This is a genomic window from Flavobacterium sp. FlaQc-47, from assembly GCF_044006475.1.
Lineage (GTDB): Bacteria > Bacteroidota > Bacteroidia > Flavobacteriales > Flavobacteriaceae > Flavobacterium.
The window spans coordinates 230,687-288,357 of the sequence record NZ_JBIPCQ010000005.1; the positions used below are offsets into that span (position 1 = coordinate 230,687).

The following is a 57,671-nucleotide window of genomic DNA, read 5'->3' on the forward strand; positions in this document are numbered from 1 at the left end:
TTACTGGCAATCGATCCTGATAAAGATGTTGACGGTTTTCATCCAACAAATTTTGGAAGAATGGCACTTGAAATGGAAAGTTTCATTCCTGCAACACCATTTGGAATTATGGAATTGTTAGAGCGTTACAAAGTTGAGACTGCCGGAAAACATACGGTTGTTATTGGCAGAAGCCACATTGTTGGTCGCCCAATGAGTATTTTAATGAGCCGCAAAGGAAATCCTGGAGATTCTACAGTAACCTTAACCCACAGCCGAACTAAAAATTTAGCTGAATTCACTAAAAATGCTGATATTATTATCACCGCCTTAGGAGTTCCAGAATTTTTAAAAGCAGATATGGTGAAAGACGGAGTAGTAGTAATTGACGTTGGAATCACAAGAGTTGACGATGCTTCAAATCCAAAAGGCTACGTAATCAAAGGAGATGTTGCTTTTGATGAAGTAAGCAAAAAATCATCATTTATAACGCCAGTTCCTGGTGGAGTAGGACCAATGACAATTGCAATGCTGCTTAAAAATACGCTTTTAGCAAGAAAGATGAGAAGCGCCAAAAAATAATTCTTTTCAAATAATAATAAACAAAGCCTATTCAATCGAGTAGGCTTTGTTGTTTTATATACTCTGGGCGTGACCGTATTTACAAAGGGCGCTACTTAACATGCTGCTTATGTGCGCCTTTTGTAAATACAGTCGGGCTATCCACGCTACTTCGGTAGCTAGCTCCTATCCCTCACGCAACTATCGCAAAAAAAATTATGCAGTCTAAAGCGCAATTCGCAAAGCTTTGCGAACTTTGCGTAATCCTTTGCGGACTTTGCGGTAAAATTAATGCCTACACTAAATTAAAAATCAAAAAAAAATCACTTTTTATATTTGTCAATTCAAAATAAAACATAACTTTGCACTACAAAGTACTTTATTTATGAATCAGAAGCACCAAGAAGATTTAGCACACATTCGTTCCATGATGGAGCGCTCTTCAAGATTTATATCCCTAAGCGGACTCTCAGGAGTATTTGCAGGTCTGTCAGCATTGATTGGCGGATTGTACGTGTATCAATTATTCAAAGCAAACGGAATCGAATATTTTGCTGGGGAACAAATTACTATTCCTGCTAGTTTAGTTACTCAATTATTTTATACCGGATTAATCATTTTGGTTTTTGCTTTCGTTTTCGGACTTACTTTTACCATAAGAAAAAGCCGAAAATACGATTTGCCTATTTGGACATCGGCAACAAAAAACATGCTCTTCAATTTAGCCGTCCCGTTATTGGCCGGAGGTATTTTTTGTCTGGCACTTTTGCATCACGAAATTTATGGTTTTGTTGCACCAACGACTTTAATTTTCTACGGTTTAGCACTTATAAATGCCGAAAAATATACTTTTTCAGACATTAAATATTTAGGATTCTGTGAATTAGTTTTAGGTTTTATTTCTCTTTTTTATATTGGATATGGTTTAGTTTTTTGGATCATAGGATTTGGTATTTTGCATATCTTGTACGGATTAGTAATGTTCAAAAAATATAAATAATCCACAAATGGGAATTATTGATAAACTAAATAAAGATTTTGAAAGTCGCGTCAGATTGGGAATTATGTCCGTTCTGATGGTGAACGAATGGGTTGATTTTACAGAGATGAAAAATCTTTTAAATATCACAGATGGTAATTTAGCCAGTCATTCATCAGCACTTGAAAAATCAGAATATATTGAAGTTAAAAAAGAGTTTGTGGGTAAAAAGCCTAAAACATCTTACCAGGTAACTCCCAGAGGACGTGCGGCCTTTAAAGAACACCTTTCGTACCTTGAAAAATTAATGAAATCGTAATAACTCTATTTTTTTACCTAAATGCTTTGAATTACAAAGTACTTTTAAAATTTAAAATAATGAAATCGCCACTAAAAAACAAAACCTATAAAAAAAGGCGATAACATATTTGACCTCTAATAAATAAATTCAACAAATATGAAAAGACACCAAATTATTCTCGCTTGCAGTATAGTATTTACACTGCTTTTTTACAACGAATCAATAGGAGTAAACCTCGCTATTTTCGGATTAGTATTAACCGGTTCAATCTGTTATTTCTTTCAGGACCGATTTACAGACAGATCGCATTTGATCCTCGTGGTTACTTCAGTTTTATCTTGTCTGGCTTTTGCCTGGTACGGCGATTTTGCTTCTTTTTTAGCTTTGGCAATGTCCATTCTCTTTTTGCAGTTTAAAATCCAGGAATCAAAACTTAAAATCATACAAGTTTTTCCATTGGTGTTTTTAAATGCATTCGCTTCGATTGGTCGTATTTTTATGTTCAGCCAATGGCTTCCGGAAAAGAAAATTCATAATAATTTTGCCAAGAAATTGGTGGCTTATTTCATCATTCCGGGAATTTTTATTATAGTCTTTTTTACAGCCTATTCTTTTGGAAGCTCGCATTTCTCGTCTTTATTGACAGATTATACTTTAGATATCGATATTGTAGAAGTTATCTTAATTGGAGCTTTAGGGTTTTATATTTCATTCAGTTTCTGGAATTATTGGGTACCAGAAGTTTGCTATGAAAAAAATGAATTACTAGACAATGATTTCAATAATAAAGCTGAGATTAAAAATCAGAATACATTTTCGTTTTTAGATATTGACTTCGAAAGAAAAAGTGGTGAGATCACTTTAGTATTACTAAATATTATGCTTTTAGTATTTATTGTAACGTACAATTACGAACAGTTTTTTGAAGTGATAGCAAAATCAAACTTAAGTGCAGATACGCACGAAAGAGTAAACTCAGTAATCTTTTCTATTATTATGGCTGTTGGAGTAATTATGTTCTATTTTAAAGGTGGATTCAATTTTGATGCAAAAGCTGTTAACCTTAAGAAACTGGCTAAAATCTGGATCGTCTTAAACGGACTTTTAATCGTAAGTACCATCATTAAAAACTCAGAATACATTTCAGTTTTCGGATTAACCTACAAACGATTAGGAGTTTACGCCTTTCTTATTTTGGCAATTATAGGGTTAGTTTTTGTATTTTTTAAAATTACAAAGCAAAAAACAAATGCTTATCTGGCAAACCAAATGGTGTGGTATTTTTACGGAACGGTTTTGTTATGCAGTTTTGTAAACTGGGGAAATCTAATTACTACTTATAATATTTCTGTCAATAAATGTGTTGAACCAATATTCCTGAGTGGTTTGAATTTTAATGACGATGCCCGAAGAGAATATTTTTCAAAACTTCATTTAGATGGAAAATCAACTGAAATTAGAAAAGAAAATGAAATAGAGGAATATCAAAGCAAAACATTTCTCTCAAAAGCATTGTACTATGAGTTTTTGAATAATAAAAAGTAATTTCTTTCATGAAACCACCTTTAGTAAAATACTCAAGATGGTTTTTTAGTATTTAATTATAATTTAAAAGTTTCGGGTTTTAAAAAGAAAGAATACTTTTGCACCACTTAAAAAAAACTTCTCCAATGGACGATTATTATTCGTTAGTATTAAATTAAAATAGCTTTTGAATTATTTCAAAATGCTATGATAAAACCCTGCAATTTTGAAATGAAAGCCTTTTACAAAAACAACAACGGATTAATCGAGACTCAGGAATGGACTCCAAACTGCTGGATCAACATTGAAGCTCCTTCAGAAACAGAAAAAAAATACTTATTAGAAGAACTTCAAATTCCCGAAGCTTTTTACAATGATATTGAAGATATCGACGAAAGACCTCGTATGGAATCTGAAGATGGCTGGACTTTGTTTATCATGCGTATTCCTGTAAAAAGTAATGATGTTAAACTGCCTTTTCAAACCATCCCTTTGGGATTAATTTTTAAAGAAGATGTTTGCGTTACTATTAGTTTTTACGAAACAGAAATGATTGCTGATTTTGTACAATACACCAACCGGAAAAACATTCACATAAGAGATAATTTTGATCTCGTTTTACGATTGTTATTATCCTCCAGTGTTTGGTACTTAAAATATCTGAAACAAATCAATCAAAAGATCAAACTGGCCGAAGATAATTTAGAGAAATCTATCAAAAACGAAGAATTACAGGCACTTTTGCAAATAGAAAAATGTCTGGTGTTCTTTATTACTTCCTTAAAAGGAAACGATGTTTTGTTTCACCGAATTAAAAATCTAAAAGCTCAAAGAGAACATTTTGATCAGGATTTATTAGAAGATGTGGATATCGAATTAAGTCAGGCACAAGACACTGCAAATATCTACAGCAATATCTTAACCGGAATGATGGATGCTTATGCCTCAGTTATTTCAAATAATATGAATAATATTATGAAGCAAATGACTTCAATTTCTATTATTTTAATGATCCCCACTTTAATTGCCAGTTTATACGGAATGAACGTGCCGAATGGTTTAGAAGAAAGCAAATACGGAATCTGGATATTACTTTTAGTATCTGTAATCTTATCTATTGTTGGTGTTTATTTATTCAAAAGAAGAAGATGGTTCTGATAAAGTAATTCAGAATGCATTATATAAAAAGACCCTTTCGCTAAAACGAAAGGGTCTTTTTTATAAGATCAATTAGTAATCTCCTTTTTTCTTAAATCTGGGATCATCTTTTGAGATAAAATCTGTTCGTCGTTTAGGAACATCATCTTTTGATAAAAAATCAGTTCTTCGTCTTGGAGTTGGAGTTTCAACTTTTGGCAAACTTGCCTCTTCGGTTTTGCTTGATGGTTCAATTAAATGATTTAACTCTTTAATTTCATCATCAGTTAAATCACGATAACGGCCAACGGGAATATCCAGCGAAATATTGATAATCCGGATACGTTTAAGTGCCGTAACATCATAACCCAAATATTCAGTCATTCTACGAATTTGTCGGTTTAAACCTTGCGTTAAAATGATTTTAAAGGTGAATTGGCTGATTTGCTCTACTTTACATTTTCGGGTAACTGTATCTAAAATCGGAACACCATTTCCCATGCGTTGTATAAAACGTTCCGTGACAGGTTTGTTTACCGTAACTGTATATTCTTTTTCGTGATTATTTCTGGCGCGCAAAATCTTATTCACGATATCACCATCATTGGTCATAAAAATTAATCCTTCACTGGCTTTGTCCAGACGACCAATTGGGAAAATACGTTTAGGGTAATTAATATAATCCACGATATTATTGCGAACTTCAAGGTTTGTAGTACATTCAATTCCAACAGGTTTATTAAAAGCAAGATACACAAGTTTTTCATGTTTCTCTACAATCAACTTCCCGTCAATACGTACTTCATCATTCTGAGAAACTTTAGTTCCCATTTCCGGTACAACACCATTTATTGTCACGCGTCCTTCCTCAATAAGTTTATCAGCTTCACGGCGGGAACAATATCCTGTTTCACCAATAAATTTATTCAGACGTTTTAAATTCTCTTCCATACTGCAAAAGTAAGCAAAATTTAGACTTCTTAGAATTTAGATTATTAGATCTTTAGATTGTTGGATCTTTAGATTGTTGGATTATTGGATTTTAGATTTTTAGTTTTTTAAATTCACACAATCTTGTCATCCTGAGGGACGAAGGATCACACGAGTAATTCCGTAAAGAAAGTTGACAATCTTTGTCGAGTTTCTGGTGCGATCCTTCGTTCCTCAGGATGAAAAAGCATATGGTTATTACATCTAAAAAAACTTAGCAACTCAGCAACTCAGAACCTTAGAGACTAAAAAAAAACCTTTGACCCTTTGAACCTCTGCACCTTTGAACCTTTTGTTAAGAATGAAACTGCGAACTATCGCTAGGCGTTTCTTTTCGTTCAAACATTCCATAATCACGAACTACAGTGGCAATCCTTAAATGATAATCCTTAAAAACTTCATTTCTGCCTTTAGCCTGAGCGTGGCGATGCATTTCCAGATTTCGCCATTGCTGGATACTTTCTTCATCTTTCCAGAAAGATAACGACAAAACTTTATCAGGATCACTAAGACTCTGAAAACGTTCTATCGAAATAAAACCTTCGATATAGTCTAATTCAGGTCGCAGATTTGCTGCAATTTCAAGATATTCTGCTTTTTTTCCTTCGTTAGGAATTACTTCAAAAATTACTGCTATCATAATTTGTATTTTTATTATTATATTGAAATCCGGATTTCTTTTGGTAATCTGGCATTAATCAAGGATTCGTATTGAATGTTATTTTCTAAAAGAGTACTATTTTTAAAGTTTTCAAATAAATACCATAAAGCTTCTGTGGCTATTTGAATCGAAAAATATTTTGCCAAACATTGATGACCGCCAATTCCAAAAGTTAAATTGTCGTTATTATTAGTACGATTACTATTGAAAATTGATGCATTATCAAATTTTTCTGAATCGCGATTTGCCGCTGCAAGAACAACTAAAACGGAATCACCTTTTTTAATTAAAGTATTTCCTAAGATAATATCAGCATTTGTAATTCTGCGAGTATTATGAATTGGCGGATCAAATCGTAAAGTTTCAAGAATGGATTTTTGTATTTGTGTTTTATCAGCAAAACTTTTGTGTTTGATAATCTGTAATAGCGAATTACTCAAAATTCCACGACCGGCATCATAACTTTGAATAAACAATCCAATCAAATTACTAACAAATTTTGTTTTGATTTCGTCAGGCAAAAGTTTATGCGATCTTGATATTTTAATCAATGAATCTTCATATAAAGATTGAATTGATAAATGATTTTCGATTATAAAATAAAGATATTCTGAAATCTCATTGATAGATTTTATCTGTTCCTCAGTTTTATTCGGAAGCATAATTTTGGATATAATTTCTATTTTATCCGAAATAAATTCTGAATCATTATCACTAAATTCAAAACTTTTTAAAAGAATAAGAATTGGCAATTTTTTACAAACCGAATTAACCCAGTCTATTTTATTTTCGATTGAATCCTTTTCAATTAATTGAGAAAGGATCGTTTCTACAGCTATAGATTTCATATTTGAAAATAGCAACAAGGCAATTTCTCTCGAAATTTCATGCTGAATTCCATTTGATAAACGAGTTAAATTAGTCAAAATAGTTAAAGCATATTTGTTTAATTTTTGTTCGTTATTTTCATTTACAATTGGAATAAATGCATTGGTATTTTTTAAAAATTCAACACAATATTCATAAGAATAAATTGCCCAGATTTTATTTATTTCATCCCAATATATTGGGTTTTTGTCCAACATAGTTTCGTATAATGAAAATGGATCGCGAACATCAGACTGAAGAAATAAAGTAGAAGACATATCAATTGTTTTTAGCAAAGTTATTTAACTTTACAAAGGAATACTTCATTCTATACTTAACTATGAATACTTAATGGAAGATCAATTTATAAAAGCAGCAACATTAATTGGGGATCCAACCCGCGCATCAATTATGTGGACTTTGCTGGACGGAAGAGCTTTTACAGCTACTGAATTAGCGATTTCGGCAAATACATCTCCGCAAAATATAAGTATGCATTTAGGAAAACTTCTTGAAGCCAATTTACTTTACGTAGAAAAACAAGGCCGTCATAAATACTATAGGTTTTCAAATAAGGAAGTTGCTTATGTTGTCGAAGCAATGGCAAATCTTATTCCGAAACCTGAAATTACTTCAAAAAAGAAAACTGAAAATTATCCTCCTGTAAAATATTGCAGAACGTGTTACGATCATTTGGCAGGGAAAATTGGCGTCGCTTTAGCGGATAGTTTATTAGAGCAAAAAATAATTATAGAAAATAATAATGCTTTTGAAATTAGTACTAAAGGTGTAAAATGGTTCTCAGACTTTGGAATTAATATTGAAGATGCTCAAAAACAGAAACGAATATTTTTAAAACCATGCCTGGACTGGAGCGAACGAAGAAATCACATTGCAGGTTCAATAGGAACATTTTTATTGAATAAAATGCTCAACGAAGACTGGATCAGAAGAACCGCAAACTCAAGAGCAATAGTTATCACTGGAAAAGGAGAAAAAGAATTTTTAAAGTATTTTCAAATTGTTGTTTAGATAGTGGAGACTTCTCAAAGCAAAACATTGCAATAAAAGAACTTTGTCCCTTTGAACCTCTGCAACTTTGAGCCTTTAGGAAGAAAATAAAAACTCAATCACTTTGTCATACAAATCGTCATCGTGCATGCCGTGACCTAAACCTTTGGTTTCGATGAACTGACTGTTTTTCCAGTTACTGGCAATCTTTTTACCTTCTGCAAAAGCTACAATCTTGTCCGAAGTATCGTGTGCAATTAGTCCGGCAACATTAAATTCTGTAGCAAATTTTTGTCCGGAGAAATCTTCGAGTTTGAAATTGAAATGTGTTAAAAACCGATTTTCTAAAAGTGAAAATATTTTACTGTTTAAACTCAACATTGAAACGTAGTTGTCAATCAATGTCTTTAAATCAGATGGAGCACCAAGAATTACCATTTTATTAATACTCGTATTCGGGAATAAATATTGGTGATAAACACAAGCTGCGCCACCAATAGAATGCCCGATAATAATTGTGGGCTGGTATTTTTCGACTGCTTTATTTATAAATTCAGCATAAAGCGGAACATTAAATTCTTTACCGCTGCTTTGTCCGTGAGCCGGAGCATCAATGGCAATAATAGTACTTCCCGATTTTTGAAGATGTGGTAAAGTTTTTTTCCAGCGCGAAGCATTACTTTCCCATCCGTGAACTAATAAAATCTTGGTTTCGTTTCCTTTCCAGATATAGGTTTGAAAATGATGCTCATTATGATGAAACGTTTCAGTTTCTGTATTTTTTAATATTTTAGGTAAGCTTTCCTTTTGTAATCTTCCAATTCTGGGCTGGCTAAAAAGGGCATATGAAAGTGCAACAGCTTTTTGCGGACGAACGTAACTCAGGAAGTTGATGTATTGCCCAACAGATTTTAATGTAATGAAACGAATTCCTTTTTTAATTCCCAAAACAAATGGTTTAATGGTGAAAATTTAATTTTCGAAACGGGATCTAAATAGTATCGCCACGAATTACACAAATTTAGCACGAATTTTTATTCTTAGTATGTAAAAATTAGTAAAATTGGTGTAATTCGTGGCGGAAAATTTTAAGCAAAAAAAATCCCGATTAAATCGGGATTTTAATATTTAGAATTTCGAGAACAATTGTTCCATTTTTTCTTTTTCTTCTTCAGCTAATGCGCTGTCAACTAAAATTCTTCCAGAGTGCTCATCAGTAATGATTTTCTTTCTTGAAGCAATTTCAACCTGAGTTTGTGGCGGGATAGTAAAGAATGATCCTGCAGATGCTCCTCTTTCGATAGATACAACAGCTAAACCATTACGAACACTAGTTCTGATTCTAGTGTAAGCAGCTAATAATCTTTCTTCAATCTGAGCAGAAAATTCAGCTGATTTCTCAGATAAGAAGATTTCTTCTTTTTGAGTTTCAGCCATAATAGCATCTAATTCAGATTTTTTATGTTTTAAGTGAGAACTTTTAGCGTCAAGTTTTTCTTTTAAGTTAGAAGTAACTTCTTTCTTATGTTCGATAGAAGCTTTCATTTCTTTGATTTGCTTTTCAGCCAATTGAATTTCTAATTCCTGAAATTCAACTTCTTTTGTCAAAGAATTAAATTCTCTGTTATTACGAACTGATTCTTGTTGTTTTGTGTATTTTTTGATAACTTCTTTGTGCTCATCAATCGCATTTTTCTTTGATTTGATAAGATCCTCAATAACCTCAAGTTCACTTTTCAGTTTTTCTGAACGCGTGCTTAAACCTGCAACTTCATCTTCTAAATCTTCCACTTCTAAAGGAAGTTCCCCTCTCACGTTTCTGATTTCGTCAATTCTAGAGTCAATAAGCTGTAAATCGTATATTGCTCTTAACTTGTCCTCAACACTTAATTCTTTCGTATTCGCCATATTCTATAAGTACTTAACTGGATTTGTATTTTCTTCTGATAAAATGATGGCAAAATTAAGGATTTTTTTTCGAAGATAATCAACAATATAGTTTTTTGTATATCGTTCGCTCTCAAAATGACCAATATCGGCTAAAAGTAACCTGTTTTCTGCTTCGTAAAATTGATGGTATTTTAAATCTGACGTTAAAAAAGCATCGGCTCCGGAGATGATGGCGTTTTTTATGGCAAAACTTCCTGATCCTCCCAAAACAGCAACTTTCTTGATTTTTTTTCCTAAAAAGGCAGAATGACGAATTCCGTCAGCAATCATTTTATCCTTGACAAAGTATAAAAAATCTTTTTCGTTCATTTCATTCTCAAATTCACCAACCATTCCCAAACCTATATTTTGATGTGAATTTTTGAGATCATAAACTTCATAAGCGACTTCTTCATATATATGATTCGCAAAAAGAGTTTTCAGAATTTTGGATTGCAAATGTTTTTCGAAAATTACTTCAATTTTTATTTCAGTTCCTGTGTGTAATTTTCCTCTTTCGCCAATTACCGGATTACTGTTTTCATTTCCCTGAAAAGTAAAAAAACCTTCAGTATTAAAACTGCAATTGTCGTAATTGCCAATTGTTCCTGCGCCAGCCTGAAACATGGCATTTCGAACCTTTTCAGAATTTTCCGGAGTGGTATAAGTAACTAGTTTTTGAATAAAATTCTGTTTCGGAATCAAAATCTTAGTGTTCGTTAAACCTAAAGCGTCGCAGAATATTTTGTTAACTCCTGCAGAATGATTATCGAGTGCAGTATGAACGGCATAAATGGCAATGTCGTTTTTAATGGCTTTTAAGATGGCGCGTTCAACGTAATTTTTACCTGTAATTTTTTTAATTCCGGAGAATAATATTGGATGAAAACAAACTACAAGATTACAGTTTTTAGCAATGGCTTCGTCAATTACATTTTCCAGAGCATCGTGGCAAACTATAACTCCGGTACTTTCCGTTTCAGAATCTCCGACTAAAAGACCAACATTGTCAAAATCTTCGGCATAAGCCAAAGGTGCCATTTCTTCGAGAATTTCTATTATATTTTTGATTTTCATTATTTTTTGTTTCAGGTTTTATTTGTTTCAGGTTGATGTTCACGGAAAAAACTTAAAACCTGAAATGAATTCATAAAACAAATTAACGAAAAATATTATAATTAGATAAGTGCTGCTCTTTTGAAAAGTTTGTTCCTTATTCTTTATAAATGTTACCGTTGGTAATAATTCTTATTATTAACGTAATGTGAATTTTGTATCTTTGTATTTAAATCAAGAACAATGAAAACGCTAACCGTAAAAATAAACGAACGTACTAAGATAGGGAAAGCTTTTATCGCCATGTTTGATAGTTTTAAAGGTTTTGAGGAAATAGAAATTATCGAAACAGATTCAAAAAAAAATAAAAAAGAAGAAAGTGCCTATAATCCCGAATTTGTAAAAATGGTTTTAGAGGCTGCTAAAAGTGGTGATTATACAGAGGTTGATCCAAAAGATATATGGGGAAGTTTAGGCTTAAAATAGAAAAATTAGCAAAGTCACATTTAGATAAACATTTAAAGGCAGGTAATAAGGCAAGCATAAAAAAAATCACTCAAATCTTAGAAGAACTTATTGAAACGCCATATCATGGAACAGGAAAACCCGAGGCATTGAAATATGGACTTTCCGGGTTTTGGTCCAGAGAAATCAATCAAAAAGACAGGCTAATTTATCGTGTTGAAGAAGATATTGTAACAGTTTTTGTAATTTCTGCAATGGGACATTATTCTGATAAATAATTCTATGAACATACTTCGAAAAATACTTTTTCCATTCGCTATTTTATACGGATTCATTACTTCAGTCAGAAATTTTCTTTTTGATAAAGGAATTCTCAAATCTACTTCGTTTGATATTCCGGTTATTGCTGTTGGTAATTTAAGCGTAGGCGGAACCGGGAAAACTCCTCAAATAGAATATCTGATTCGGTTATTATCAGATAGGTATAAAGTGGCAACTTTAAGCCGCGGTTATAAACGAAAGTCCGAAGGATTTGTTTTGGCAAGTTCGACTTCAAATGCTGAGATTCTGGGAGACGAACCTTTTCAGTTTTACCAAAAATTCCCGAATATTCTGGTTGCAGTTGATGCTAACAGAACGAACGGAATTATACAATTACTTTCGCAGGATGAAAAACCGCAAGTTGTTTTATTAGATGATGCCTATCAACACCGAAAAGTAAAAGCAGGATTTTATATTTTATTAAGCTCCTACGGCGATTTATATGCCGATGATTTTATGCTGCCAACGGGAAATTTACGCGAAAGCAGAAGTGGAGCAAACAGGGCAAATATCATTGTAATTACAAAATGCCCTAAGAATTTATCTGATGATGAACAAACAGAAATCCGTCTGAAATTAAAACTGACTTGTTCGCAACAAATCTATTTTACTTTTATAGATTACGATGATTTTATTTATGGAGAAAATGAAAAAATAGCTGTAAGTGAAATTCAATCAGAATCGAAATTACTTCTCGCAGGAATTGCAAAACCAACTCCGTTTTTTGATTATTTAAAAAATGAATGTGACGAATGTCTGACTTTTCCGGATCATCATAATTTCTCTGATTCAGATTTAGAATCGATTCAAAATAAAGCTGGAAATAAAAAAATTATTACGACAGAGAAAGATTATGTACGTTTAAAAGATGCTAAACTTGTTTCGCAATTGTATTATCTACCTATAAAAAGTACCTTTATCAATCATCATCAAAATTTTGACGCAACGATTTTAGAATATGTGAAAAACAACTAAGAACCTTAAAAACTCAGAATCAATATCTGTAATTTGTTTGGTAGGAGAATACAAAAGAATTAAAAAAACAAGCCACAATAAAAAGGTGATATTTTATGTGTGGCAATGCTTTTACAATGAATCTATTCTCTATTTTTTTCTCATTAATAAAATCAAGTCAATTAATCTTGATGAATAGCCAATTTCGTTATCGTACCAACCTACCACTTTAACCATCTTATCAATAACGGAAGTTAATTGTGCGTCGATCAAACACGAATGTGTATTGCCAATTACATCAACAGAAACGATAGGATCTTCTGTGTAATCTAATATTCCTTTTAAATTAGTTTTTGAGGCTTTTTGAAATGCTATATTAATTTCTTCAATAGTAACAGCACGTTTTACATTAAATGTAATATCTGTCAATGAACCATCCGGAACGGGAACTCGAATTCCACAACCTCCGATTTTTTCATGCAATTCAGGAAAAATTTTCGTTAATGCCTTAGCTGCACCTGTAGTTGTTGGAACAATCGACTGACTTGCACCTCTTGCACGGCGTAAATCCTTATGTGGTTGGTCGTGAAGACTCTGGTCTGTGGTGTAAGAATGTATTGTTGTAATGTAAGCTTGCTCAATTCCGCACAACTCATCGATAATTTTTATCATCGGAGCAGCATTGTTTGTCGTACAGCTTGCGTTTGAAACTATGTTTTCACTTCCATCCAGAATATGTTCGTTAACCCCTAAAACTACAGTTTTTATGGTGTCAACTTCTGATGGAGCAGAAAGGATTACTTTTTTTGCTCCAGCTTCAAGATGTGCATTTAATTCTTCGTGCGTTTTATATTTTCCTGTAGATTCAACTACGAAATCAATATTATTGCTTTTCCAGTCTAAATTCGAAATCTTTTTTTCGTGAAAAAACAAATAATGTTTTTTATTGACAATGATTCCTTTTTCGTCATGACTAACAACATAAGGTAAAACACCATGAATACTATCGTATTTTATTAAATGCGCCATAGTTTTGTTATCGGCGATATCGTTGATGGCAACGACTTCAATGTCAGGATGGTTTAAAAGTAAGCGAAATAAATTTCTGCCAATTCTTCCAAAACCGTTTATGGCAATTCTAGTTTTCAATATTTTTGTTTATTCGGTTAATCGTTTGTTCGGCTAATCGATTTAACAATTAAACGAACAAACGATTAAACTTTTAAAGAATATGTTTTTGTGCTTTGTATGAAGAACGAACAAGAGGTCCGCTTTCAACATGACGGAAACCTAATTCAAGACCAAATTTCTCATATATTGCGAACTGATCCGGTGTTATAAATTCTTTTACAGGTAAGTGTTTTTTACTTGGTTGCAGGTATTGACCAATTGTAACAACATCAACATTTGCATTGCGTAAATCTGTCATGGTCTGGAAAACTTCTTCTTCAGTTTCTCCAAGACCTAACATAATTCCGGATTTAGTTCTATTGATTCCTTTTTCTTTCAGATAACGTAAAACTTCTAAACTGCGATCGTATTTTGCCTGTATACGTACTTCACGGGTCAAACGACGAACGGTTTCAACATTATGAGATACCACTTCAGGATTAGCTTCTACAATTCTGTCTATGTTTCTTTCGATTCCCTGAAAATCCGGAATTAAAGTTTCAAGAGTCGTATTTGGGTTCATTCTTCGAATTGCCTTTACGGTTTCAATCCAGATAATAGAACCGCCATCTTTTAAATCGTCTCTGTCAACGCTTGTAATTACAGCGTGTTTGATGTTCATGATTTTTATAGAACGTGCTACTTTTTCAGGTTCGTCCCAGTCTACCGTTTCAGGTCTGCCGGTTTTTACACCGCAAAATCCGCATGAACGGGTACAAACGTTTCCTAAAATCATAAAAGTTGCTGTTCCTTCGCCCCAGCATTCACCCATATTTGGGCAACTTCCTGAGGTACAAATGGTGTTTAAGCTATATTTATCGACTAAACCGCGAAGTTCAGTATATTTTTGTCCAATTGGAAGTTTAACTTTTAACCATTTAGGTTTTCCAACAGGTACATTTTCAACGACTGTTTCCATATATCAAAATTCAAAGTACAAAGATAAGGAATGTAGTTTATTTGGAGATTCGTTTAGGATTTAATTTGGCATTGATCTGTTTTTAGTTTTAGAAAGCTATTTGATAATAATTTTGCACTCCTGTTAAATTATTGTTTTTAAGTCATGATGCCATTTAATAATTGATGGTTTTTGTTTTTTAATTCACATAAGTAGAATAATAATGGAAGAAGGCTAGTTTTAACTCGTTTAATATTTATATCTTTATTTGTTATAAAATGATTTTAATTCAAATAGAAATACGTAAACATTGTAATACATTTGTTGTTAAATTGTAATAATATAAACATGAAAAAGAAATTTATTGTATTGGGAGTTTTGTTTGCCACTTTTGGTTTTACTAAAATGAATGCGCAGATTAATTTTGGAGAAAAAGCTCTTGGAGCTGTTCAAAAAGGAGTAACAGGTTTTACGTTTAGTAATGCCGATGCTGCTGCGTTATCTAAAGCTGCAGTAGATAAAATGGATGCTGAACATGAAGTTGCAGCAGCGACTGATCCTTATGCTGTAAGATTGAACAGGGTATTTGGAAAATATACTGCAGGTGATGGTTACACCTTGAACTATAAAGTTTATAAACTTAAAGAAGTAAATGCTTTTGCAACTGCTGATGGAAGCGTTCGTGTATATTCAGGATTAATGGATATTATGGATGATAATGAATTATTAGCTGTTATTGGACACGAAATTGGTCACGTTGCTAATAACGATTCAAGAGATGCAATTAAGGCAGCATATAGAAAAGAAGCTTTGTTAGAGGGAGCAGCTTCACAATCGGCAACAATTGCAAGTGTAACTGATAGTCAGTTAGGGAAAATAGGAAGTTCAATTATTGATAGTAAATTCAGCCGCAAGCAAGAATCAGAAGCAGATTTGTTCTCTTATAACTTTTTAAAGAAAAATGGCTACAATGTAAATGCTGAAGAATCTGCTTTTAGAATTCTGGCTAAAATGAGCGAAGGAACTGAGGCGTCTTTTATTGATAAAATGATGAGTTCACATCCTGATTCAAAACAGAGAGCTGACGACGCTAAAGCCAGAGCAGAAAAAGATGGTTTATACAAACCATATGTGCAGCAAAAAATTGTAAATACTGCGCCGGTTGTAAAAACAACAACTAAAAAAACGACCACAACTAAAAAAACAACGACTAAAAAGAAATAATTTCTTAGTCTTAAAAATACAAAGCCCGACAGATTTTAAAATTTGTCGGGTTTGTTTTTTTGTGGTTTAGCCTAAAACGTGAAAAGCCAATACTTTTTGTACATCGTATACATTTACAGATTTGTTAAACTGTTTTACTATGCTTGGATTTAATTCGCTTGAAACCCAGATTTTTAATTCGGCATCAAGATCAAAAGTTCCGGCAGTTTCTACGCTAAAACGAGTGATGCTTTTGTAAGCAATTGATTTGTATTCGGTTTTACTTCCTGTAATTCCTTGTACGTCAACAAGAATTAGTCTTTTGTTAGTGAAGATGAAAGTATCACGAATAAGTTTGAAACCCATTTCGATTTCTTCATTATCAGTTAAAAGCTGACCGTATTTTTTAATTAAATCTTCCTGACTTACTGAACCAGCGTTACCAAGAATAGCTGAAAATATTCCCATTTTTTAGTTTTTAATTTTAATAGATTTCGATTTTCCTTTTAGGAGCTGTAAAAGTAATTAAAATTAAAAATAATATCGTTTTTCTTAGTAGTAAGAGAATAAAATTTAATTAAGCGAAGTTGCGAGGTCGTAAATTTTTTAAGTTTTGTGCTTTAAGACTTTCGGTGATTTTTTTTTATAACTAATCATTATTTAATTTCTTACTATTCAATTAAAAGCATAAAAAAAGCAGAACCTAAATTCTGCTTTTTGTTTTTTTATTCTGCTTCCGTTTTTATTGTTATTGGAAGATTATAGGCAGTTCGAACTGCTTTCCCGTTTAATACTCCGGGAATCCATTTTGTTTTTAGTGATTTTAAAACTCTGATGGCCTCTTTTCCAAGTCCGTAACCAGGATCATTTTTCACCATGATATCGGTGATAGAACCATCTCTTTCAATTACGAACGAAACATATACTCTTAACGTTCTGTCCGCATCTAATTCAGGCTTGTTGAAATTGTTACCTACATAAGTGTAAAACTTAGCCATTCCTCCAGGAAATTCAGGTAGTTTGTCAAGGTTTACTACATTTACTGGATCGTTACTTGTTCCTGTTGATGGGACAACTTCTGGGTCTCCGCCAGTTACGGGCATTGTATTCAAACCAGGTCCTGTTCCTGAAGGATTTTCTACAGCAACCGTATTGTTCAAGTTAGTAGCAATTTCCGGGAGTTCCTGATCTGGTGCAGCAATAACAGGATGTGTTAATTGCGTACTTGTAGATGGCGCTGCTGCTGCGCTTTGTTGCTGAGGAACAATTGGTTCAGGTTTAACTGGCTGAACTGGAATTGGAGTCATGTCCACAGGAGTTAAAGGCTCGTAAATAACCGGCTCTTCTACGGGAGCTACCGTTCTAAATTTGTTAATTAACATTGAAACACTTGCTAAAGCTGCTAATAATAGCAAACCCATAAATAGAGCGGTAATGGTGGTTTTTGAATTCTCCTGGCGTAATTGATACGCACCGTACTCTTTGTTTTTGTTTTCGAAAACAAGATTGGTCCAACTTGCTTTGTAGATACTGGATTTAGACATGATTATGGATTTTAAGGTTAAGTAACGTTAACTCATAAGCAATAAGGTTTTGGGTTTAGCTAACAACAGAAATGTCGAAGTTTTAAATTGTGGATAATTTACTTTTTTAAGAATAAATCGAATGATGTGTTATTCTTTATCTAAAGATAATAAATTATCTATTACGTTCGATAATTTCAGCTAATAATTTTTTAGCGCGAAGTAATTTTACTTTTACGTTGCTCAAAGGCTCATCGATTTTAAGTGCGATTTCCTGATACGTCATTTCCTGAAAGTAACGTAAATGAATTACTTCCTGATAATGTGGTTTCAATTCTTTGATGCACTGAAGTAAGCGCGAAAGATTTTGTTCCTTGATTAAAGCATCTTCTGCAGATGGAGTCGTATCGGCAATATTATAGGCCTGTTGGTCTTCATTATCAGTGATTTCTATAAAAAGATTGGTTTTCTTTTTACGTAATAAATCAATATATACATTTTTTGCAATAGCAATTAACCACGTATTAAATTGAAATTCAGGGTTGTAAGATGCTATTTTATCAAAAGCTTTCGAGAAGGTTTCAATAGTAATATCTTCGGCAGTAGTTTCGTTTTCTGTACGTTTTAGCATAAAGCCGTACACTTCATTCCAGAAATAATCTAATAAAAAAGTAAAGGCGATCTGATCGCCCTTTTTTGCTTTTTCTATTTTAGAATTTATTTCCAATATACAGGTTTTGAAAAGATATTAGTTATAAAGATATTAATTTGCGTGAATATAAGCATGATTTCTACGACAGGAAACCAAACTTTCAGGTCATTTTCTTTTAATTTTCCGGCAGAAAATCCAATTACAGTCCATACTATAGTATATCGTGTTGCTAAAATAGCCAGGACAGCAATCCATTGAAATTGAAAAGCCAATAATATAATAACTAATAAAAAGAAAAATAATTGTGAGATAAAGAATAATCCTAACTGCATTTTGTCAAAAAACTTATAATGTTCAGCAGTAGATATATGTCTTCTTTTTTGAGTAAACCATTCTCCATAAGTTTCTTTTGGTTTTGAATAAGTAAAACTTTCCGATGTGTATGAAATAGTCGTATTTTCTTTGGTTGCAGCCTGATTGATAAACAAATCATCATCGCCGGAACGAATCTGTATGTGCTCAATAAAACCGTTTACATTAAAAAATTCTTCTTTTTTATAGGCTAAATTTCGGCCAACGCCCATATAAGGAAGTCCTAATTTTGCCCATGAAAAATATTGTACAGCCGTTAAAACAGTCTCAAAACGGATAATTTTATTCAATAACGAACGCTCGATTTTTTCGTAACCTCCATATCCCAGAACAATAGTTTTGTTCATGGTAAATTGCGAGGTCATTGCGGTAATCCAGTCTTTTGATGTAGGATAACAATCTGCATCTGTAAAAAGCAAATACTCTTTTTTTGACGCTTTGATTCCTAAAGTTAAAGCATATTTTTTATTACCCCAAAACGCTTCGTTATTTTGTACTTTAACCAAACGGATATTAGGATATTGTTGTTCAAATTGCTCAAAAACTTCTAAAGTTTCATCGCTTGAAGCATCGTCAATTAGAACAATTTCAAAATCAGGATAATCTTGTTCTGCTAATAGCGGAATAAACTTTTTGACATTTTCTTCTTCATTTTTAGCACAAACAATTACTGAAACGGGGAGTTTTTTTGATGTAATCTCTTGTGGTTTACCAAAAGCAAATTTTCCAAAAATTCCTAAGTAATAGAAAACTTGAATAAAAACAATAGCAATAAAGAAGTAAAATAAAGTTATAAGCATCTGATTTTAATGTCTTTTAATTTCTGAATCTTGCGCGTGCAAATGTACTTATGAATTCCTAGATTTCAATGGCTAAAGCCAATTTACTTTCGGCATTTCGACATTTCGTTCGCAACAGCAATAGCCTGAGGGTTTTCGGTTTTTTCTAATTCTGAAATTATATTTTTATAATTGTGATCATCTCTGTTTTGGGATAGTTTTCTGGTTGCCTGAATTTCGTCAATTTCAATTTCAAAAGCAAAAATCCCTCTCGCTTCACGCATTGTTTTTACAGACAAATCCTCGACGCGAACGGGATTTGCTGAATTTGATTCGTATTTGTCCACCAATTTTTTAAGTTGTTCAACTCCCGTTTCATAGCCAACAATTTTTATACGACCATAAACATGTACGGCTATATAATTCCAGGTGGGTACATTTTCATGATCGTACCATGAAGATGAAATATAACTGTGCGGACCTGAAAATATCGCTAAAACCTGATCGTTCTCGGCAAAACCTTCAGCTTGTGGATTGAGTTTTGAAATATGACCTTCTAGAATTTCTTTTCCCTCAGCGTTAGTTTCAAGTTCTATGGGAATATGTGTAGCACAAAATTTCCCGTGAGTCTGATTCACAAGGATTCCAAAACTATTTTCTTTCAAAAAAGTTCTGATTGATTCCGGATCTTCGTCTTTATATATATTAGGAGTATACATTTTTATACATTTTGATTTAAAGATTTCTCCAAACAAATAGCGTCTGGTCGATCTACATATTTTCCGTAATTCGGAATAACTTTATAACCTTGTTTTTGGTAAAATTGAATGGCACTTTCATTTTTTAATCGTGTTTCCAGAACCAAATCAGTATATCCCAGTGTTACTGCTTTCTCTTCTAAAAATAATAAAATAGTTTTACCAATTTTCTTTCCGGGAAATTTCGAATACATTCTTTTTACTTCTCCCGTATTTTCGTCGATAGGGCGGATTGCTCCACAGCCAACAATTTCATCATTAATTTCGGCAACAACGAATATAAATTTTGAGTTATTATTTTGCCAATCCTGAAAAGAATTCTTTCCGTCACTTCCAAAACGAAGATAAAGATTTTCCGACAATTCTTCTGTGATTGCCAGAACTTTTTCATCATCCGGATTTACTTTCTTTATCGAGATTTTTTCTGTCATTTGAGAAAAACTGATTGCCTTTTTTTGCCACGAATTACACAAATTTCACTAATTGATTCGTGACAATTTGTGTAATTCGTGGCAACTATTTTTATATCACATTAACTTCCGCTTCAATATGAATGCCGAAAGTTTCGAACACCGTTTTTTGAACATCTCTGGAAACGGCTAAAATTTCCTGTCCTGTTGCGTTCCCGTAATTTACTAAAACTAATGCCTGATTTTTATGCACTCCCGCATCTCCAAAGCGTTTTCCTTTAAATCCGGCTTGCTCGATTAACCATCCGGCCGGAACTTTTACCTCGGTTTCTGAAACTTCATAATATTTCATTTCGGGAAACTTTTGATGAATTTTCTCGAAATCAGATTTTAATAAAATTGGGTTTTTAAAGAAACTCCCGCTATTTCCCAATTCTTTAGGATCCGGTAATTTGCTTTGTCTGATTGCAATTACAGCATTACTTACCTCTTTTAAGGTTGGAATTGTGATGTTGTTTTTGGTCAATTCGGCTGTAATATCTCCGTATGAAGTATTGATTTTATGATTGCGTTTTGTCAATTTATAGATGACAGATGTAATAATATATTGATCTTTAACTTCATTTTTAAAAATACTTTCTCTGTAACCAAAATTGCATTCAGTATTCGTGAATGTTTTTATTTCCTGAGAATTGATATCGATCGCTTCGCAAGAAACAAAAGTGTCTTTTATTTCAGTTCCGTACGCGCCAATATTCTGAACCGGAGTTGTCCCGACATTTCCAGGAATAAGTGACATGTTTTCTAAACCGCCAAAATTGTTTTCGATAGTATAAAGTACAAAGTCATGCCATGTTTCTCCTGCCTGACTTTCAACCCAAACAGAATCATCATCTTCTTTAATGATTTTTTTGCCTTTTAAATCAATATGAATCACCAGCGCATCAATATCTTTTGTTAAAAGCATATTGCTTCCTCCGCCTAAAATAAATTTTTTCTCGTTTTTATGTTCTCTTAAAACGGTTTTTAATTCATCTACAGAATGAACGGCAACAAATTGTTTTGCTTTGGCTTCAATGCCAAAAGTATTGTAGTTTTTTAAAGAAAAATTGGATTGGATTTCCATAAATAAAAGGCTTTTTTGATTCCCAAAACTTCGGGATAATTCTGAGCTCAAAAGTAACGATTATAATTTATTTGCGTATATTTTTTGTACAATAACAAATAATAAAATTTTACTTTAAAGCGGCAATAAAAAGCTGCATTTCCCTCATGGTTCCAATCGTAATTCTGGTCCACTTTCCGTTTTCTTCGTAGATTTTTGTTCCTGATATGTTATGGTTTTCCAATTGTTTGAAATAATCTTTTTTATAATTTTCTAAAGAGAAATAAATGAAATTTGAATGAGACGCAATGCAAGTCAGGTTTAATTGAGTAAGTTGGTCAATAGTATATTTCTTAACTTCATTGTTTGAAGAGTAAACCTGCTGAATAAATTTTTCATCATTTAAAGAAGCTAATGCGGCTGAAGCAGATACAACACTAACAGACATATTTGTAGATGATTTTAAAATGCTCAATTGTTCAATAGTTTCAGAATGTGCAATCGCATAACCAACCCGTGCGCCGGCTAATCCGTAGAGTTTTGAAAAAGTTTTGGTTATTATCAGGTTTTTATTTTCAATAACAAGGTTGCTTAACGATTCTTCTTTAGTAAAATTGATGTAAGCTTCATCTACAAAAACGATTGCTTTTTTTGTTGCTTCATTTATAAACGAAACCAGTTTTTCTCTGTCACAAATGGTTCCGGTAGGATTGTTTGGATTACAGATGTAGACCATTTTTGTATCTGAATCAATTGCTTTTAACATCGCCGTTAAATCGTGTTTTCTATCCTGAGTCAACGGAACGGTAATTTTTTTTATGCCTAATTTTTCAGATGAAGCTGTCCAATAATCGTATGAGGTTTCGGCCATTATAAAATTGCCTTTTTGTAGAGCGGAATACTGAAGAACTACATCTAAAATTTCAGTTGAACCGGCACCCAATAAAATATTATTATCTGAAACATTGTTCTTTTTCGCAATTGCCGAAATTAATTCTGACCAAAGATCCCAGCCATATCTATTACTATTATTTACACTTTTTTCCATTGCAGCACGAGCAAGCGGAGACGGACCGTAAGGATTTTCATTTGACCTTAATAGTATTGGTGAATTATCAAAATCAGGTAAAATGTAATCTTCTGCGAATGGATTTGCAAATGTTTCAAATGGAATAAAACCTAAACCTATTGTGCCTAAACCTATCTGTTTTAGCCAGTTTCTTCTGTTATTCATCTCTATTTCAGGATTAAATTAAACAATTCAGTGAAACAGTATGACGTTGTGATTGAAAAAATGTTACGTGTTGTGGGGTTTTTATCGCAAAGTTCGCAAAGATTTTTTTACTTATTTGGATGCTTAGAAAACAAAAATTTTACAAAGCTTTATGTATACAAAGCTTTGAGAACTTTATTAGAAAATCACTTAAATAAAAACTTCGCACTTAAATTTTTAAATCTGGTGATTCAAGATTTACACCGACAAAGCTTTGCGAACTTTTGTGTTTGCTCAACAGGCTAATAGACGAAAAAATCTTTGCGAACTTTGCGGTAAAAATTACCTTCTGGAGTCCAGCAACTCATGATATTTATCTGAAATTATCTTCATATTCATATCATAGTTTGCATTCTCTTCAACAAATTTTCTGTTTGAAAGAATCGCATTATTTCGGGATTCAGTATTTTTAAAAGACCAGATCAATTCTTCGGCAAGCATTTCAATATTATCAATTTCAATTAATTGTCCGTTTTCACGATGTTTGATCCAGCTTTGATTTCCCGGAATATCAGAAACTACGGGATAACAATTACAAGCCATTGCCTCAAATAAAGAAGCCGAAACACCTTCGGTAATGGGCATACTGATATAAATATTGGATTGCTGTAGTAATTTAGGAAGTTCCATATTTGGGATTCGTCCTGTAAAAATTACTTTGTTTTCGATTTCTAAAGTTGCAGCTAAATCTTTTAAGGATTGTAAACGGGTTCCGTCGCCAACAATTGTAAGCGAAAAATCGATTCCTTTTTGATGTAAAATTGCAAAAGCTTTCAAAATAGCATCATGTCGATATTCCGGTTGTAAAGAACGCGTTACAATTGCCTCAATTTTATTTGAATTATTAATTGAAGGAGAAAAAAGCGTTAAGTCAATTCCTTTTGGGATAACTAAAACTTTATTCATATCAACGCCAACGGCTTTCATCGAAATTGTCATAACAGGTCCCCAGGCATGAATTAAATCAGCTTTTTTAAATGCGTGTTTTTGAATTATTTTCTTGAATGGCAATAAAACGGAACCATCCGGCCATAAATCAGTTCGTCCTTGTTGGGCGATTGCAATGGGATGCATTCCTGAAATTGCAGCCAGAAAACCATAACTGGTGGTTCTTTCTGCAATAACCATATCCGGTTTTTGCTCACGAATTGTTTTACGAATTGAAATAGGAGAGAAGGCATATTCTAAAATGCGCTTAAAACGGTTGAGTTTTGAGTTGTTTGGTGTTTGAAGTTCCCAGGTGCAAATTTCAAAATCGCCAAATTCTTTCAAACCATTTATCCATGTAATTGCATCGGCGCGATAAGATTCTCCCAGAAAAAGTATTTTTCTTTTTTTCATTCGATGATTATTTTTTGCCACGAATTTCACGAATTTTTGCTAATTTTTTTATTGTTTAGCTTTCACAAAGATTCAAACTTTATTGAAGCTTTAGTTCGTATGATTCGTGGTTAACTTTAAGGTTTTGTTTTTCGCTACGAATTTCACGAATTTCCACTAATTAATTCGTGCTAATTCGTGAAATTCGTGGCAAAAAAATCAAAACTAAAATTCTTCGTCCGTTTCTAAGGCGCGGTTAATGAATTCGTTTAATGGTTTTAAAGCGATTAGCTTCTTGCTCATTTTGGCAACAAAATCTTTTTGAGTAACTTCAGAAATGTCAAATTTCTGAGTCGCAGTAAAACTTTTCAATTTTAGAAATTCAATTGCAGGATGGTCTTTCTCGTAACCTCTTGGCGGATTTTTAAGCGAATTGTTTTCGTCTATATCTAAATTTCCAAATTCCTTTTTGAAGTTTTTATCTTTTAAGATAGCTTCTAAATCATCATGAAAGAAAGCAATTTCTTTTCTGACTTTTTTTAATTGGTCGGGATCCGGAGAGTAAAATCCGCCCGCAATAAAACTGGCGCCTTTCTCAATATGTACATAATAGCCGGAACGATTTTGACCTTTAGCGCCAGACGACATCCAAACGCCTAAATGTGCTTTGTAAGGAGATTTATCTTTTGAAAACCGAATATCACGATTGATTCTGAAAGTACAATTTTTAATTTCCAGTAATTCTAAGGAAGGATCAAGCGGTTTCATAGCATCCAGAAAATCTCCGACTAATTGATGATAATCTTTTTTGAAAATCTCATATCGTTTTTTATTGTCCTGAAACCAATCTCTATTGTTGTTCTTTTTTAAGTCGTCTATAAATTGCAATGATTCTTTCGTAAGCATATTTCTGTATTTATTGCAGTTGTTTTTTTAAATCTTTTTCGCTGATAAGTCCTGTGTTTTTCCATTGAACGGCTTTGTTTTCGTATAAAACCAAAGTGGGAAGCTGATCAATTTTTAGTTGAGTTGCCAGCGTTTTGTTTTTGTCAACATCGATTCTGATAATGACTATTTTATCTGTCATGTCCTTTTGCATTGTCAAAATATACGGTTCCATTTGTTTGCATGGTCCGCACCATTCGGCATAAAAGTCGACTAAAACTTTTTTGTCCGTATTTAATAAATCATTAAAGTCATTCATTGACATTCCAACGTTGGTTGTTGTTGGTTTGCCAAATCCTTCTTCGTTCCAGTTCATGATTCCTCCTTCTAATTCATAAACAGTAGTAAAGCCTAATTCAGTCAGTTTTGCAGCTGCTTTTTTGCTTCTTCCTCCGCTTAAGCAATACACATAAATGGGTTTTGATTTGTTATAAGATGCTGCTTTTGATGCAAAATCTTCACTATTCCAATTTACATTTTTGGCATTATCAATATGTTCTGATTCAAATTCATCCGGAGTTCTTACGTCTAAAATTTGTGGATTTTCGGTTGTTTTAATTTTTTCTGCAAATTCCTTTGGAGCAATTGATTCAAAAGAATTTGATTTTTTTTCGTTGCAGGAAATTAGTACAACTGAAACTATTAGAAATAAAATTTTGAGGAATTTCATGGGGTCAAATTTTAAAAAATGATATCGCTAAAGTAATGATTTTTCAATTTTGAATTCTTATTGGAAAGTGAAATAAAAAAGTTTGCCACGAATTTCACGAATTAGCACAAATTTTTAAAAGATGTTGGTTTATTAATGTATAGTTTTTTTGTCATTTCGACCCAAGGGAGAAATCACACTCGTAATTCTACAAAGATTGGCGACATGTATAACGGAGTTTCTAGTGTGATTTCTCCTTCGTCGAAATGACAAACTTTGAGCAAAAAAAATCACCCTAAATTAAATAGTTTATAACTCTGATGTGTCGATTTTACTATAGCTTCCGTTCGTTCCGGATGTGTATCTGAAATAAAAAGCTGTCCGAAAGTCTCGCTGTTTACCATTTCGATAATTTTAGAAACACGGGTTTCATCTAATTTATCAAAAATATCATCAAATAATAAAAGAGGTTTTACACCGCTTTGTTTTTTTAAAAATTCAAATTGAGCTAGTTTTAAAGCAATCAAAAAAGATTTCTGCTGCCCTTGCGATCCGAATTTTTTTATGGGATGTGAATCTATTTCAAAAGATAAATCATCTTTATGGATTCCCACGCTTGTATAATGAAGCGCGCGATCTCTATTAATGTTTTCCTGTAAAAGTGTCAATAAATCTTTTTCAAACAAATTACTTTCATAAACTAATTGCACCGTTTCTTCAGATCCGGTTATTGTTTTGTGGTGTTCATTAAATATAGGTATGAATTGTTCCAGAAAATCTTTTCGTTTTTCAAAAATAGATTTTCCGTAACTATTCAGCTGCTCATTATATATAGATAAGGTATCATTATCGAAAACATGATTCAATGCAAAATATTTGAGCAACGCATTTCGCTGTACAATTACTTTTTGATATTGAATAAGCTGATGTAAATAAGTAGAATCTAATTGGGAAATCACACTATCCATAAATTTACGGCGCGTTTCGCTTCCTTCAACAATTAAATCGCGATCTGCGGGAGAAATAATTACTAACGGAATAAACCCAATATGATCTGAGAATTTATCGTATGCTTTTCCGTTTCTTTTCAGGATTTTCTTTTGTCCTTTTTTTAAACTGCAAACAATTTGTTCCGTTCGGTCATTTTTTTCTAATTCGGCATCAATCACAAAAAACTCTTCTCCGTGTTTGATATTTTGTACCGCTAACGGATTAAAATAACTTTTTCCGTATGCTAAATGATAGATTGCATCCAGTACATTGGTTTTTCCAATTCCGTTTTTGCCCACAAAGCAATTGATCTTCAGGTCGAAATCAAAACTGACTTCGGAGAAATTTTTATAATTGAATAAGGAAATTTTATTTAAATGCATTTTTTATGGACTGGAAGAGCAAATTTAATGCTTTAGAAGACAACTTTCTCTCGTGGATTAGTTTTTCTGCTACTCCCGATAGCTATCGGGATAAAAGATTAAAAAGAATTTGTCTCTCTAAATTTAATTCAATAGATGTTAATCTCTAAGATTTGGCTAAAAATTACGATTATTGTAAAAGGAAATCATATTTTGATTAGCAAAAAAAGGAGTGTGCAAAATTATCAAAAATTATTGGAATATTAGGTTTTTAGCGGATTTCAAGCTGAATTATTTCGCTGTAAAACAGGAAGAAGAAGCTGTTTAGTGAATTATTTTTTTAAAATGGATATAAATTTGCTTTTTTTTGCTTTAGTTTCAATAAAAATTTTATTTTTGCCGTTCACTAAATTAAATTTAAATGGCTACTTACAATAAAAGAGGATATAAGGCACCAAAGGAAAAGGAAGTTAAAGAAGAAGTTGTAAATGAAGAACAACAAGTAATTCTTGATGGAAAAAACAGTACTACAGCTGACGTTTTTTCTAAATTAGATGAAACTGCTTCAAGAACTGAGGATTGGGTTGCTAAAAATCAAAAAATCATTATTGGTTTAGTTGCCGGTATTGCAGTTGCTACTATTGGATATTTGGCTTACCAAAAATTCATCGAAGCTCCTAAACAAGACGAAGCTGCAACAGAAATGTTTGTTGCTCAACAAAACTTTCAAAAAGCAACTGATGGTGTAGCAAGCGATTCATTATATAAATTAGCGTTGAATGGTTCTGAAGGTAAATTCGGATTCGTGAAAATTGCTGATGAATATTCTGGAACTGATGCAGGAAATTTAGCGAATTACTATGCTGGAATGGCATATTTGAATACAGGTAAATTTGATGATGCAATTAAGTATTTAGGTGATTTTAAATCTGATGATTTAATTTTAAGCGCTTTGGCAAAAGGTGCAATAGGAGATGCTTATTCTCAAAAAAACCAACAAAAAGAAGCTTTAGACTATTATGTAAAAGCTGCTGAATCAAACAAAAACGATTTTACAACGCCTCGTTTCTTATTAAAAGCCGGTAAAACTGCTTTGGCTTTAGGTCAAAAAGAAGATGCATTGAAATATTTAACAGATATCAAAGATAACTACGATACAACTCCAGAAGCAGCTTCTGTAGATGTATTGATAGGATTAGCGCAATAATTTAATTGCAGAGTTTAGATTTTAGAGTTTAGATTTGTATTTTTACAATCTGAAATCAAGAAATTTAAAATCTTAAATATAAAAGATGGCTACCGAAAATAAAAATTTATCAGAATACGATAAAAACACGATCCCAAATGCGAAAGACTTTCGATTTGGGATTGTTGTTTCTGAGTGGAATGAAACTATAACTGAAGGACTTTATAATGGTGCTTTTGAAGCGCTTGTTGATAATGAAGTTCCTGCTCAACAAATTATCCGCTGGAATGTTCCCGGAAGTTTTGAGCTGATTTATGGTGCAAAAAAAATGCTGCAAACGCAAAATGTAGATGCGGTTATTGTAATTGGATGTGTAATTCAGGGACAAACCAAACATTTTGATTTTGTATGCGAAGGCGTAACGCAGGGAATTAAAGATTTGAATGTTCAAACTGATATTCCGGTTATTTTTTGTGTCTTAACAGATAATAATATCCAACAGTCAATTGACAGAAGTGGAGGAATTCACGGAAACAAAGGAACTGAAGCTGCGATTGCTGCTATCAAAATGGCATATATTCGCCAGCAAGCTTCAATGTCGCACCCATTTAATCAACCTTTGTTGTCTTCTGGAGCAATCCAAATAGAAGAAACTCCAATAAAGATCGATAAAGAATAAAGCACACTTGTTTTAAAATACTAAAACCTATACTGTGTAAAATAGTATAGGTTTTTTGTTTTTTTTATGATAGCAGTTATTCTAAAAGCCAAGAGAAATTCATTAAATTTGTGCTTCTTGGTTTCAAAATTTTAAACCTTAACCTTTAAACCTTTTTTTCTTAATGTCCAGTATTATTCAATTACTTCCTGATCACGTTGCTAACCAAATTGCCGCTGGAGAAGTGGTTCAAAGACCTGCTTCAGTTGTAAAAGAGCTGTTAGAAAATGCTGTTGATGCAAAAGCAACTGACATTAAATTGATTATTAAAGATGCAGGAAAATCATTAGTTCAGGTTATCGATAATGGTTCAGGAATGAGCGTGACCGATGCGCGTTTGTGTTTTGAACGTCACGCTACTTCTAAAATCCGTCAGGCAGAAGATTTATTCTCCTTGTGTACAAAAGGTTTTCGTGGTGAGGCACTGGCTTCAATCGCGGCGATTGCACATATGGAAATGAAAACGAAGCAGGATCAGGAAGAATTGGGAACACATATTATTATTGAAGGAAGTAAATTTGTTTCGCAGGAAGTCGCGGTTTTACCCAAAGGAACTTCATTTGCCGTTAAAAATTTATTTTTTAATATTCCCGCGCGTCGTAACTTCTTAAAATCAGATACAGTTGAATTTCGTCATGTTATGGATGAGTTTCAGCGTGTAGCATTGGCACACCCAAACATTCATTTTACATTTTATCATAACGGAAGCGAAATGTATAATTTGCCCGCAGCAGGTTATCGCCAGCGCATAGTTGGGATTATGTCCGGTAAAACCAATGAAAAATTAGTGCCTGTTAACGAAGATACTGAGATTATCAATATTCAGGGATTTGTTTCTAAACCAGAATTTGCGAAGAAAAACAGAGGAGAACAATTCTTTTTTGTAAACGATCGTTTCATTAAAAGCGGTTATTTGCATCACGCTGTAATGGCGGCGTACGACGGACTTTTGAAAGATGGTTCACAGCCGAGTTATTTTCTGTATTTACAAGTTCCGCCAAATACCATCGATATCAACATTCATCCTACTAAGACAGAAATTAAGTTTGATGATGAACAAGCTTTATACGCTATTTTAAGAGCATCGATAAAACATAGTTTAGGACAATTTAATGTTTCGCCTGTTCTTGATTTTGATCGTGATGCTAATTTAGATACACCTTATCATTACAAAGATTTAGAAGGTGAAACGCCTACCATTCAGGTTGATGGAACTTTTAATCCGTTTACGGATGATAAAACCAATCAGCATTATTCTAAATCAGGTTCTGGTTCAGGATCAGGTTCTGTTTACAGTTCCGGATCGGGTTCAGGTTCTTATTCGGGATATAATAAAAGAGTAGAACCAACCGCAACGTGGGAAAGTTTATATGTAGGTTTAGAAACCGATACTATAGAAAGTTCCCCTTTTACATTTGAAAATGAGGAAGAAGTAACTTCGTCATTGTTTAATGATAATGAAATCGAGCAGGCAAGTCAGGGAACCTATCAAATACATAAAAAATATATTGTTTCGCCAATAAAATCCGGAATGGTCATCGTGGATCAGCAACGCGCGCACCAACGTATTTTATACGAGCAATTTTTATTGAATATGACTGTAAATCAGGCTTCAAGTCAGCAATTATTGTTTCCGTTGAATTTGTTTTATTCTTCAGATGAAATGACACTGATCGAAGAATTAAAACCATCTCTGGAAACGACAGGTTTTGTTTTTGAAGATGCACAAACAGATCATATCGTAATTTCTGGAATTCCTGTGAATATTACCGAAAGCGAAGTTTCAATGGTAATTGAACAATTGTTGAGCGATTTGCAAGACGGAATTCCCGCAAGCAGTTACAGTCAAAATGATACTATTGCCAAGTCAATGGCGAAAAGTTTAGCGGTTAAAACAGGATCTTATTTAACCGAAAAAGAACAAGATAATCTGGTAAACGGTTTGTTTGCTTGTAAAGATCCAAATATTTCACCTTTTCAAAAACCAACTTTCATCACAATGCGTGTGGAAGATATAGATAAAAAGTTTGCCTTATGATGAATATGACTCCCGTAGTAAAACAATTATTGATAATCAATATCATATTTTTTATTGGTTCTCAATTAGTTCCGGTTTCTTATGAATATTTTGCTATGTTTTTTCCGGAAAATCCAAGTTTCAAAGCGTGGCAGCCTATTACACATATGTTTATGCATGGCGGTATTATGCATATTGCTTTTAATATGATTGCAATGGTCTCTTTTGGTTCTGCGTTAGAACACTTTTGGGGAGGTAAAAAGTTTTTGTTTTTTTATATTTCCTGCGGTTTGGGAGCGGCATTATTACATACAGCGGTAAATTATTATTCTTTTCATGAGACCATGAATGTTTTAATGACGAATGGATATCAAAAAGACCAGATTTTGAAGCTTTTAGGCGAAGGAAAAATAGATACAAGATGGCAGGATTTAGTTTCGGTTTCACAATTTGAAAGTTTTACTGATTCTTATATTGGTACAGTTGTAGGAGCTTCAGGCGCTATTTATGGTTTATTAACTGCTTTTGCATTCATGTTTCCTAATGCTGAGTTGGCTCTTATGTTTATTCCTATTCCTATCAAAGCTAAATATTTTGTTCCCGGAATTTTAGCAATTGATTTGTTTTTAGGATTTAGAGGGAACTCTTTGTTTGGAAGCGGCGGAACAGGAATTGCTCATTTTGCACACGTTGGCGGAGCTTTAACCGGATTTTTAATTATGTGGTATTGGAAAAAGAATCAGTTTAATAGTAATCGTTGGAATTAATTTCTAATTTTAATAGCGCAAATAAAAACCAAAAGAAGCTTTTATGAATATTCTTGATGATTTAAAACTACAATATAGATTAGGCGGTATTGCAATGCGTGTTATTTATTGGAATATTGCTTGTTTTTTGATTTCTTTAATATTCTTCTATCAATATTCCGGAGGTGGTTTTGCGTATCCTGACTGGCTTGCATTGTCATCAGATCCCAATGTGTTTATGTTTAAACCGTGGACGTTTTTGACTTATGCATTTTTTCATGCTACGTTTTTGCATTTACTGTTTAATATGATGGTTTTGAATTTTGCCAGCAATTTATTCATGACCTTTTTTACTCAGAAACAATATTTAGGATTGTACATTTTAAGTGCTGTTTTTTCCGGTGTTGTTTTTTCACTGAGCTTTTATTTTTTAAATGTTGCAGGATCTATAGTTGGGGCTTCGGCAGCAATTATGGCAATTTTAGTTGCAGTAACAACCTATCAGCCCTTAATGAATGTACGATTGTTGCTAATTGGCAATGTTAAACTCTGGCATATTACGGCAGTAATTCTGGTTCTTGATTTAATGCAGTTCCGTTTAGATAATACTGGCGGACATATATCCCATTTAGCCGGAGCATTCTTTGGATTTATATTCATAAAATTGCTTCAAAACGGAACAGATTTAAGTATTGTAATTTCTAAAACATTAGATTTCTTTACCAATCTCTTTAAAAAATCCCCTACGACCCCTTTCACAAAAGTTCATAAGAATTACAACAAACCTACAGAAAAAGTTACATCAAGAATTGTTACGAAAGATAAAACGCAACAACAAATAGATGAAATTTTAGATAAAATTAGCCAGTCCGGTTATGATTGTCTGACAAAAGAAGAAAAAGAGTTTTTATTTAAAGCTGGAAAATAATCCTTTTAGCAAGAAAATATGAAAAACCTTTCGTGGTTTAATAAAATAATGTTCTTTTTGAATATAGTGCTTACTGTAGTAACCTTCAGTATTTATATTCTACCATTCCTAGCACCTAGAAGCTTTCCGCTTTTATCGGTGCTGACGCTGTTTATGCCGGCTTTTTTTGTATTTAACGGGTTGTTCTTCGTTTATTGGGGAATTCAGTTTAAAAAGCGTCTTATTTTATCTGGTCTGGTTTTATTGACAGGAATTACCTTTATCAGTAAGTTTTATAAATTCTCTGCCACAGAATATATCAAAGACGAAAAAGATTTCTCGATAATGAGTTATAACGTGCGTCTTTTCAATGTGTTTAAATGGTTGGATCGTGATGATATTCCATCAAACATAAAAGCATTTATTGACGAGAAAGATCCGGATATTCTTTGTATTCAGGAATATTCCAACTCAGCTAATATCGATTTAAAAGTGTATCCTCACCGTTATATTTTTATTGATGGAAAGCAAATTAAGACCGGTCAGGCTATTTTTTCAAAGTTTCCTATTATTTTTGAAGGCAATATTATTTTTCCAAAATCTGACAATAATGTTATTTATGCCGATATAAAACGCGGAAAAGATGTTATCAGAGTGTATAATATGCACTTGCAATCTATTAAGATTTCACCGGATGTTAGTGATATTTCGAATAATATCGATAATGTAAATCAGGAAAAATCACAGCTAATCTACGGCAGAATTAGTAAAGGATTCAGGCAACAGCAAGAACAGGCAGAAATTTTTAAAGAAAATATCAAAAAATGTACAACGCCGTTTATTATTTGTGGAGACATGAATAATAGTCCGTTTTCCTATGTTTACCGAAGCATAAAGGGAAAACAGAAAGATGCGTTTGAAGAAGCCGGAGAAGGTTTTGGAGCAACTTATAAGTTCCGCTATTATCCCGCCAGAATTGACTATATTTTTACCGACAGTAAAATGAAAGTCAAGCAATTTGAAAGTTTTCCTGATTTTGAAAACTCAGACCATTATCCTATAATGGCGAGAATTTCCATGGAATAAAGTTTTAAAAATTCCAATTTATTAAATTCCAAATTCCAAAATTTGAAAGTGAAAAATAATATTAGACTATTTTTTGGCTTTTTAAATAATCCATGGCAAATTTACCTTCGTTAAAAAGTAAATCCAGAACACTTAAATTATTGATGAATCCGTGTTTGTCATCAAAAACCTGAGTATATTTTTCGAATGTATTCGGATCTTTTTTTCCGTTGGCAAGAAATCTAAAATCAGTTACATTTTCTGTTTCAACAAAATATTCAGTTGTTTTTGAAAAGGCTAATTTCATTCTTAAACATTTTGTTACAATATCCAGAACTTCCATGTTTAAATCCATCAGGAAAGTATGCTGCTTTTCGAAAACAGGGCGAATATCATCTTCAAAAAACTCAAAGAATGGTGAACTTCTATATCCTGCTTCTAATGATTTAAAGTGTTGTTTTTGCCAGTCAAAATCATTCTCAATATAAACATCTTTTGTTTTTTGATGTGCTGATTTGGAATGTTTGACAGGAATATTCAATAATTGAATTCCGTTTGGGCTATAGATGTAAGTACGATTTCTATTGGTCTGCTTCTGAAAATTATCTTCCATTTCAAAAGTAATATTTTCAGATTGAGCCATTACTGCAAAGTGGCTAATCGACGGAAAATAGGTAGGAAGTAATAGAGAGTTCATTATATTCTTTGTTTAAAAGTTTCAGGTTTCATGTTCAGGTTCTTTGCGAACTTGAAACATGAAACCTGAAACAAAAATAACTATTTTTTTTTATGCTTTATTTTCTCTTCTTTTTTTCCAGAAGTATTCTCCAACAAAATAAGCTGCAAGAATAAACAGGAAGTATTTAAAGTAAGATTGTGGTTGTCCTTCACCGTCAACGGTTGTAAAAACTCTGTTCCAGCGAACTTTGTTGATTCCTTTTCCGTTAGTATCCCAGCTCATCCAGATAAAAACCGGCTTTCCTACGATGTGATCTGCAGGAACATAACCCCAATAACGACTATCTTCAGAGTTGTGACGATTGTCTCCCATCATCCAGTAATAGTTTTGTTTAAAGGTATATGTGGTAGCTTGTTTTCCGTTGATTAAAAAATGGGAACCATCTAATTCTAAAGTGTTTCCTTCGTATTTCGTAATGATTTCCTTGTAGAATGGTAAAGATTCATTTGTTAATGCAACTGTTTTTCCTGCTTCAGGAATGTAGATTGGACCAAAATTGTCCTGATTCCACTTGTTAATGTGAGGGAAAATCGAATTGTCGTTTCCTCTGGCAATTTCTCTTTTTACAGCAGTAATTCCAGGAGTATTTTTGAAACGTTCTGCACTAGCTTCTGTTAAAGCTCTGAAATAAATTGTATCTTTTTTTTCCTGATCTTTAATATAAGCACCATCAGTAATATCTAATTCTTTCATCAATGATTCAAAATCAATAGATGTTTTTCCGTCTAAAGCTACTGCGTAAGAATATTGAGGTTTAGCTCTTTCCGGTAAAACTAATTTTTTTCCGTTAATGAAAACAAATCCGTCTACGATAGATAAGCTATCACCGGGAATACCAACGCATCTTTTTACGTAATTTGATTTTTTGTCGATAGGTTTTATAACTCCCGGTCTTCCTTTCGGCTCATAAAAATAATGAACTGTATCAACAGGCCAGTTAAAAACAACAATATCTGTTCGCTTTATTTTTTCAATAGCCGGCAATCTGAAATAAGGTAACTGAGGCCAGCTTAAATATGATTTTCTTTTTAAAAACGGAATAGTATCGTGAACCATTGGCAACGCAACAGTGGTCATAGGTACGCGAGGACCGTAATTTACTTTACTTACAAATAAAAAGTCACCAATTAATAGTGATTTTTCCAGCGATGAAGTCGGGATTGTATAAGGTTGTACAACATATGTATGTACTAAAGTGGCTACGATAATAGCAAAAAGTAAGGAATTAATAGTATCAGCAGTTTTATTTTGAGGTCTTAATTCTCTCTCTGGATTATGTACTAATTTCTCTGTATAATTGATGTAGTAAATGTAAAATCCAAAAGTAAAGATCCCTAATAAAGTATCTAAAGTAGATTTTTTTCCAAACGTTCTTAAGGTTTCTACCCAAACAACAGGAAACATAATCAGGTTGATAATCGGGATAAAAAGTAATATTGTCCACCATGTTGGCCGACTGATTATTTTCATCAAAACTATTGAATTGTAAACCGGAATTGCAGCTTCCCAACTTTTTCTTCCTGCTGCTTTATACAATTTCCAGGTTCCCAGAAAGTGAATTATTTGTACGGCTAAGAAAAATACGAACCAAAGATATAGTGTCATGATTTTTTGATTTATGTTTCAAGTTTCAGGTTATTTGATTGCAAGCCTAAAACTTTTAATTTATTATTTTAAGTTTAAAACATCTTTCATGCTGTAAATCCCTTTTTTACCGGCAAGCCATTCGGCAGCAATTACGGCGCCAAGAGCAAAACCTTCACGATTGTGAGCAGTATGTTTTAATTCGATGCTGTCTACATTAGAGTCATAAGTTACGGTATGAGTTCCCGGAACATCTCCAATTCTTTTCGCGTCAATATGAATTTCGTCGTTTTTAGCTTCGTCAAGTGTCCAGTTTGCATAATTGCTGTTTTCGATAACACCTTTTGCTAAGGAAATAGCGGTTCCGCTTGGGGCATCTAATTTTTGAGTATGATGAATTTCTTCCATCGATACTTTGTACGAATCAAATTGAGACATGATTTTAGCCAGATATTCATTTAATTCAAAGAAAATATTAACCCCTAAACTAAAATTTGAACTTGATATAAAACCAGTTTGTTTTTCATTGCAAAGCGCAGCCATTGCATCATAATGCTCTAACCATCCGGTTGTTCCTGAAACTACAGGTACATTGTTGTTAAAGGCATTCGAAATGTTGCTTACTGCTGCAGTTGGAACGCTAAAGTCAATTGCAACGTCAGCGGTTGAAAGTCCGTCGTAGGTATTGGATTCGTCTTTCTTTAAAACAATTTCATGACCTCTTTCTAAAGCAATTCGTTCAATTACTTTACCCATTTTTCCGTATCCTAAAAGCGCAATTTTCATTTTGTAAATATTTAAATATTTAAATAACCGTAGCTATTTAAAATTGGTAATTAAAAGTTAGTCCTACGTTTGGTCGAAAAGTTACATCGTTAGGATAAATTTCCGGACGCATAGATAATCTTTCGTTTACGTTAAACTGAATTAAAGCCGCATCTACATTGGCATCAATAATGTTTAAAACATAAAAACCTACGACAAACAAAGCAGATAAATCTCTGTTTCGCTGATAAAATTTCTGGCCTGCAACAAGTCTGCTTTCGTCCAGAAACTGATAAGCATCATCATTGTAGCCTTCAAGTCTTCGTTTGTAAGCTTTTCGATAATCGCGGTATTTATTATTGTTGTCGATATAAAAATATAAGCTGGTACCAATTGCTCCGTAAACCAAAGGAATTTTCCAGTATTTTTTATTGTATGCCTGACCCAAACCTGGTAGTATTGCCGAGTAAAAAGCTGCTTTTGCCGGCGTAAGCGGGTCTATTTCTTGTAATTTGCTAGTGTCTTTAACGACCAAAACCGTGTCTTTTTTTACCTGGGCAAAAAGAGAAACGGTTCCTATGAAAAAGAACAATAAACTTATGGGGACAATCTTATTCACTATCCGTTTATTAATTTTATAATTCGATTAAAGTCGGCTTCAGAATTAAACGGAATTGTAATTTTTCCTTTTCCGTTGCCAGCGACTTTTACATCAACTTTCGCACCAAAATAATCGTTGAAAGTATTTTTTTGTGTTTCTCTGATTACAAAAGAAGATTCTGCTTTTGGCTTTCCTTCTTCTTTTGGTTTTAAGCTTTCGTGGTAGTTTTTTACCAGACTTTCTGTTTCACGAACAGATAAATTCTGGCTTACAATTTTTTGGTAGATATCAGTTTGAATGTCTAAATCTTCAATATTGATAATTGCTCTACCGTGACCCATACTAATAAAACCATCACGAATACCTGTTTGAATAATTGGATCCAGTTTTAAAAGACGTAAATAATTGGCAATTGTAGAACGTTTTTTACCCACACGCTCGCTCATTTGTTCCTGAGTCAGTTGAATTTCGTCAATCAAACGCTGGTATGAAAGTGCAATCTCAATTGGGTCTAAGTCATGACGCTGAATATTTTCAACCAAAGCCATAACAAGGGATTCATTGTCATTTGCAATACGAATATAGGCAGGAACATGAGTTAAACCAACTAAAGTTGAAGCGCGCAAACGACGTTCTCCAGAAATTAACTGATATTTATTGAACTCTAATTTACGAACAGTAATAGGTTGAATCACACCAAGTTCTTTAATCGAAGTAGCTAATTCACGTAGCGATTCTTCGTTAAAATTACTTCTTGGCTGAAAAGGATTTATTTCTATAGCACTTATTTCAAGCTCAATAATATTTCCAACAACCTTATCAGCGTTTTTGTCTTCTACTGATGTAATGTCGTTTTCCGGATCTTTTAATAATGCTGATAATCCTCTTCCTAAGGCTTGTTTTTTAATTGCTTTTGTCATAAAAACTATTTGCTGTTTTTCTTTATAATTTCTTGAGCCAGATTAATGTAATTAACTGCTCCTTTGCTTGTTGCGTCATAATTAATGATGCTTTCACCAAAACTTGGAGCTTCACTTAATTTTACATTACGCTGAATAACGGTATCAAAAACCATATCATTAAAGTGTTTTTGAACCTCTTCAACAACCTGATTGGATAAACGTAATCTTGAATCGTACATGGTTAGTAACAAACCTTCAATGTCAAGATCCGGATTGTGTATTTTTTGAATACTTTTTATCGTGTTCAATAATTTCCCTAATCCTTCAAGTGCAAAATATTCACATTGAATAGGAATAACTACTGAATCTGCAGCTGTCAAAGCATTTAAGGTTAATAAACCTAATGAAGGAGCACAGTCAATGATGATATAATCATATTCGTCTTTTACACTTTCTAATGCTTTTTTAAGCATGTATTCTCTGTTCTCTTTATCAACCAATTCGATTTCGATGGCTACAAGGTCAATGTGCGCAGGAATCACGTCAACATTCACAGCTGAACATTTTATAATGGTTTCTTTGGGAGTATTACTGTGTTCAAGTATCTGGTAAGTCCCCATTTCAACAGATTCTACATCGATCCCAAGGCCTGATGTAGCATTTGCTTGAGGATCAGCGTCAATCAATAATACTTTTTTTTCTAAAACACCCAATGAGGCAGCAAGATTTACTGATGTAGTAGTTTTTCCAACGCCTCCTTTTTGATTAGCAATCGCAATGATTTTGCCCATTTATTTTCTGAATTTTGAACCGTAAAAATACAATTATTTATGGTTTCTGAAAATCTATTTTGTTAACATTTAAGAAACTTCCATTAACCGTGGTATGGCGCATGTTTTGCGGGATTTTATTTGTCTCTTAATTAAAAATAGTAACAAAAACCTGTAGTATTTTTTTCTTGTTTTTAGTGTAAATGAACCAATTTCAATTTTAAATCTTAAAAAAGACTCAAACGTTAAAATTGATTTCTGTTTTTAATTCTTTCTTTTTAAATCTTTTACTAAGCTTGCTGTAAAAAACAAAATTGTAATGCCGCCCAGAATGATACAAATCCACATAAACCAGGGCTGCTGCCAAAATGATTTGTTTTTAACCTGACTTTTTTCATTTGTTCTTTGTTCAATATCATAAACATAAGTTTGCGGTAAAATAGCAGCAATTTTATTTTTGAAATTCGATAGATCATATTCCGGTTCTGTTAGGTTTTTGTTTCCGGTTTTCAGTATATAATTTTCGTTCGAATTTAAATCAGTAACAATAGAAACTAACTTTTGATCGTATTTTATTTTTGAAATTACTAAAGGCTGATTGTCGTGGTTTTCAATTTTTATATAGAATTCTTTTTCGAATAATGCCGGAATTGTAAATATGTTTTTTGTATTAGAATTCAGTTGAAAAGAGATAATTTCTTCATCCAGTATCTGGGTTTTTCGTTTGGTAACTCTCTTTATCTTTTTGTATAAAATAGCGGTACGATTATAATATGTAGGTTTTACAACTTCAAATGTGATTTGATTGATGACTTGCGATACATTAAAAACAACATGGATTTGAGTTTCTTTTTCTGAAGGGATTTCGGTTGTTACAGATTTTTCAGGAACAGTTTCCTGCACTAAACTTCTGGGCAATTGCGTGGTGAAATTTCCAACTTTTAAAATGTTGATGGGAAGCGTTTTCTTATCATCAAAATCAATTCTTAAATATTTATAAGTACTTAACGGATACGAAATATTTTTAACAACGCTAGTTTCCGTTGTACTGTTTAAGTCTGATAAATATTGTGAATCAGAAATTCCGAACCATTCTTTTTGATCATCACTTCCTGAAATCGAATACTTTTTTTCAACATTAGAATTCGCTATAAAAAGCGAAAGCTGATTGTTGCCTTTATTTGGCGGAATAGCAATAATAACCGAAGTACTTTTTTTGGGTAAAACCGTTTTCGAAACAATTATATATTCTTCAAAAGTATTGGAGGAAACTGTATTATCGCTTTGGATAAAATACGGAATCTCATTTCCTTTGGAATCAAAAATTCTGATATCGCTCAAATCCTGTTTTGAATAAGACCTGATTTCCGGCGATAAAATAATTTCATGAAACCCGTTCTGGTTGACCTTTTTTAGTTTTGCAGTAGTTTGATATTGCCCAAACGAAAGGTTTGCAATAAATAATAAGAGTATAAATTTATTTAGTTTCATTGTTTTCCAGTGGCTTGTTTTCATCAATAACTAAGACTTTGATTTTTTGATATACAAAAGATATAATTAAAATTAATATTCCTAAAAGGATAAACGATATGATTTTTCCAGTTTCGGAAATGTTGCTGATATCGTATAAAAATAATTTTAAAATAGTTAATCCCAGTAATGTCAAAGCAATAATACGAAGTGATTTGTATTGTTTTTTTATCCCGATGATTAAAAATACAAAAGCAAGAACTCCCCAAAGAACCGGAAATCCTGTTTTAATTATTTTAGTTTCAGAAAGTCCTATAAAATCATCGGCAATAAAATCACGCAAATACGGCAAGTTTGATTTATAGCTCGCAAACATTGGACTTGTTTGTATATCGTGAGGCGTTACCGGAGAATTCATTACTACAAGTCCGTGAAGCATAACCTCTGAACTGGCGATATAAACAATGAAAAAAGCGGCAACCCACATAAAATAGTGGCTTTTGAAAAAAGTAAAATCAAATTTCCTGCTGATTAAAAATAGTTGACACGCAGAATAAATCGTGATTGCCAATGAAATATAATGAAGATAAAAAGCAATTGATTTTCCGGTACCTGAACTTATGATTTCTTTGTGTTCTAAGAAAGGATAATTCGAAAACCAAAAGGCAAACAAAACAATATTAGCAATAATAATTACAGTTGCAGCCTGATATCCTGATGCTGTTTTTTTACTGATCATGATCGAAGAAAATACTGCAGAGTAAAGTAAATGATATACTATTGGTAACGAAATAGAACTGTAAATGCTTTGAATATGAGTATTAGACTGAAAAATAATTTCGAATAAACCGGTTAAGTATGTTATTAAAAGTCCCGTTGCTAGAAGACATTCCTTATATTTTTCATTATCAAATACAACATTAAATGAAGTTGGGTTTTCGGTGGTGTTTTGGGATTCTTTTTTTAATAAATACCAAACGGCAAATAAAGAAAATGAAGCAAAAAGTCCCGTAATAAATATTGGATTAATAATAATATTGAGCGGTAAATTGCCTCTATAATATTTATTCCAGTCCATTATCAGGCTAAAAATCATTAGAACATGAACTATTAAGGAACCAAATCGATAGCTTGAAATTTTTGATTTTTGCGAAAGCCATAATAACAAAACAGCTTCTGCAGCCCAGAATAAAGTAATATAATTACCTTCAAACTGAATAGGAATTGCCAATGTTATAAAAGTCAGTGTTAACCCAATTAATAAATAAGCGGCTTTTTGATCGAGATCGAATTTTTTATATAAAACCCAGGCATAGATTAAATTTAAAATGGCAAGAACTGCTGTAAATACACCTTTTAATTCTGGATGATAATGGCTTAAAATTGCCATTCCTGCACCGTAAAACAAGAAAGTGTTGCTGGCTAAAATGGTAAGCTGAGTTTTAGAAAATTCTCCTTTTGATCGAATGTTGTTGATAATATTCATTAAAATGAAAATAAAATAAAACGCAAAACCAAAAATGAAAGCTCCTAAATAATGAGGTTTGTCTGAACTAATATCTCTCGATAACCATGCTCCGTATAAAAGTACCGTAAATATATAGGCAAGGATATTAACGAGATTCCATTTTTTATAATAGGCTAAAGCCAAAATCCCGACGTTTAAAATAATGATATAGGTAAACAATACCACATAATTTCCTTCGCCGGTACTAACCATAAACGGAACTGCAAATCCACCAATTAAGGAGAGAACAGCTAATTCAAGTCGGTCGTAGGATAAGGAGATTAAAGCGCTAAAAGCTGTAATGATTACCATTATACTAAAAGCGACGGTTTGATTGAATAAATGATAATCATGAAACGCAATCCCAATCGTAAAATAGAAAATGGCAATGGCGCCGGCAACAATAACGGAACTGAAAGCGGCGTAGTTTTTACGTAATTTATGAGCGATTCCCATAACCAGAACGCCACATAAAACCCCAATTCCTACACGTGCAGGTTCGTTGATCCAGTCTTTGTCGATGGCATATTTTACAAAATAACTAATTCCTAAAACCAGAATCAAAACTCCAATTTTATTGATTAGGTTTTCACCAATGAATTTTTCTAAATCCGGATTTTGCTCTTTGAATTTTTCCCAAAATGATTTTTCAGGTTCAGCAGGAATAATTGGTTTTTGAATCGGTTTTGGCTCCGCTAAATTGCTTTCGACCGGTTTGATTTCAATTGGTTTGCCAATGTTTTCAATAGTAGCCGATAGTGCAATTTTTTCTAATTGTTCGTCTGTTATTTTTTTATCAATAACCTGTTCTGCAATTTCCGGTTTGGCAGGTTCAAAAGTAGCATCGTTTGATTGATCTGCAGCTATTTTAAATTCCTCTTTATTTACAGCAGGAATTGGAGCAACCGCAATAGTTTCAGCAGGTTTTTCTATTGTTTTTAAAAGATCTAATTTTTTACTAAGTTTTTGAATGTCGTTTTCAAGACGATCAAAACGACCTTTGATTATATTAGAAAAGTAGATTAAAAAACCCAATAACGCAGCTAAAATAAAAACTTCCATATAGAAATAAGTAAAGTGTTATGATTGGTAAATATAACAACATTTTAATGCGGTGAGTTTTTTTTGATTAAAAAGAAATAAAAATGCAAACCATTTTAAAATAAATAGAATATTTCGTGAGGTTTTAAGATTTATATGTAATTTTTCTTCGATTTTAAAAGGGTTTGAGATTGGTTTAATTTTCTACAATCTCAATTGTTACAATCATTCCGCCACTTTTTTTGTTTGAAGTAATATCCATAAATGCTTTTTTAGACAAGTCAATTTCTCTTCCGTTTATAAACGGACCTCTGTCGTTGACTTTTACAATTACAGATTTTTGATTGATTTTGTTGGTTACTTTTAGTATCGTACCAAACGGAAGTTTTTTATGAGCGGCTGTGAGTTTATTGTTGTCGAATCTTGTGCCGCTTGCTGTTTTTCGGCCTGTAAATTTATCATGATAATACGAGGCATGAACGTTTTCTTTGTACCGTTTCAGCTTCTCAATTTTAATTTCTTCAATTGTTGATGTTGGATTTTGCTGCGCATTTGCTGATAAGGCGATTAAAAAGACTGTATATAGTAATAATTTTTTCATTTTTAGAATTTCTAAATTTTGCGCAAAGAGAACTATTTGCAGGAAATTTAGAAGATCGCAAAAGATATTTTTATATTATATAAGGACATATTTGGTTTGTTGAGTTGTAAAAATATTTGGTTTTAAACCAAAAAAAAGAAGCTCTTTCGAACCTCTTTTATCTTAAATGTATATTTTTATAAAGATTATTTCGTCTTTATTATATTTTCTAAATACTCGACTTTATCTTTTTCAGCTTGCAATAAACGTTCGTAAAGCTTTTTGATTTCCTCTTGAGATTCAATTAATTTATCAAGCGGATTAAATGTGCATGCATTAATGTGTCCGCCTATAGCACTATTGGTGTTCGTGAATTCATTATCGCTAAAAGTGGTGAAATAATTAATCATATTTTCTTCAGAGAAATTTTTGATTGCTTCTACCGTTACACCAAGAATTTTTGCTATTTCTTTAAGTTTATCTTCGTCAATTGTTTCACTATTTTCTAAATTAGAAATAGATTGTTGAGATAATCCTAAAGCTTCGGCCAATACTTCTTGTTTCATGTCTTTCAGTTCACGAATACGGCTAATTTTTCGTCCTATATGACTTGGTTTTGTTAATGTGCTCATAGCTCAAAGATAATAATTACATATAATAAATTGATGAAAAGGTAAAATACAAACGTAATTTTTTACAATACCAATAAAAGTACTGTCGAATCATGTAATAAACTGCATTACTGAAATGTACGAAACAAAAATACAATTTTTCATACAAGTATTAATGTGGAAAGGAAAATGTTAGAAAACAGTTTTGAATTTTGCGATTGTTTTTATTTCGAAGCATCAAACTCAGATCAATACTAAATTTTGTGGAAAAACATAAAAGAGATAGTAGTTAATTGAAGTTGCTCGTTTAATAATTCAATAAATAAATTGGCTTTAAAAAGTTTAATCCCTACGGGATATTTTTCTGGTTGATTCTTATTCTACCAATATTAAACTCCTAACGGAGTAAAAAAAATCCGGAGAGATTACATTTATATACTGGATGATTTTTACCGCAAAACACGCAAAGTTTTTATCTTATGTTTTTTTAAAGACAATTTAAAGCAAAAAAAAAGTCTTTTCAAGAAAATGAAAAGACTTTTGTCGGGGTGGCAGGATTCGAACCTGCGGCCTCCTGCTCCCAAAGCAGGCGCGATAACCGGGCTACGCTACACCCCGTAAGCGGATGCAAATATAGGAATAAATTTGGTTTAGAAAAGGAAAATATGAAAATAAATAAAACTTATTTTGAGATAGTTATTTAGGATTTGATTTGGTGGTAATTTTTTATAATAAAGTTTACCTTTGCATCACTTAAAACTATACATATTATGTCAGATACAATCGAAAAAATTAAATGCCTAATTATAGGTTCTGGTCCGGCGGGTTATACTGCGGCTATTTATGCAGCCAGAGCAAATATGAATCCGGTTTTATATCAAGGAATGCAGCCTGGCGGACAATTAACTACAACTAATGAGGTAGAAAATTTTCCGGGTTATGTTGATGGTGTTACAGGACCAGAAATGATGGTTCAGTTACAGGAACAAGCAAAACGTTTTGGTTCAGATATTCGTGATGGATGGGCTACTAAAGTTGATTTTTCAGGAGATATTAAAAAAGTTTGGATTAATGATTCTATCGAATTGCACTGCGAAACCGTAATTATTTCTACAGGAGCATCAGCTAAATATTTAGGATTACCATCTGAGCAACATTATTTAAACATGGGTGGCGGAGTTTCTGCCTGCGCGGTTTGTGATGGATTTTTCTACCGTAATCAGGAAGTTGTAATTGTAGGAGCAGGAGATTCTGCTTGTGAAGAAGCACATTACTTGTCTAAACTTTGTAAAAAAGTAACGATGTTGGTAAGAAGCGAAAAATTCAGAGCTTCGAAAATTATGGAAGAACGCGTTCGCAGGACTGAAAATATCGAAATATTAATGAACCACGATACGCTTGAAGTATTAGGAGATAATCAGGTAGTTCACGCCATTAAAGCATTAAATAAAACTACTGGTGACGTTATTGAAATTCCTGCAACGGGATTTTTCGTAGCAATTGGTCACAAACCAAATACAGATATCTTTAAAGATCAAATTACTCTTGATGAAACTGGTTATATTATAAATATTCCGGGAACATCTAAAACTAATGTTGAAGGTGTTTTTGTTGCTGGTGATGCTGCTGATCATGTGTATCGTCAGGCAATTACTGCTGCAGGAACAGGATGTATGGCTGCATTAGATGCTGAGAGATATTTAGCGTCTAAAGAGTAAGCTCTGGTTTCTGGTCTCAGTTTTCAGTTTTCAGTTTCAGTTTTCAGGATAAAATTTGTTCAGGTTGCTGAAAGTAAAACAGGAGAAATTATTAAATAAAAAAAGTCCTATTCTTAACTGAATGGGACTTTTTTATGTGATTTTTTCTGATCTATACTAAAATCTGTGGAGTGATTTTGGTGATTTTTTTGAAGTAGATATTGGATGATTTTTAACGCAAAGCTCGCTAAGTTTTTTATTGTAGAGTGTGTTGAAAAACACAAAGTTCACAAAGCTTTGTGTTGATCTGGCTTTGTGAACTTGTGTTTATATACATCGTACTTGGTAAAAAATCTTACTTTCTCTGCGGTAATTTTTTTCTCTCTCCACAGGTTTTGGGACTGATCTATTTTTTCTTTCCAATAATCTCTTGGCAATAATTAAGAAAATCTATTGCGGCAAAGATGATTTCTCTTTTTCCTTCTCTTTGTCTTTTTCTTTTAAACCGCCTGGTTTTTTAATCAGTTTTGCTTCTTCGCTAAAACGTGTAAGTTCAATTTTTGGATTACCAAATAATGAAACTTCAGATTTGTCTCCGGCTGCGATCGAAATGCTGGTTCCGGCTAAAACTGTAGCAGCAGATGAACCTTCGGTAGTAAGATTACTTTCTTTCAAAGTAAATTTTGTTCCGTTAAAAACCGAATTATTATCCAAACGAATTGTTGCTTTATCAGCAATTCCTTCAATATTTGCAGTGGCTTTTTGGTATAAATCACATTTGAATTTTATGGCAGATACTAATGTTTTAATTGCCGAGTTTTTGCTCAATTGTAAATTTGCATCTTCAGATTTTAAATTCAGTTCAATTCTTGTTTTATCATCAGCAAACAGCGTGAATTTTTTTGAGTTTACATTCAGGAATAACTTCGAGTAATCAAAACTATTAAATGTAATATCATCTAACTGAAGTTCCTGGATTGCATATACAATAGCCTCATTTTTTGTAATAACACTTTTTAATGATTTTGTATAAGTCACACGCACGGTAAGTTTTTTGAAAATAGTACTTTCCTTAGAGGTGTATAAACGAAGTACTTTTTCTCTTAAATCCATCCCAACAATGTCGTGCAGGTTATCATCGGCTTCAATTTTGATTTCGTTTTTTTCTCCTCTTTCAAGATATACTTCTAAATTATCATCTGCTTCAATACCGTCAAATTCTCCTACTTCTTTAATGGAAGTAGTTACGATTTTAGATCCTTTTATTTTTTCTCTTCTTTGAGCAAAAGTTAACGTCGTAACCAATAATAACAGGAGTAAGGCTGTATTTTTTTTCATTAATTCTAGATTTGATTTTCACAAATATAAAAAAATCATCCACTTTCGATGAATGATTTTTTTATATTTAACAGATAAATATCATTTTATCCCTGACTGATACTTCCTCCTGAACTTGCAGTTTTCTCGATTGTTTTAGGTGTAATGTCATAATTAATGCTTCCTCCACTGCTTGCTTCCGCTTTCAAACTCAAAATTGGGTGAACATTTGTGCTTCCTCCACTTGAAACCTCTGCATGAACTTCATTAGCAAATAATTTATTAGCATTGATGCTTGAACCGCTTGATGCTGAGGTTCTTATTGTTAATGCTTTTCCTTTTAAGCTCATCGTGCTTCCGCTTGCAGAATCAGCCGATAGATTGTCAAATTCTAAATCAACATCCATTGTTGAAGCGCTTGAAGTTTCCAGATCAATATCCTCACCTTGTAAAACGCCTTTACTCATTACAGTTGCAGCGCTTGAAGCTTCTAATTTGTTAATTCTGGGCATTTTTACCGTAACAGTTTTCTTTGTAACATCTCTAAAAGAGCTGTATTTACATTTAATAATCAGAGTTCCGTTTTCTACTTTTGTTGTAATTTCCTTTTGGATATTATCATCGGCTTCAACCACAATTTCGGTAGTGTCAGATTGTATAATTACTAAATCGATCGCATTGCTCACAGATACTTTACTAAAATCTCCCTGAACGATTCTTTTTTGGGTTGTAACATTTCCACTTCCTTCAACTGTGTTCACATTAAAGTGACATGAGGCAAACAATAATGCGGTAACAGTAACAATAATGAATTTTGTAATATGAATGATTATTTTTATCATGGCTTAGTTAATTTTAATTATAACTCCGTTTTTGTCAGTGGTTAATCTGCCTTTTGTTTTTTTTCCGTTTAAAATTTCTTTTCCATTAATTTTAACCGAAACTTCATTTACTGTATCATTTTGAATATTTACTTCTTCGTGTACATCTTCGTTTACGTCATTGTATTCATCTTCTTCTGATGGGCAATTCAAACATTTAATTTTAGATCCTTCAACTTTGTAATTGTAGTTACCGCTAAAGTGTAAGTTAAAAAAATCATCGTCAGATCTATCGTAATCCTGCACAGATGCATCTGGTTTGAAAAGCTGACCCTGAGGCAAGTACAAATATACATCAACTTCCTGACCTCTGAATTTGTTTTTTACATCGGTTAAAAAATAATTATCAAGAACTAAACGATTTCCTTCAAGCTCAATTTTATAATTGATTTTTTCAGCTCTCTTTTTAGCATTTGTAAATGAATTTCCTCTTGCACTTTTTTCTATTTGCAAGTATGCATTTGATTCATCAGTATGCAAAACATGTAAATGAACATCATTTGAATATATTAACTGATTGTTAGCCGAATCTTGTACAAATTCAAAATCGCTGTGATGATTCAAATCCTTTGCATAATAATCATTGTATCTGAATTTTACATACAAAGTATCTTGCGGACTAATTCCGATTTCTTTTTTCTCAACTGTTTTATTGTCGTAAGAAAGTTCAGTTGCCTGTTTGATTCCAATGCTAATGGCAATTGCAACCGCAATAATCCAAATGGCTAACAAAGTATATTTTGTAATATTGCCAATAGATTTTAAGTTTGGAGATAACAATTTGAAACCCAAAAGTGTCAAAAAGAAAAACGGAATCCCAACAGCAAAGAACATTAATAAACCAAATGACCAAAGAGGATAATCTGTAAAGTTTCCTGCGTCAACAAAGTTTTGCCAGGGAAAATCAACAAAAACATTCGTTCCTAAAGTAAATACTCCAATCAATAACATGATTAAAACACTAATTCCTGACATGATTAAGATTACGCCTAAAAATTTAGCGAATATTTTAAAAATTGTCATTATAAAGTCTCCAAATGAACTACTTATTCTCTCAGCTCCGGACTTTACCTGGTTTCCCATTGCATCATAATCAGCATTTTTAAATTTGTCTGATAATGACTCAATTTCCTCACGTACTTTTTTCTCAATGTTAGAAATCGTAACCGGTTCTCCGGTCATTTCTAATTTCTCAGATGTTGTAATCGCTTCCGGAGTAACAATCCAAAGAACGAAATAAGCTAAAATTCCAGTTCCAAATCCTGCAAAAACAAATATTAAAAATATAATTTTTATCCACACAGCGTCAATCCCAAAATAGTGTCCTAAACCAGTTGCAACACCACCAATCATACCTTTTTCCTTATCGCGGTATAATTTTTTATGTTTTCTTGTACCGTAATCATTAAAAGATTGTTGTGATTTTTCGTCATCTTCAAGAATATAATCTTCAGGTTGCCCCATTACTACAATCACTTCCTCAACATCCTTCAATCCCACAACATGTTTGTCGCTTTTTTGTTTCTCAAGTAATAATTCAGAAACACGCATTTCGATATCTTTAATAATTTCATCTTGTCCTGATGAGTTATTTAAGGATCTTTTAATAGCGTCAAAATAGCGTGTCAATTTTAAATATGCGTCTTCATCTATATGAAAAACCATACCGCCTAAGTTAATATTTACTGTTTTGTTCATGATTATTGGTTTTGATTGGTGATTAGATTAACGGCGTCAGACAATTCTGTCCAGGTACCGCTAAGTTCGTTTAAAAATGTTTGTCCTATTTCGGTTAATCCATAGTATTTTCGTGGTGGTCCTGAAGTCGATTCTTCCCAACGATAATTAAGCAGACCGTCGTTTTTAAGCCTGGTCAAAAGCGGGTAAACAGTTCCCTCAACAACCAGTAATTTTGCGTTTTTTAAAGTGTCTAATATTTCTGATGTGTATGCGTCTTTTTCTTTTAATACAGATAAGATGCAAAACTCAAGAACACCTTTGCGCATCTGTGCTTTTGTGTTTTCAATGTTCATAATTTCATTTTGTTTTTTTTAGATTGAACAATTCGTTTTTTGATTGATGATGATTGATTGATGATAATTTTGATGATTGATTGTTTTTTTTTGGAGCTGTTTCCTGCTATTCGTTTCAATCTTTTATTTTTTAAAGAAAAAAATAAAAGGATTTCCACTTCTATCAGGGCTAAACCCTAAAATACTGCTATAACTTTTATTCTTTTATGTCACACTGAGCAAAGTCGAAGTGCTATTTTATAAAAGGAATCGTGAGCGGATACTTATATAATTCGCCGTTTGAAGCTTTGATTGAAGCGTAAATCACTAAAAAGAATTCAACAAATTTTAATAATCCAAAAAGTAAAACTGCCGTTGCTCCAATACTTAAGATTCCAATATTTCCGTCGATGTTTAGATTTCTGATGATTAAATCCTCATCGTTAAAAACAGTATTTATTGGAAGGTTTTTTAAAAGTACAAACGCAAAAATCGGAATTGCAATTAAAGCCAAAACTAAAGTATAAAGCAAAAGACTTAATTGAAAATTCAACGTTTGCTTTCCGTGATCGTTTACAAATTCTGATTTGTCTTTGTAACTCGTCCATATTAATATCGGGAAGATATAATTCCCAAACGGAATGATGTATTGACTTAAAGTACTTAAATGAGTGAACGCCGCAGTGTTCTTTTCTGATGTTTTTTCCATGATGAGTGGTGTTGTTGTTTCCATGATTAAAAGTATATAGTATTTTCTTATGCAAATATATGTCTAAAGAACAGTATCTTGTTTTACATAGTACCAAATATTAACATAAAATTAACAAATATAAAATTATAGAGTAGCTCATAATGAACTGAAAATCATTTGTAACCTTTGGTTTTATTGGGATTTTGTGAAAGTAATTCCAATTTATTGTGCGTGCATAGTTTTTTTGTATTTTTACATAAAAAAAGAATCACATGGCATTATCAGTATCTAAACTCAACAAATTTGTATTATTCAAATTACCATCAGCATACATTTGCGGTGTTCGCGTAAAGGCAATCGACGACGATAAATGTGTGGTAAGTGTCAAACACAGATGGATCAATCAAAATCCTTTTAACTCCATGTATTTTGCTGTTCAGGCAATGGCAGCAGAATTAACAACGGGAGCTTTAGTAATATCACAGATTCAGCAAAGCGGAAAAAAAATCTCAATGCTGGTAGCAAACAATAAAGGGAACTTTACCAAAAAAGCAACGGGAAGAATAACATTTGTTTGCAACGACGGACATTTAATTGCCGATGCAATCAAAAAAACAATCGAAACAGGAGAGGGGCAAACCTTCTGGATGAAATCTATAGGAACTGATGAAAAAGGAATCCAGGTTTCTGAAATGGATTTTGAATGGAGCGTTAGATTGAAATAGTTTTAAAAGTTTTTTTACCACGAATTTCATGAATTTTCACCAATTCAAAATGCTTAAATGCATTTTCTGGAAAAAATAATTCGCGAAAATTCATGAAATTTGTCGCGAAAAAAAATCCCATAAAAAAGGGCTCGAATATATTCGAGCCCTTTTTGTTTGAAATGCGTTGCTGTTATTTTTTAGCGCAACATTTTTTGTCTTTTTTATCAGCTGTTTTTTTGCAGCAAGATTCCTTTTTAGCTTTTTCTTTTGTAGCAGGTTTAGTTTCCTGTGCACTAACGCCCATTGTAAATAAGGCAATCGTTAAAATGGTAATTACTTTAGTCATTGTAGATAATTTAAATGTTTTTTGTTTTATGGTGATTCAAATATAATAGTAATTCTTAAAGTTGATTCTTACAATTAGTTAATGTTTTTATAATAGTTGTTAATGAAATTTAAAGTGTTTTTTAGCCACAAATTATGCGATTAAAAAAGAGTAACAATTTAGGCACACTTTTAACATGAACTTAAATTACTTATATGGTTCAAAAACAATTAATAATTCAGATTTACCCCAAACCCAATTCCCATATCACTGTCATAATGTGTTGTAATCCCAAAGTTTCTGGCAACAATATATTTTAAACCAGCCATATATTCCTTATCCGTATTCCACATTAAATTCATTCGTAAACGTCGTGAAAGCGGAATATCCTTTCGCTCAAACTGAACCCTTACATTTCCATCCGTATAAACCTCAACCTGCGCTTTTACAAGCATCGGTAAAGTATATTCTAAACCGGCGCTAAATACCGAACGATTGTCTTTAGTATTGCTTTGTCCGAAAAGGTTTTGTTCCTGTTCGTCCATTCCCATTCTTCTATATCGCCAGTCAAAACCGATAAAAGGCATCAGCCATTGATTTTTTCCGATGTAGCGACCAACATGTGTTTCGGTTTCATAACCGTGTTCATTGTTATAACCCAATCTCCATTCGGTTCCAATGCTCCAGCGCGTATTGCTGTACATGGCTTCACCGTCATTTCCGTTAGAGGCAAAATCATTTTCACCCATAAAATGAAACATACGATCGTCCATTTTTAGCATTTTATACGCCATTTCAGGATGATGAATCAACGGATTTGGTGCTGAATTTTCATAACTAAAAATACGACCCATTCCAGCCATCATATGATATAAAATATGACAATGAAAAAACCAGTCGCCATCGGCATTAGCCTGAAATTCGATTGTGTCGGTTTCCATTGGCATAATATCAATCACATTTTTTAATGGAGAATAATCGCCGTGTTCGTTTAGAATCCTGAAATCGTGACCGTGTAAATGCATCGGGTGGCGCATCATTGAGCCGTTGTACAATACAATCCTGACGTTTTCGCCTTTTTTAATTAAGATTTTATCAGTTTCCGAAACTACTTTATTGTCCAGACTCCAAACATAACGGTTCATGTTTCCGGATAATTCAAAGCGTAATTCTTTTATCCCCCCAGCCCCCGAAGGCGGAGTTGGAAGAGTGGTTTTATTAGGCGATTTTAGCATTCCGTAATTCAGCGTTGTAATTTCTGCAGCCTCTGTCGTATCGGTTGGCATTTTCATATCCTCCATTTTCATGCCTTCCATAGTGTGACCAGAATGATCTTGTGTTTTAGCAGATTTATCTTCGCCGGAAATTTCAGGATACATTACTGCATTCATGTCCATTTTATTGAGAGACATTTGCATGCCCATATCATTCAATTCGCCGTTCATTTTCATCATGCCGTTCATCATTTTCATCCCTTCAAAATATTTTAATTTCGGAAGATGTTTGACAGGTTGTTTCGTTCCTTCACCTAAAAACAAAGAAGCTGATCCGGTTCTGTCTTCGGCCGTAGCTAAAAATGCAACCGATTTTTTATCCTCAGGAATGGTAATCACAACATCATAAGTTTCAGAGACCGCAATAATCAACCTATCGACTTCTACAGGTTCAACATCATTTCCGTCGCTTGCCACTACAGTGATTTTTCCGCCGCCGTAAGTTAGCCAGAAATAACTGGATGCGCCGCCATTTGCAATTCGCAATCTGACTTTATCACCGGCTTTAAATTGTGAAAGCTGTTGTTCGTTTTTTCCGTTGATCAAAAACTTCTCATAATAAACATCACTAACATCCATCGCGTTCATACGTTTCCATTCGTTAGTAACCTTTGTCAAAAACTCGCCGTGTTTAATGGCTTCGGCATAACTTTGAGTTGTTCCTTTTTTTATCGCAAACCAATCGTTTGCATTGTGTAGCATTCGCTGAATATTCTCCGGTTTTAGATCTGTCCATTCACTTAAAATTACCGGAACAGTGGGTAAATCATCGATTCCTTTTCTAAAAGTCGAATCGTCTTTCTTTTTGTTGATGATAAAAAGTCCGTACAAACCTATTTGTTCCTGCAAGCCTGAATGGCTGTGATACCAATATGTTCCGTTCTGGATAATCGGGAAACTGTATTTGTGTATTGTTCCGGGTTTTATTGGCATTTGAGTCAAATAGGGAACGCCATCTTCTTTATTTGGTAAAAATAATCCATGCCAGTGTAACGCCGTATCTTCGTTTTTTAAATCGTTGTGTACATATATTTCCGCGATATCGCCTTCAGTAAAAGTCAGCGTTGGCATTGGGATTTGTCCGTTAACAGTAAGAGCGCGTTTTTGTTTTCCTGAGAAATTTACAATAGTATCGCGAACGTGTAAATCGTAACGAACTACTTTCTGCGAAAGCATAATTTCGGTAAAGAAAAACAGTATCAAAAAAGACAGAAAAAGTTTTTTATAGTTCATTATAAAAATGTTAGCAGCATTATTAAACTCATTGCGATCATTAAGCCATCTTCGATAATTGTAACAGTACTCATGGGTAAATTAAAAACGGCGCCTAAACAGGCACATTGTATTTTTTGTTTATTCAGTACTGATTGTAATACGCCAATAATGCTTATACTCATCACTATAAAAGTTACCGCGTTTGTAAAAATTGGGTTGAAATTCAATAAATATGAAATCCCCAAACCAAGTTCTATAAAGGCGTAAAGATATCCCCAAACCGGAATTTTTCTGGCCAGAACGTCGTACATCATATAGCTTTCTGCGAAACCTTTTAAATTTAGCATTTTAAAAAATGAAAAAACCAAAAAGAAACCTGCCATAAAGTGTTGCATCGCCTGCATGAAATCAAAATGGTGATTGGTGAATTGTATTAAGCCTGTGACCAAACTTATATAAAAGAAAATCAGCAATATTGGTTTATAGGTTTCAAACCATGATCTGGTTTGCTCAATAGTTTCATTATGATCAATGGCTGAAATTTGATATTTACTTTCTAAAGCATTTTGCAATTCGGCTAAAGAGATATGTTTTTCCATGCTTACTGTTGCAGTATCAGCATCTTTTGAAACGCTTACATGGGTTACGTTGTCAACTAATTCAAGTGCTTTTTTTACTTTGTCTTCACAACTTGAACAAGTCATTCCGGTAAGTTGATATGTATGGGTCATTGTTTTTGTTTTTAAAGTATTACAATGCAAATGTCCGAACTAAGGTTTGCTTCGGTTTGTAGAATTTTGAGAATGATTTGTAATATTATTTTTTTAATGGCAAAAAACGCAAGGTCTTATACTAAGTTTTTTAATAATCACGCAAAAACGCAGAGGCGCAAAGTTTTTCTCATTTTTATTTCATTTCGACGAAGGAGAAATCTCTATAAGTGACTCCGCCAAGAGAATCCAATCTTTGTCGAGTTTTTTACGAAGATTTCTCCTTCGTCGAAATGACAAACGAGATGTATATTTATTGACATAAAATGAGAAAAACTTTGCGCTTTTGCGACTTTGCGTGAAATTAGCTCTCTACAAATTCTCGATCTGAATCCGATTTTTATCTTTCTGCTGTTTAAAATGTGTAGGCGTAAAACCGGTAATTTTCTTGAACTGATTGCTCAAATGTGCGACATTACTATAGTTTAAAATATCAGCAATTTCGCTTAACGAAAGTTCATTATAAATCAATAATTCCTTGACTTTTTCTATTTTTTGGCTGATAAAATATTTTTCGATAGTGGTGTTTTCAACTTCCGAGAATAAATTACTTAGCGTGCTGTAATCCTGGTTGAGGTTGTTGACCAAATAATCAGATAAGTTGATTTTAAGTTCATTGTTTTTATGATGGACTAAATCGACGATAAGATTTTTTATTCTCTCAATAGTTTTGGTTTTTTTGTCATCAATAAAATCGAAACCCAATTCTTGAAGGTTGTTATGTAAAATTTCCTTCTGACTTTTGGTAATACTATCTTCCAGTTCAACTTCACCCAATTCAACAGAAATAGTCTGAAGTCCGAGTTTTTCAAACTCAGACTTCACAACCATTATACAGCGACCACACACCATGTTTTTGATGTAGAGTTTCATATTTATTTGATAGTTTCTACCACATTGCCACAAGTTAGCATTGATGAACCATAATACGGATTCTTAACTGCCTTTTCTTTACTTAACCAGTCAGCATCGGCCATTGGGCAATATTGTTTGTAAACTGCCACATCAGATTTAGAAACTTTAATTAAATCGTAAGTATTTTTTGAAAGTGACTTAAAAGTCTCACGTTGCTTTTTGATATCTGTTGAGGTCGAAATACTTTTAGCATCAGCAGTTAATTTTTTTACCACTTTCATCCAAACAGTATGTTCGTTGCTTTTTAATTTGTCCATTTTTATGGCACTAATTGCAGTCAGTAAATCTGTGGCTTTAGCTGAAGTTAATTTCGCATCACTTTTAATTAATGCATCTTTTACTGTGAAATATGCATCATAAACGGATTGTAACTGACTTGCATCAGCAATTTCAATTGAAGTTATTGCTGTTTTGATAGTGTTTGCCTGAACGAAATTTGCAGAGAATACAAGTACGATTACTGCTGCTATATTTAATATTGAATTTTTCATTTTGTGTGAATTTTTGATAGAGAATTTAGATTTTTCTCTAAGTTAAATAAATTTAATTTTATTGAAATTATTGTTTCGCAAAGAAACAGAAAGCAAAGTTGAATTTTTGCTTAGAACCTTAGGGACTTAGTAACTTTCGGGTTAAACCCAGGTATGGCTGTCAGCAATAGAATTATTTTATTTTTGGTGGCAGCCAAATAGAAGTAAAACCATCAGAAATACTACTATTTGTGTAGTATGGAGTATTTTTTTCAAAAGAGAAATTGAATAGATCATTATTGAATTCAAATTCGTTAATTGATATCATGCTGTATTGTAATCCGGAAGTTGTACAACCGGCATGATCACATTTTCCGTTGCAGCCATGTTGATCTTTTTTAGAAGAAGGACCTTTTTTGCAACAATCTTTTTTGCAGGAATCTGAAGTATCCTCTTTTGAAGAAGTTTTCTTTTCGCAATTCATTTTTGTTTCATTTCTTCCACACGCATAACCTGAATTGGACATCAAAAAGAAGCCAAGGGTTAAAATGAGAAACAATATGTGGAATTTTTTCGTCAATGAATTGTTTTTAGAATGACAAATTTAGAAATAATTTTTAATAGCTGCTATTTATTTAAGATTTCAAATTTTATGTTTTCTTAAAATCAGTTGGTTTCATGTTTTTTCTCTTTTTGAAATAGTTCGATAAATGACTTTCATCTGTAAAACCAAATTCATAGGCAATTTGTTTGATCGGTAATTGATTATTCTGAATTCGTTTTTCGATCAGAGTAGTTCTTAAATTATGAATGTAATCCCGATAGCTGATTGCAAATGTTCTTTTGAAATAAGCACTAAAATAAGATTCGGCAATATTAAAATGACTGGCGATTACCTTAATCTGAACTAATTTAGGCTGATAAATATTCTGATGAATGTATGTTGCAATTTGCTCGTTATCAATATGAGTCGATTTAATTTGTAAATTCATGCATCGGATAGTCTCTTTTATTAATCCAAAAATGGAAAGAATCTGATAAAAA

Annotated in this window: 61 protein-coding genes and 1 tRNA gene (2 of these 62 running past the window's edge); 19 read left to right on the plus strand and 43 right to left on the minus strand. The window is 32.8% G+C overall.

Features of this window, described 5'->3' with window-relative positions:
• From ACHRVX_RS17490 to ACHRVX_RS17510, 5 genes are all read left to right on the plus strand, one after another.
• Window positions 1–561, plus strand: the 3' portion of a protein-coding gene (locus tag ACHRVX_RS17490; protein ID WP_395334480.1) for a bifunctional 5,10-methylenetetrahydrofolate dehydrogenase/5,10-methenyltetrahydrofolate cyclohydrolase. Its footprint begins 324 nt before the window's first position; the window shows 561 of its 885 coding nt (coding positions 325–885); its start codon lies off the left edge, out of view; the stop codon is at window positions 559–561.
• Between the two features lie 364 nt (window positions 562–925).
• Entirely contained in the window at window positions 926–1,540 is a 615-nt protein-coding gene (locus ACHRVX_RS17495) for a hypothetical protein (RefSeq protein ID WP_395334482.1), read from the plus strand.
• A gap of 7 nt (window positions 1,541–1,547) precedes the next feature.
• A complete protein-coding gene (locus tag ACHRVX_RS17500) occupies window positions 1,548–1,838 on the plus strand; it encodes a transcriptional regulator (protein ID WP_055093284.1) in 291 nt (96 codons plus the stop codon).
• A gap of 138 nt (window positions 1,839–1,976) precedes the next feature.
• A complete protein-coding gene (locus ACHRVX_RS17505; RefSeq protein ID WP_395334484.1) occupies window positions 1,977–3,365 on the plus strand; it encodes a DUF4173 domain-containing protein in 1,389 nt (462 codons plus the stop codon).
• Between the two features lie 186 nt (window positions 3,366–3,551).
• Entirely contained in the window at window positions 3,552–4,502 is a 951-nt protein-coding gene (locus ACHRVX_RS17510) for a magnesium transporter CorA family protein (RefSeq protein ID WP_395334486.1), read from the plus strand.
• 72 nt (window positions 4,503–4,574) lie between these two features.
• Here ACHRVX_RS17510 and rluF read toward each other — a convergent pair whose 3' ends face one another.
• The 3 genes from rluF to ACHRVX_RS17525 form a co-directional block, all read right to left on the minus strand.
• Window positions 4,575–5,432 (minus strand): 23S rRNA pseudouridine(2604) synthase RluF, encoded by an 858-nt coding sequence (gene rluF, locus ACHRVX_RS17515; RefSeq protein WP_395334488.1) that lies wholly within the window; start codon window positions 5,430–5,432, stop codon window positions 4,575–4,577.
• Between the two features lie 334 nt (window positions 5,433–5,766).
• Entirely contained in the window at window positions 5,767–6,111 is a 345-nt protein-coding gene (locus ACHRVX_RS17520) for an antibiotic biosynthesis monooxygenase family protein (protein WP_395334490.1), read from the minus strand.
• Window positions 6,112–6,128: 17 nt separating this feature from the next.
• On the minus strand, window positions 6,129–7,277 hold the full coding sequence (locus ACHRVX_RS17525; protein ID WP_395334492.1) for a cytochrome P450: 1,149 nt from the start codon (window positions 7,275–7,277) through the stop codon (window positions 6,129–6,131).
• 73 nt (window positions 7,278–7,350) lie between these two features.
• Between ACHRVX_RS17525 and ACHRVX_RS17530 the strand changes: the two genes are divergently transcribed.
• Window positions 7,351–8,031 (plus strand): ArsR/SmtB family transcription factor, encoded by a 681-nt coding sequence (locus ACHRVX_RS17530; RefSeq protein ID WP_395334494.1) that lies wholly within the window; start codon window positions 7,351–7,353, stop codon window positions 8,029–8,031.
• 75 nt (window positions 8,032–8,106) lie between these two features.
• On the opposite strand, the gene ACHRVX_RS17535 is transcribed toward ACHRVX_RS17530, so the two are convergent.
• The 3 genes from ACHRVX_RS17535 to ACHRVX_RS17545 all read right to left on the minus strand — a co-directional run bounded on the left by ACHRVX_RS17535 (window position 8,107) and on the right by ACHRVX_RS17545 (window position 11,016).
• The gene (locus ACHRVX_RS17535; RefSeq protein WP_395334496.1) at window positions 8,107–8,958 is read right to left on the minus strand and encodes an alpha/beta fold hydrolase; all 852 of its coding nucleotides are present in this window, start codon (window positions 8,956–8,958) and stop codon (window positions 8,107–8,109) included.
• Between the two features lie 180 nt (window positions 8,959–9,138).
• Window positions 9,139–9,918 carry a zinc ribbon domain-containing protein gene (locus tag ACHRVX_RS17540; RefSeq protein WP_072964878.1) on the minus strand — a complete coding sequence of 260 codons (780 nt, stop codon included), beginning with the start codon at window positions 9,916–9,918 and terminating at the stop codon, window positions 9,139–9,141.
• Between the two features lie 3 nt (window positions 9,919–9,921).
• Complete coding sequence (locus ACHRVX_RS17545) at window positions 9,922–11,016, minus strand: Nif3-like dinuclear metal center hexameric protein (protein ID WP_395334498.1); 1,095 nt, start codon at window positions 11,014–11,016, stop codon at window positions 9,922–9,924.
• 222 nt (window positions 11,017–11,238) lie between these two features.
• Between ACHRVX_RS17545 and ACHRVX_RS17550 the strand changes: the two genes are divergently transcribed.
• Genes ACHRVX_RS17550 through lpxK form a run of 3 tightly spaced genes read left to right on the plus strand, consistent with a single transcriptional unit; the run spans window position 11,239 to window position 12,756 of the window.
• Entirely contained in the window at window positions 11,239–11,481 is a 243-nt protein-coding gene (locus ACHRVX_RS17550; protein WP_395334500.1) for a DUF2683 family protein, read from the plus strand.
• Window positions 11,457–11,738, plus strand: a complete 282-nt coding sequence (locus ACHRVX_RS17555; protein ID WP_395334502.1) for a Txe/YoeB family addiction module toxin — start codon at window positions 11,457–11,459, stop codon at window positions 11,736–11,738. The genes ACHRVX_RS17550 and ACHRVX_RS17555 overlap by 25 nt, the downstream gene beginning before the upstream one ends.
• Before the next feature lie 4 nt (window positions 11,739–11,742).
• The gene (lpxK, locus tag ACHRVX_RS17560; protein WP_395334504.1) at window positions 11,743–12,756 is read left to right on the plus strand and encodes a tetraacyldisaccharide 4'-kinase; all 1,014 of its coding nucleotides are present in this window, start codon (window positions 11,743–11,745) and stop codon (window positions 12,754–12,756) included.
• Between the two features lie 129 nt (window positions 12,757–12,885).
• On the opposite strand, the gene gap is transcribed toward lpxK, so the two are convergent.
• Both gap and lipA read right to left on the minus strand, forming a co-directional pair.
• The gene (gene gap, locus ACHRVX_RS17565) at window positions 12,886–13,884 is read right to left on the minus strand and encodes a type I glyceraldehyde-3-phosphate dehydrogenase (RefSeq protein WP_395334506.1); all 999 of its coding nucleotides are present in this window, start codon (window positions 13,882–13,884) and stop codon (window positions 12,886–12,888) included.
• Between the two features lie 73 nt (window positions 13,885–13,957).
• Window positions 13,958–14,824, minus strand: coding sequence for a lipoyl synthase (lipA, locus tag ACHRVX_RS17570; RefSeq protein ID WP_213306861.1), 867 nt, complete (start codon window positions 14,822–14,824; stop codon window positions 13,958–13,960).
• Between the two features lie 327 nt (window positions 14,825–15,151).
• Here lipA and ACHRVX_RS17575 point away from each other — a divergent pair, with 327 nt between their 5' ends.
• Window positions 15,152–16,027: a M48 family metalloprotease gene (locus ACHRVX_RS17575; protein WP_395334508.1), complete on the plus strand. Its 876-nt coding sequence runs from the start codon at window positions 15,152–15,154 to the stop codon at window positions 16,025–16,027.
• 66 nt (window positions 16,028–16,093) lie between these two features.
• Here the strand turns inward: ACHRVX_RS17575 and ACHRVX_RS17580 are convergent, their stop codons facing one another.
• The 8 genes from ACHRVX_RS17580 to hisC form a co-directional block, all read right to left on the minus strand.
• A complete protein-coding gene (locus tag ACHRVX_RS17580; protein WP_065450978.1) occupies window positions 16,094–16,474 on the minus strand; it encodes a PH domain-containing protein in 381 nt (126 codons plus the stop codon).
• Window positions 16,475–16,731: 257 nt separating this feature from the next.
• Window positions 16,732–17,550, minus strand: coding sequence for an energy transducer TonB (locus tag ACHRVX_RS17585; RefSeq protein ID WP_395334510.1), 819 nt, complete (start codon window positions 17,548–17,550; stop codon window positions 16,732–16,734).
• A 154-nt stretch (window positions 17,551–17,704) separates the two neighbouring features.
• Window positions 17,705–18,256: an RNA polymerase sigma factor gene (locus tag ACHRVX_RS17590; RefSeq protein ID WP_395334512.1), complete on the minus strand. Its 552-nt coding sequence runs from the start codon at window positions 18,254–18,256 to the stop codon at window positions 17,705–17,707.
• Window positions 18,247–19,353 carry a glycosyltransferase gene (locus tag ACHRVX_RS17595; RefSeq protein WP_395334515.1) on the minus strand — a complete coding sequence of 369 codons (1,107 nt, stop codon included), beginning with the start codon at window positions 19,351–19,353 and terminating at the stop codon, window positions 18,247–18,249. The genes ACHRVX_RS17590 and ACHRVX_RS17595 overlap by 10 nt, the downstream gene beginning before the upstream one ends.
• Before the next feature lie 83 nt (window positions 19,354–19,436).
• Window positions 19,437–20,051, minus strand: coding sequence for an FMN-binding negative transcriptional regulator (locus ACHRVX_RS17600; protein WP_395334517.1), 615 nt, complete (start codon window positions 20,049–20,051; stop codon window positions 19,437–19,439).
• A 2-nt stretch (window positions 20,052–20,053) separates the two neighbouring features.
• Window positions 20,054–20,521, minus strand: coding sequence for a GNAT family N-acetyltransferase (locus ACHRVX_RS17605; protein ID WP_395334519.1), 468 nt, complete (start codon window positions 20,519–20,521; stop codon window positions 20,054–20,056).
• A gap of 91 nt (window positions 20,522–20,612) precedes the next feature.
• Window positions 20,613–21,626: a UDP-N-acetylmuramate dehydrogenase gene (gene murB, locus ACHRVX_RS17610; protein ID WP_395334521.1), complete on the minus strand. Its 1,014-nt coding sequence runs from the start codon at window positions 21,624–21,626 to the stop codon at window positions 20,613–20,615.
• 109 nt (window positions 21,627–21,735) lie between these two features.
• Window positions 21,736–22,839 (minus strand): histidinol-phosphate transaminase, encoded by a 1,104-nt coding sequence (gene hisC, locus ACHRVX_RS17615; protein WP_395334523.1) that lies wholly within the window; start codon window positions 22,837–22,839, stop codon window positions 21,736–21,738.
• Between the two features lie 30 nt (window positions 22,840–22,869).
• Between hisC and ACHRVX_RS17620 the strand changes: the two genes are divergently transcribed.
• Window positions 22,870–23,124: a hypothetical protein gene (locus tag ACHRVX_RS17620; protein WP_395334525.1), complete on the plus strand. Its 255-nt coding sequence runs from the start codon at window positions 22,870–22,872 to the stop codon at window positions 23,122–23,124.
• A 36-nt stretch (window positions 23,125–23,160) separates the two neighbouring features.
• Here ACHRVX_RS17620 and ACHRVX_RS17625 read toward each other — a convergent pair whose 3' ends face one another.
• The 4 genes from ACHRVX_RS17625 to recF all read right to left on the minus strand — a co-directional run bounded on the left by ACHRVX_RS17625 (window position 23,161) and on the right by recF (window position 27,165).
• Window positions 23,161–24,219 carry a glycosyltransferase gene (locus tag ACHRVX_RS17625; RefSeq protein ID WP_395334527.1) on the minus strand — a complete coding sequence of 353 codons (1,059 nt, stop codon included), beginning with the start codon at window positions 24,217–24,219 and terminating at the stop codon, window positions 23,161–23,163.
• A gap of 204 nt (window positions 24,220–24,423) precedes the next feature.
• A complete protein-coding gene (locus ACHRVX_RS17630) occupies window positions 24,424–25,104 on the minus strand; it encodes a DUF2461 domain-containing protein (protein ID WP_395334529.1) in 681 nt (226 codons plus the stop codon).
• Between the two features lie 10 nt (window positions 25,105–25,114).
• Window positions 25,115–25,813 (minus strand): thioredoxin domain-containing protein, encoded by a 699-nt coding sequence (locus ACHRVX_RS17635; RefSeq protein ID WP_395334531.1) that lies wholly within the window; start codon window positions 25,811–25,813, stop codon window positions 25,115–25,117.
• A gap of 269 nt (window positions 25,814–26,082) precedes the next feature.
• The gene (gene recF / locus ACHRVX_RS17640) at window positions 26,083–27,165 is read right to left on the minus strand and encodes a DNA replication/repair protein RecF (RefSeq protein ID WP_395334533.1); all 1,083 of its coding nucleotides are present in this window, start codon (window positions 27,163–27,165) and stop codon (window positions 26,083–26,085) included.
• Window positions 27,166–27,565: 400 nt separating this feature from the next.
• Between recF and ACHRVX_RS17645 the strand changes: the two genes are divergently transcribed.
• The 6 genes from ACHRVX_RS17645 (at window position 27,566) to ACHRVX_RS17670 (ending at window position 33,804) form a co-directional block, all read left to right on the plus strand.
• On the plus strand, window positions 27,566–28,351 hold the full coding sequence (locus ACHRVX_RS17645) for a tol-pal system YbgF family protein (RefSeq protein WP_395334535.1): 786 nt from the start codon (window positions 27,566–27,568) through the stop codon (window positions 28,349–28,351).
• 85 nt (window positions 28,352–28,436) lie between these two features.
• Window positions 28,437–29,009 (plus strand): 6,7-dimethyl-8-ribityllumazine synthase, encoded by a 573-nt coding sequence (gene ribH, locus ACHRVX_RS17650; RefSeq protein WP_395334537.1) that lies wholly within the window; start codon window positions 28,437–28,439, stop codon window positions 29,007–29,009.
• A 163-nt stretch (window positions 29,010–29,172) separates the two neighbouring features.
• On the plus strand, window positions 29,173–31,086 hold the full coding sequence (mutL, locus tag ACHRVX_RS17655; protein WP_395334539.1) for a DNA mismatch repair endonuclease MutL: 1,914 nt from the start codon (window positions 29,173–29,175) through the stop codon (window positions 31,084–31,086).
• Window positions 31,083–31,832, plus strand: a complete 750-nt coding sequence (locus tag ACHRVX_RS17660; RefSeq protein WP_395334541.1) for a rhomboid family intramembrane serine protease — start codon at window positions 31,083–31,085, stop codon at window positions 31,830–31,832. The genes mutL and ACHRVX_RS17660 overlap by 4 nt, the downstream gene beginning before the upstream one ends.
• A 43-nt stretch (window positions 31,833–31,875) precedes the next feature.
• Window positions 31,876–32,739, plus strand: a complete 864-nt coding sequence (locus ACHRVX_RS17665; protein WP_395334544.1) for a rhomboid family intramembrane serine protease — start codon at window positions 31,876–31,878, stop codon at window positions 32,737–32,739.
• 18 nt (window positions 32,740–32,757) lie between these two features.
• A complete protein-coding gene (locus tag ACHRVX_RS17670; protein WP_395334546.1) occupies window positions 32,758–33,804 on the plus strand; it encodes an endonuclease/exonuclease/phosphatase family protein in 1,047 nt (348 codons plus the stop codon).
• Between the two features lie 61 nt (window positions 33,805–33,865).
• Here the strand turns inward: ACHRVX_RS17670 and ACHRVX_RS17675 are convergent, their stop codons facing one another.
• The 11 genes from ACHRVX_RS17675 to ACHRVX_RS17725 form a co-directional block, all read right to left on the minus strand.
• The gene (locus ACHRVX_RS17675) at window positions 33,866–34,480 is read right to left on the minus strand and encodes a WbqC family protein (protein ID WP_395334548.1); all 615 of its coding nucleotides are present in this window, start codon (window positions 34,478–34,480) and stop codon (window positions 33,866–33,868) included.
• A gap of 90 nt (window positions 34,481–34,570) precedes the next feature.
• Complete coding sequence (lepB, locus tag ACHRVX_RS17680; RefSeq protein ID WP_395334550.1) at window positions 34,571–36,127, minus strand: signal peptidase I; 1,557 nt, start codon at window positions 36,125–36,127, stop codon at window positions 34,571–34,573.
• A 63-nt stretch (window positions 36,128–36,190) separates the two neighbouring features.
• Complete coding sequence (gene dapB, locus ACHRVX_RS17685) at window positions 36,191–36,892, minus strand: 4-hydroxy-tetrahydrodipicolinate reductase (RefSeq protein WP_395334552.1); 702 nt, start codon at window positions 36,890–36,892, stop codon at window positions 36,191–36,193.
• A 37-nt stretch (window positions 36,893–36,929) separates the two neighbouring features.
• Window positions 36,930–37,490 carry a DUF5683 domain-containing protein gene (locus ACHRVX_RS17690; RefSeq protein WP_395334554.1) on the minus strand — a complete coding sequence of 187 codons (561 nt, stop codon included), beginning with the start codon at window positions 37,488–37,490 and terminating at the stop codon, window positions 36,930–36,932.
• Window positions 37,490–38,392: a ParB/RepB/Spo0J family partition protein gene (locus ACHRVX_RS17695; protein WP_395334556.1), complete on the minus strand. Its 903-nt coding sequence runs from the start codon at window positions 38,390–38,392 to the stop codon at window positions 37,490–37,492. Before ACHRVX_RS17695 ends, ACHRVX_RS17690 begins: the two co-directional genes overlap by 1 nt.
• A 5-nt stretch (window positions 38,393–38,397) precedes the next feature.
• Window positions 38,398–39,165 (minus strand): ParA family protein, encoded by a 768-nt coding sequence (locus ACHRVX_RS17700; protein WP_395334559.1) that lies wholly within the window; start codon window positions 39,163–39,165, stop codon window positions 38,398–38,400.
• Window positions 39,166–39,408: 243 nt separating this feature from the next.
• Window positions 39,409–40,635: a hypothetical protein gene (locus ACHRVX_RS17705; RefSeq protein WP_395334561.1), complete on the minus strand. Its 1,227-nt coding sequence runs from the start codon at window positions 40,633–40,635 to the stop codon at window positions 39,409–39,411.
• Window positions 40,622–43,183 carry a DUF2339 domain-containing protein gene (locus ACHRVX_RS17710; protein ID WP_395334563.1) on the minus strand — a complete coding sequence of 854 codons (2,562 nt, stop codon included), beginning with the start codon at window positions 43,181–43,183 and terminating at the stop codon, window positions 40,622–40,624. Before ACHRVX_RS17710 ends, ACHRVX_RS17705 begins: the two co-directional genes overlap by 14 nt.
• A 175-nt stretch (window positions 43,184–43,358) precedes the next feature.
• Entirely contained in the window at window positions 43,359–43,763 is a 405-nt protein-coding gene (locus ACHRVX_RS17715) for a septal ring lytic transglycosylase RlpA family protein (protein ID WP_395334565.1), read from the minus strand.
• Between the two features lie 185 nt (window positions 43,764–43,948).
• A complete protein-coding gene (locus ACHRVX_RS17720) occupies window positions 43,949–44,374 on the minus strand; it encodes a helix-turn-helix domain-containing protein (RefSeq protein WP_395334567.1) in 426 nt (141 codons plus the stop codon).
• A gap of 522 nt (window positions 44,375–44,896) precedes the next feature.
• Window positions 44,897–44,971, minus strand: a tRNA-Pro gene (locus tag ACHRVX_RS17725).
• 152 nt (window positions 44,972–45,123) lie between these two features.
• Between ACHRVX_RS17725 and trxB the strand changes: the two genes are divergently transcribed.
• Window positions 45,124–46,071, plus strand: coding sequence for a thioredoxin-disulfide reductase (trxB, locus tag ACHRVX_RS17730; protein ID WP_395334569.1), 948 nt, complete (start codon window positions 45,124–45,126; stop codon window positions 46,069–46,071).
• A gap of 429 nt (window positions 46,072–46,500) precedes the next feature.
• Here trxB and ACHRVX_RS17735 read toward each other — a convergent pair whose 3' ends face one another.
• The 5 genes from ACHRVX_RS17735 to ACHRVX_RS17755 form a co-directional block, all read right to left on the minus strand.
• Window positions 46,501–47,388, minus strand: coding sequence for a GIN domain-containing protein (locus tag ACHRVX_RS17735; RefSeq protein ID WP_395334571.1), 888 nt, complete (start codon window positions 47,386–47,388; stop codon window positions 46,501–46,503).
• A gap of 86 nt (window positions 47,389–47,474) precedes the next feature.
• Complete coding sequence (locus ACHRVX_RS17740) at window positions 47,475–48,209, minus strand: head GIN domain-containing protein (protein ID WP_395334573.1); 735 nt, start codon at window positions 48,207–48,209, stop codon at window positions 47,475–47,477.
• A gap of 3 nt (window positions 48,210–48,212) precedes the next feature.
• Window positions 48,213–49,946 (minus strand): PspC domain-containing protein, encoded by a 1,734-nt coding sequence (locus ACHRVX_RS17745; protein ID WP_395334575.1) that lies wholly within the window; start codon window positions 49,944–49,946, stop codon window positions 48,213–48,215.
• A 2-nt stretch (window positions 49,947–49,948) separates the two neighbouring features.
• Window positions 49,949–50,281, minus strand: a complete 333-nt coding sequence (locus tag ACHRVX_RS17750; RefSeq protein WP_008464689.1) for a PadR family transcriptional regulator — start codon at window positions 50,279–50,281, stop codon at window positions 49,949–49,951.
• A gap of 232 nt (window positions 50,282–50,513) precedes the next feature.
• On the minus strand, window positions 50,514–50,993 hold the full coding sequence (locus tag ACHRVX_RS17755) for a DUF4870 domain-containing protein (RefSeq protein WP_395334577.1): 480 nt from the start codon (window positions 50,991–50,993) through the stop codon (window positions 50,514–50,516).
• Between the two features lie 230 nt (window positions 50,994–51,223).
• Between ACHRVX_RS17755 and ACHRVX_RS17760 the strand changes: the two genes are divergently transcribed.
• A complete protein-coding gene (locus tag ACHRVX_RS17760; protein WP_395334580.1) occupies window positions 51,224–51,676 on the plus strand; it encodes a DUF4442 domain-containing protein in 453 nt (150 codons plus the stop codon).
• A 172-nt stretch (window positions 51,677–51,848) separates the two neighbouring features.
• Here ACHRVX_RS17760 and ACHRVX_RS17765 read toward each other — a convergent pair whose 3' ends face one another.
• From ACHRVX_RS17765 to ACHRVX_RS17795, 7 genes are all read right to left on the minus strand, one after another.
• Window positions 51,849–52,004: a hypothetical protein gene (locus tag ACHRVX_RS17765; protein ID WP_395334582.1), complete on the minus strand. Its 156-nt coding sequence runs from the start codon at window positions 52,002–52,004 to the stop codon at window positions 51,849–51,851.
• A gap of 209 nt (window positions 52,005–52,213) precedes the next feature.
• Window positions 52,214–54,433 (minus strand): multicopper oxidase family protein, encoded by a 2,220-nt coding sequence (locus ACHRVX_RS17770; RefSeq protein WP_395334874.1) that lies wholly within the window; start codon window positions 54,431–54,433, stop codon window positions 52,214–52,216.
• A gap of 56 nt (window positions 54,434–54,489) precedes the next feature.
• Window positions 54,490–55,203 carry a heavy-metal-associated domain-containing protein gene (locus ACHRVX_RS17775; RefSeq protein ID WP_395334585.1) on the minus strand — a complete coding sequence of 238 codons (714 nt, stop codon included), beginning with the start codon at window positions 55,201–55,203 and terminating at the stop codon, window positions 54,490–54,492.
• Between the two features lie 351 nt (window positions 55,204–55,554).
• A complete protein-coding gene (locus ACHRVX_RS17780) occupies window positions 55,555–56,115 on the minus strand; it encodes a helix-turn-helix domain-containing protein (RefSeq protein ID WP_395334587.1) in 561 nt (186 codons plus the stop codon).
• 2 nt (window positions 56,116–56,117) lie between these two features.
• Window positions 56,118–56,648 carry a DUF3347 domain-containing protein gene (locus tag ACHRVX_RS17785; RefSeq protein ID WP_395334589.1) on the minus strand — a complete coding sequence of 177 codons (531 nt, stop codon included), beginning with the start codon at window positions 56,646–56,648 and terminating at the stop codon, window positions 56,118–56,120.
• 172 nt (window positions 56,649–56,820) lie between these two features.
• Window positions 56,821–57,111, minus strand: a complete 291-nt coding sequence (locus ACHRVX_RS17790; RefSeq protein ID WP_395334592.1) for a hypothetical protein — start codon at window positions 57,109–57,111, stop codon at window positions 56,821–56,823.
• Between the two features lie 166 nt (window positions 57,112–57,277).
• On the minus strand, window positions 57,278–57,671 hold the 3' end of the coding sequence (locus ACHRVX_RS17795) for an AraC family transcriptional regulator (protein WP_395334594.1). 440 nt of this gene lie beyond the right edge of the window; the window shows 394 of its 834 coding nt (coding positions 441–834); its start codon lies beyond the right edge, outside the window; its stop codon occupies window positions 57,278–57,280.

Coding starts and splice junctions, on each gene's coding strand:
- hisC (WP_395334523.1), bottom strand. CDS start 22,839: ATGAATAACAGAAGAAACTGGCTAAAACAGATAGGTTTAGGCACAATA.
- ACHRVX_RS17625 (WP_395334527.1), bottom strand. CDS start 24,219: ATGAAAAAAAGAAAAATACTTTTTCTGGGAGAATCTTATCGCGCCGAT.
- ACHRVX_RS17575 (WP_395334508.1), top strand. CDS start 15,152: ATGAAAAAGAAATTTATTGTATTGGGAGTTTTGTTTGCCACTTTTGGT.
- recF (WP_395334533.1), bottom strand. CDS start 27,165: ATGCATTTAAATAAAATTTCCTTATTCAATTATAAAAATTTCTCCGAA.
- ACHRVX_RS17745 (WP_395334575.1), bottom strand. CDS start 49,946: ATGAACAAAACAGTAAATATTAACTTAGGCGGTATGGTTTTTCATATA.
- ACHRVX_RS17600 (WP_395334517.1), bottom strand. CDS start 20,051: ATGTATACTCCTAATATATATAAAGACGAAGATCCGGAATCAATCAGA.
- ACHRVX_RS17665 (WP_395334544.1), top strand. CDS start 31,876: ATGAATATTCTTGATGATTTAAAACTACAATATAGATTAGGCGGTATT.
- ACHRVX_RS17720 (WP_395334567.1), bottom strand. CDS start 44,374: ATGAGCACATTAACAAAACCAAGTCATATAGGACGAAAAATTAGCCGT.
- ACHRVX_RS17750 (WP_008464689.1), bottom strand. CDS start 50,281: ATGAACATTGAAAACACAAAAGCACAGATGCGCAAAGGTGTTCTTGAG.
- mutL (WP_395334539.1), top strand. CDS start 29,173: ATGTCCAGTATTATTCAATTACTTCCTGATCACGTTGCTAACCAAATT.
- ACHRVX_RS17550 (WP_395334500.1), top strand. CDS start 11,239: ATGAAAACGCTAACCGTAAAAATAAACGAACGTACTAAGATAGGGAAA.
- ACHRVX_RS17540 (WP_072964878.1), bottom strand. CDS start 9,918: ATGGCGAATACGAAAGAATTAAGTGTTGAGGACAAGTTAAGAGCAATA.
- ACHRVX_RS17605 (WP_395334519.1), bottom strand. CDS start 20,521: ATGACAGAAAAAATCTCGATAAAGAAAGTAAATCCGGATGATGAAAAA.
- ACHRVX_RS17495 (WP_395334482.1), top strand. CDS start 926: ATGAATCAGAAGCACCAAGAAGATTTAGCACACATTCGTTCCATGATG.
- ACHRVX_RS17780 (WP_395334587.1), bottom strand. CDS start 56,115: ATGAAACTCTACATCAAAAACATGGTGTGTGGTCGCTGTATAATGGTT.
- ACHRVX_RS17755 (WP_395334577.1), bottom strand. CDS start 50,993: ATGGAAACAACAACACCACTCATCATGGAAAAAACATCAGAAAAGAAC.
- ACHRVX_RS17710 (WP_395334563.1), bottom strand. CDS start 43,183: ATGGAAGTTTTTATTTTAGCTGCGTTATTGGGTTTTTTAATCTACTTT.
- ACHRVX_RS17695 (WP_395334556.1), bottom strand. CDS start 38,392: ATGACAAAAGCAATTAAAAAACAAGCCTTAGGAAGAGGATTATCAGCA.
- ACHRVX_RS17580 (WP_065450978.1), bottom strand. CDS start 16,474: ATGGGAATATTTTCAGCTATTCTTGGTAACGCTGGTTCAGTAAGTCAG.
- ACHRVX_RS17645 (WP_395334535.1), top strand. CDS start 27,566: ATGGCTACTTACAATAAAAGAGGATATAAGGCACCAAAGGAAAAGGAA.
- ACHRVX_RS17595 (WP_395334515.1), bottom strand. CDS start 19,353: ATGCTTATAACTTTATTTTACTTCTTTATTGCTATTGTTTTTATTCAA.
- ACHRVX_RS17670 (WP_395334546.1), top strand. CDS start 32,758: ATGAAAAACCTTTCGTGGTTTAATAAAATAATGTTCTTTTTGAATATA.
- ACHRVX_RS17770 (WP_395334874.1), bottom strand. CDS start 54,433: ATGCTTTCGCAGAAAGTAGTTCGTTACGATTTACACGTTCGCGATACT.
- lpxK (WP_395334504.1), top strand. CDS start 11,743: ATGAACATACTTCGAAAAATACTTTTTCCATTCGCTATTTTATACGGA.
- trxB (WP_395334569.1), top strand. CDS start 45,124: ATGTCAGATACAATCGAAAAAATTAAATGCCTAATTATAGGTTCTGGT.
- ACHRVX_RS17530 (WP_395334494.1), top strand. CDS start 7,351: ATGGAAGATCAATTTATAAAAGCAGCAACATTAATTGGGGATCCAACC.
- rluF (WP_395334488.1), bottom strand. CDS start 5,432: ATGGAAGAGAATTTAAAACGTCTGAATAAATTTATTGGTGAAACAGGA.
- ACHRVX_RS17585 (WP_395334510.1), bottom strand. CDS start 17,550: ATGTCTAAATCCAGTATCTACAAAGCAAGTTGGACCAATCTTGTTTTC.
- ACHRVX_RS17675 (WP_395334548.1), bottom strand. CDS start 34,480: ATGAACTCTCTATTACTTCCTACCTATTTTCCGTCGATTAGCCACTTT.
- ACHRVX_RS17660 (WP_395334541.1), top strand. CDS start 31,083: ATGATGAATATGACTCCCGTAGTAAAACAATTATTGATAATCAATATC.
- ACHRVX_RS17635 (WP_395334531.1), bottom strand. CDS start 25,813: ATGAAATTCCTCAAAATTTTATTTCTAATAGTTTCAGTTGTACTAATT.
- ACHRVX_RS17790 (WP_395334592.1), bottom strand. CDS start 57,111: ATGAATTGCGAAAAGAAAACTTCTTCAAAAGAGGATACTTCAGATTCC.
- ACHRVX_RS17785 (WP_395334589.1), bottom strand. CDS start 56,648: ATGAAAAATTCAATATTAAATATAGCAGCAGTAATCGTACTTGTATTC.
- ribH (WP_395334537.1), top strand. CDS start 28,437: ATGGCTACCGAAAATAAAAATTTATCAGAATACGATAAAAACACGATC.
- dapB (WP_395334552.1), bottom strand. CDS start 36,892: ATGAAAATTGCGCTTTTAGGATACGGAAAAATGGGTAAAGTAATTGAA.
- ACHRVX_RS17520 (WP_395334490.1), bottom strand. CDS start 6,111: ATGATAGCAGTAATTTTTGAAGTAATTCCTAACGAAGGAAAAAAAGCA.
- ACHRVX_RS17740 (WP_395334573.1), bottom strand. CDS start 48,209: ATGATAAAAATAATCATTCATATTACAAAATTCATTATTGTTACTGTT.
- ACHRVX_RS17555 (WP_395334502.1), top strand. CDS start 11,457: ATGGGGAAGTTTAGGCTTAAAATAGAAAAATTAGCAAAGTCACATTTA.
- ACHRVX_RS17510 (WP_395334486.1), top strand. CDS start 3,552: ATGATAAAACCCTGCAATTTTGAAATGAAAGCCTTTTACAAAAACAAC.
- ACHRVX_RS17760 (WP_395334580.1), top strand. CDS start 51,224: ATGGCATTATCAGTATCTAAACTCAACAAATTTGTATTATTCAAATTA.
- ACHRVX_RS17525 (WP_395334492.1), bottom strand. CDS start 7,277: ATGTCTTCTACTTTATTTCTTCAGTCTGATGTTCGCGATCCATTTTCA.
- ACHRVX_RS17775 (WP_395334585.1), bottom strand. CDS start 55,203: ATGACCCATACATATCAACTTACCGGAATGACTTGTTCAAGTTGTGAA.
- lipA (WP_213306861.1), bottom strand. CDS start 14,824: ATGGAAACAGTCGTTGAAAATGTACCTGTTGGAAAACCTAAATGGTTA.
- ACHRVX_RS17505 (WP_395334484.1), top strand. CDS start 1,977: ATGAAAAGACACCAAATTATTCTCGCTTGCAGTATAGTATTTACACTG.
- ACHRVX_RS17715 (WP_395334565.1), bottom strand. CDS start 43,763: ATGAAAAAATTATTACTATATACAGTCTTTTTAATCGCCTTATCAGCA.
- ACHRVX_RS17630 (WP_395334529.1), bottom strand. CDS start 25,104: ATGCTTACGAAAGAATCATTGCAATTTATAGACGACTTAAAAAAGAAC.
- ACHRVX_RS17735 (WP_395334571.1), bottom strand. CDS start 47,388: ATGAAAAAAAATACAGCCTTACTCCTGTTATTATTGGTTACGACGTTA.
- ACHRVX_RS17545 (WP_395334498.1), bottom strand. CDS start 11,016: ATGAAAATCAAAAATATAATAGAAATTCTCGAAGAAATGGCACCTTTG.
- ACHRVX_RS17700 (WP_395334559.1), bottom strand. CDS start 39,165: ATGGGCAAAATCATTGCGATTGCTAATCAAAAAGGAGGCGTTGGAAAA.
- ACHRVX_RS17705 (WP_395334561.1), bottom strand. CDS start 40,635: ATGAAACTAAATAAATTTATACTCTTATTATTTATTGCAAACCTTTCG.
- lepB (WP_395334550.1), bottom strand. CDS start 36,127: ATGACACTATATCTTTGGTTCGTATTTTTCTTAGCCGTACAAATAATT.
- ACHRVX_RS17500 (WP_055093284.1), top strand. CDS start 1,548: ATGGGAATTATTGATAAACTAAATAAAGATTTTGAAAGTCGCGTCAGA.
- murB (WP_395334521.1), bottom strand. CDS start 21,626: ATGGAAATCCAATCCAATTTTTCTTTAAAAAACTACAATACTTTTGGC.
- ACHRVX_RS17765 (WP_395334582.1), bottom strand. CDS start 52,004: ATGACTAAAGTAATTACCATTTTAACGATTGCCTTATTTACAATGGGC.